The sequence below is a fragment of the Bradyrhizobium sp. UFLA05-109 genome, from assembly GCF_054185165.1.
The window spans coordinates 56,635-114,305 of the sequence record NZ_JBBIAR010000022.1; the positions used below are offsets into that span (position 1 = coordinate 56,635).

Annotated in this window: 50 protein-coding genes and 6 pseudogenes (2 of these 56 only partly in view); 35 read left to right on the top strand and 21 right to left on the bottom strand. The window is 60.0% G+C overall.

All coding sequences use genetic code 11. From position 1 onward, the window contains the following. Positions 1–702: the 3' portion of an ABC transporter substrate-binding protein gene (locus Q3C01_RS17935; RefSeq protein WP_458146636.1), read on the top strand. 261 nt of this gene lie to the left of the window's left edge; only the last 702 of its 963 coding nucleotides appear in the window; its start codon lies off the left edge, out of view; its stop codon occupies positions 700–702. 202 nt (positions 703–904) lie between these two features. Here Q3C01_RS17935 and Q3C01_RS17940 read toward each other — a convergent pair whose 3' ends face one another. Both Q3C01_RS17940 and Q3C01_RS17945 read right to left on the bottom strand, forming a co-directional pair. Continuing rightward, on the bottom strand, positions 905–1,246 hold the full coding sequence (locus Q3C01_RS17940; RefSeq protein WP_458146637.1) for a carboxymuconolactone decarboxylase family protein: 342 nt from the start codon (positions 1,244–1,246) through the stop codon (positions 905–907). A gap of 73 nt (positions 1,247–1,319) precedes the next feature. Continuing rightward, positions 1,320–3,470 (bottom strand): flavin-containing monooxygenase, encoded by a 2,151-nt coding sequence (locus Q3C01_RS17945; protein ID WP_458146638.1) that lies wholly within the window; start codon positions 3,468–3,470, stop codon positions 1,320–1,322. 122 nt (positions 3,471–3,592) lie between these two features. Here Q3C01_RS17945 and Q3C01_RS17950 point away from each other — a divergent pair, with 122 nt between their 5' ends. From Q3C01_RS17950 to Q3C01_RS17960, 3 genes are all read left to right on the top strand, one after another. Further along, positions 3,593–4,540 (top strand): LysR family transcriptional regulator, encoded by a 948-nt coding sequence (locus Q3C01_RS17950; protein WP_458146639.1) that lies wholly within the window; start codon positions 3,593–3,595, stop codon positions 4,538–4,540. Positions 4,541–5,280: 740 nt separating this feature from the next. Further along, positions 5,281–6,264, top strand: coding sequence for an ABC transporter substrate-binding protein (locus tag Q3C01_RS17955; RefSeq protein ID WP_458146640.1), 984 nt, complete (start codon positions 5,281–5,283; stop codon positions 6,262–6,264). Between the two features lie 827 nt (positions 6,265–7,091). After that, positions 7,092–7,361, top strand: coding sequence for a hypothetical protein (locus Q3C01_RS17960; RefSeq protein WP_458146641.1), 270 nt, complete (start codon positions 7,092–7,094; stop codon positions 7,359–7,361). A gap of 172 nt (positions 7,362–7,533) precedes the next feature. Here Q3C01_RS17960 and Q3C01_RS17965 read toward each other — a convergent pair whose 3' ends face one another. Next, on the bottom strand, positions 7,534–7,779 hold the full coding sequence (locus Q3C01_RS17965) for a hypothetical protein (protein WP_458146642.1): 246 nt from the start codon (positions 7,777–7,779) through the stop codon (positions 7,534–7,536). Between the two features lie 522 nt (positions 7,780–8,301). On the opposite strand from Q3C01_RS17965, the gene Q3C01_RS17970 reads away from it, so the two are divergent. Continuing rightward, positions 8,302–9,597: a Rieske 2Fe-2S domain-containing protein gene (locus tag Q3C01_RS17970; protein WP_458146643.1), complete on the top strand. Its 1,296-nt coding sequence runs from the start codon at positions 8,302–8,304 to the stop codon at positions 9,595–9,597. A gap of 339 nt (positions 9,598–9,936) precedes the next feature. Here Q3C01_RS17970 and Q3C01_RS17975 read toward each other — a convergent pair whose 3' ends face one another. After that, positions 9,937–10,812, bottom strand: a complete 876-nt coding sequence (locus tag Q3C01_RS17975; protein WP_458146644.1) for a helix-turn-helix domain-containing protein — start codon at positions 10,810–10,812, stop codon at positions 9,937–9,939. 568 nt (positions 10,813–11,380) lie between these two features. Between Q3C01_RS17975 and Q3C01_RS17980 the strand changes: the two are divergent. Together Q3C01_RS17980 and Q3C01_RS17985 are read left to right on the top strand one after the other, a co-directional pair. Next, positions 11,381–12,935 (top strand): annotated as a pseudogene (locus Q3C01_RS17980) (ISL3 family transposase). A gap of 45 nt (positions 12,936–12,980) precedes the next feature. Next, positions 12,981–13,106: pseudogene (locus Q3C01_RS17985) on the top strand (IMP dehydrogenase); the annotation flags it as partial. A gap of 177 nt (positions 13,107–13,283) precedes the next feature. On the opposite strand, the gene Q3C01_RS17990 reads toward Q3C01_RS17985, so the two are convergent. Further along, on the bottom strand, positions 13,284–14,141 hold the full coding sequence (locus Q3C01_RS17990) for a DeoR/GlpR family DNA-binding transcription regulator (RefSeq protein WP_458146645.1): 858 nt from the start codon (positions 14,139–14,141) through the stop codon (positions 13,284–13,286). A 296-nt stretch (positions 14,142–14,437) separates the two neighbouring features. On the opposite strand from Q3C01_RS17990, the gene Q3C01_RS17995 reads away from it, so the two are divergent. The 13 genes from Q3C01_RS17995 (at position 14,438) to ribB (ending at position 29,380) form a co-directional block, all read left to right on the top strand. Further along, positions 14,438–15,895: an L-fucose/L-arabinose isomerase family protein gene (locus Q3C01_RS17995; RefSeq protein WP_458146646.1), complete on the top strand. Its 1,458-nt coding sequence runs from the start codon at positions 14,438–14,440 to the stop codon at positions 15,893–15,895. 100 nt (positions 15,896–15,995) lie between these two features. Beyond that, positions 15,996–16,748, top strand: a complete 753-nt coding sequence (locus Q3C01_RS18000; RefSeq protein ID WP_458146694.1) for a transketolase — start codon at positions 15,996–15,998, stop codon at positions 16,746–16,748. Continuing rightward, positions 16,748–17,710, top strand: coding sequence for a transketolase family protein (locus Q3C01_RS18005; protein ID WP_458146647.1), 963 nt, complete (start codon positions 16,748–16,750; stop codon positions 17,708–17,710). The genes Q3C01_RS18000 and Q3C01_RS18005 overlap by 1 nt, the downstream gene beginning before the upstream one ends. Next, the gene (locus Q3C01_RS18010) at positions 17,707–19,191 is read left to right on the top strand and encodes an FGGY family carbohydrate kinase (protein WP_458146648.1); all 1,485 of its coding nucleotides are present in this window, start codon (positions 17,707–17,709) and stop codon (positions 19,189–19,191) included. The genes Q3C01_RS18005 and Q3C01_RS18010 overlap by 4 nt, the downstream gene beginning before the upstream one ends. An 81-nt stretch (positions 19,192–19,272) precedes the next feature. Next, positions 19,273–20,217: a D-ribose ABC transporter substrate-binding protein gene (locus Q3C01_RS18015; protein ID WP_458146649.1), complete on the top strand. Its 945-nt coding sequence runs from the start codon at positions 19,273–19,275 to the stop codon at positions 20,215–20,217. A gap of 97 nt (positions 20,218–20,314) precedes the next feature. Beyond that, the gene (locus tag Q3C01_RS18020) at positions 20,315–20,962 is read left to right on the top strand and encodes a DUF2291 family protein (RefSeq protein ID WP_458146650.1); all 648 of its coding nucleotides are present in this window, start codon (positions 20,315–20,317) and stop codon (positions 20,960–20,962) included. After that, entirely contained in the window at positions 20,959–22,506 is a 1,548-nt protein-coding gene (locus Q3C01_RS18025) for a sugar ABC transporter ATP-binding protein (protein WP_458146651.1), read from the top strand. Before Q3C01_RS18020 ends, Q3C01_RS18025 begins: the two co-directional genes overlap by 4 nt. 68 nt (positions 22,507–22,574) lie before the next feature. After that, a complete protein-coding gene (locus Q3C01_RS18030) occupies positions 22,575–23,570 on the top strand; it encodes an ABC transporter permease (protein WP_458146695.1) in 996 nt (331 codons plus the stop codon). 60 nt (positions 23,571–23,630) lie between these two features. After that, entirely contained in the window at positions 23,631–24,866 is a 1,236-nt protein-coding gene (locus Q3C01_RS18035; protein ID WP_458146652.1) for an ABC transporter substrate-binding protein, read from the top strand. Positions 24,867–24,892: 26 nt separating this feature from the next. Beyond that, a complete protein-coding gene (locus Q3C01_RS18040; RefSeq protein WP_458146696.1) occupies positions 24,893–25,816 on the top strand; it encodes a carbohydrate ABC transporter permease in 924 nt (307 codons plus the stop codon). Further along, positions 25,813–26,679, top strand: a complete 867-nt coding sequence (locus Q3C01_RS18045; RefSeq protein WP_458146653.1) for a carbohydrate ABC transporter permease — start codon at positions 25,813–25,815, stop codon at positions 26,677–26,679. Before Q3C01_RS18040 ends, Q3C01_RS18045 begins: the two co-directional genes overlap by 4 nt. Further along, positions 26,680–28,200, top strand: a complete 1,521-nt coding sequence (locus tag Q3C01_RS18050) for a DUF5060 domain-containing protein (RefSeq protein WP_458146697.1) — start codon at positions 26,680–26,682, stop codon at positions 28,198–28,200. 103 nt (positions 28,201–28,303) lie between these two features. Beyond that, complete coding sequence (gene ribB, locus Q3C01_RS18055) at positions 28,304–29,380, top strand: 3,4-dihydroxy-2-butanone-4-phosphate synthase (RefSeq protein ID WP_458146654.1); 1,077 nt, start codon at positions 28,304–28,306, stop codon at positions 29,378–29,380. A gap of 502 nt (positions 29,381–29,882) precedes the next feature. On the opposite strand, the gene Q3C01_RS18060 is transcribed toward ribB, so the two are convergent. Then, positions 29,883–30,047: a hypothetical protein gene (locus Q3C01_RS18060; RefSeq protein ID WP_254109963.1), complete on the bottom strand. Its 165-nt coding sequence runs from the start codon at positions 30,045–30,047 to the stop codon at positions 29,883–29,885. Between the two features lie 597 nt (positions 30,048–30,644). Then, positions 30,645–31,040, bottom strand: coding sequence for a hypothetical protein (locus tag Q3C01_RS18065; RefSeq protein ID WP_458146655.1), 396 nt, complete (start codon positions 31,038–31,040; stop codon positions 30,645–30,647). 146 nt (positions 31,041–31,186) lie between these two features. Here Q3C01_RS18065 and ku point away from each other — a divergent pair, with 146 nt between their 5' ends. Beyond that, a complete protein-coding gene (gene ku, locus Q3C01_RS18070; RefSeq protein ID WP_458146656.1) occupies positions 31,187–32,119 on the top strand; it encodes a non-homologous end joining protein Ku in 933 nt (310 codons plus the stop codon). A gap of 186 nt (positions 32,120–32,305) precedes the next feature. Next, positions 32,306–32,920 (top strand): cell envelope biogenesis protein TolA, encoded by a 615-nt coding sequence (locus Q3C01_RS18075; RefSeq protein ID WP_458146657.1) that lies wholly within the window; start codon positions 32,306–32,308, stop codon positions 32,918–32,920. A 66-nt stretch (positions 32,921–32,986) separates the two neighbouring features. Here Q3C01_RS18075 and Q3C01_RS18080 read toward each other — a convergent pair whose 3' ends face one another. Further along, positions 32,987–33,250 carry a hypothetical protein gene (locus Q3C01_RS18080; protein WP_458146658.1) on the bottom strand — a complete coding sequence of 88 codons (264 nt, stop codon included), beginning with the start codon at positions 33,248–33,250 and terminating at the stop codon, positions 32,987–32,989. A gap of 778 nt (positions 33,251–34,028) precedes the next feature. On the opposite strand from Q3C01_RS18080, the gene Q3C01_RS18085 reads away from it, so the two are divergent. The 4 genes and pseudogenes from Q3C01_RS18085 (at position 34,029) to Q3C01_RS18100 (ending at position 37,281) form a co-directional block, all read left to right on the top strand. Next, a complete protein-coding gene (locus tag Q3C01_RS18085; protein ID WP_458146659.1) occupies positions 34,029–34,982 on the top strand; it encodes an ArdC family protein in 954 nt (317 codons plus the stop codon). 106 nt (positions 34,983–35,088) lie between these two features. After that, entirely contained in the window at positions 35,089–36,396 is a 1,308-nt protein-coding gene (locus tag Q3C01_RS18090) for a strawberry notch-like NTP hydrolase domain-containing protein (protein WP_458146660.1), read from the top strand. A 203-nt stretch (positions 36,397–36,599) separates the two neighbouring features. Beyond that, a pseudogene (locus tag Q3C01_RS18095) lies at positions 36,600–37,034 on the top strand (TraB/TrbI/VirB10 family type IV secretion system protein); the annotation flags it as partial. Positions 37,035–37,038: 4 nt separating this feature from the next. Further along, positions 37,039–37,281, top strand: coding sequence for a DUF2274 domain-containing protein (locus Q3C01_RS18100; protein WP_458146661.1), 243 nt, complete (start codon positions 37,039–37,041; stop codon positions 37,279–37,281). A gap of 48 nt (positions 37,282–37,329) precedes the next feature. Here Q3C01_RS18100 and Q3C01_RS18105 read toward each other — a convergent pair. Further along, a pseudogene (locus Q3C01_RS18105) lies at positions 37,330–37,524 on the bottom strand (TspO/MBR family protein); the annotation flags it as partial. Between the two features lie 567 nt (positions 37,525–38,091). Between Q3C01_RS18105 and Q3C01_RS18110 the strand changes: the two are divergent. From Q3C01_RS18110 to Q3C01_RS18120, 3 genes are all read left to right on the top strand, one after another. Next, positions 38,092–38,709: a SphA family protein gene (locus Q3C01_RS18110; protein WP_458146662.1), complete on the top strand. Its 618-nt coding sequence runs from the start codon at positions 38,092–38,094 to the stop codon at positions 38,707–38,709. A gap of 722 nt (positions 38,710–39,431) precedes the next feature. Next, positions 39,432–40,991: a response regulator gene (locus Q3C01_RS18115; protein ID WP_458146663.1), complete on the top strand. Its 1,560-nt coding sequence runs from the start codon at positions 39,432–39,434 to the stop codon at positions 40,989–40,991. Between the two features lie 472 nt (positions 40,992–41,463). Beyond that, positions 41,464–42,780 (top strand): sensor histidine kinase, encoded by a 1,317-nt coding sequence (locus tag Q3C01_RS18120; RefSeq protein ID WP_458146664.1) that lies wholly within the window; start codon positions 41,464–41,466, stop codon positions 42,778–42,780. Between the two features lie 205 nt (positions 42,781–42,985). Here the strand turns inward: Q3C01_RS18120 and Q3C01_RS18125 are convergent, their stop codons facing one another. Continuing rightward, positions 42,986–43,936: a helix-turn-helix domain-containing protein gene (locus Q3C01_RS18125; protein WP_458146665.1), complete on the bottom strand. Its 951-nt coding sequence runs from the start codon at positions 43,934–43,936 to the stop codon at positions 42,986–42,988. A 242-nt stretch (positions 43,937–44,178) separates the two neighbouring features. Here Q3C01_RS18125 and Q3C01_RS18130 point away from each other — a divergent pair, with 242 nt between their 5' ends. Both Q3C01_RS18130 and Q3C01_RS18135 read left to right on the top strand, forming a co-directional pair. Next, a complete protein-coding gene (locus tag Q3C01_RS18130; RefSeq protein ID WP_458146666.1) occupies positions 44,179–45,852 on the top strand; it encodes a winged helix-turn-helix domain-containing tetratricopeptide repeat protein in 1,674 nt (557 codons plus the stop codon). A 243-nt stretch (positions 45,853–46,095) separates the two neighbouring features. Next, positions 46,096–46,380, top strand: a complete 285-nt coding sequence (locus Q3C01_RS18135; RefSeq protein WP_458146668.1) for a hypothetical protein — start codon at positions 46,096–46,098, stop codon at positions 46,378–46,380. Between the two features lie 33 nt (positions 46,381–46,413). Here the strand turns inward: Q3C01_RS18135 and Q3C01_RS18140 are convergent, their stop codons facing one another. The 8 genes and pseudogenes from Q3C01_RS18140 to Q3C01_RS18170 form a co-directional block, all read right to left on the bottom strand. Further along, the gene (locus tag Q3C01_RS18140; protein ID WP_458146669.1) at positions 46,414–46,902 is read right to left on the bottom strand and encodes a hypothetical protein; all 489 of its coding nucleotides are present in this window, start codon (positions 46,900–46,902) and stop codon (positions 46,414–46,416) included. Between the two features lie 223 nt (positions 46,903–47,125). Further along, positions 47,126–47,671 carry a hypothetical protein gene (locus Q3C01_RS18145; RefSeq protein ID WP_458146670.1) on the bottom strand — a complete coding sequence of 182 codons (546 nt, stop codon included), beginning with the start codon at positions 47,669–47,671 and terminating at the stop codon, positions 47,126–47,128. 248 nt (positions 47,672–47,919) lie between these two features. Continuing rightward, positions 47,920–48,204: a hypothetical protein gene (locus Q3C01_RS18150; RefSeq protein WP_458146671.1), complete on the bottom strand. Its 285-nt coding sequence runs from the start codon at positions 48,202–48,204 to the stop codon at positions 47,920–47,922. 12 nt (positions 48,205–48,216) lie between these two features. After that, on the bottom strand, positions 48,217–48,972 hold the full coding sequence (locus Q3C01_RS18155) for an AbiU2 domain-containing protein (protein WP_458146672.1): 756 nt from the start codon (positions 48,970–48,972) through the stop codon (positions 48,217–48,219). A 63-nt stretch (positions 48,973–49,035) separates the two neighbouring features. After that, positions 49,036–49,629, bottom strand: a complete 594-nt coding sequence (locus Q3C01_RS18160) for a hypothetical protein (RefSeq protein WP_458146673.1) — start codon at positions 49,627–49,629, stop codon at positions 49,036–49,038. A 79-nt stretch (positions 49,630–49,708) separates the two neighbouring features. After that, positions 49,709–50,257 (bottom strand): ATP-dependent DNA ligase, encoded by a 549-nt coding sequence (locus Q3C01_RS18165; RefSeq protein ID WP_458146674.1) that lies wholly within the window; start codon positions 50,255–50,257, stop codon positions 49,709–49,711. Between the two features lie 931 nt (positions 50,258–51,188). Further along, positions 51,189–51,404 (bottom strand): DUF2130 domain-containing protein, encoded by a 216-nt coding sequence (locus tag Q3C01_RS44970; RefSeq protein ID WP_479684014.1) that lies wholly within the window; start codon positions 51,402–51,404, stop codon positions 51,189–51,191. Further along, a pseudogene (locus Q3C01_RS18170) lies at positions 51,384–51,512 on the bottom strand (IS3 family transposase); the annotation flags it as partial. The gene Q3C01_RS44970 and the pseudogene Q3C01_RS18170, both read right to left, overlap by 21 nt. Positions 51,513–51,925: 413 nt before the next feature. Here Q3C01_RS18170 and Q3C01_RS18175 point away from each other — a divergent pair. Together Q3C01_RS18175 and Q3C01_RS18180 are read left to right on the top strand one after the other, a co-directional pair. Continuing rightward, complete coding sequence (locus Q3C01_RS18175) at positions 51,926–52,390, top strand: recombinase family protein (protein ID WP_458146675.1); 465 nt, start codon at positions 51,926–51,928, stop codon at positions 52,388–52,390. A gap of 405 nt (positions 52,391–52,795) precedes the next feature. Beyond that, complete coding sequence (locus Q3C01_RS18180) at positions 52,796–53,035, top strand: hypothetical protein (protein WP_458146676.1); 240 nt, start codon at positions 52,796–52,798, stop codon at positions 53,033–53,035. A 334-nt stretch (positions 53,036–53,369) separates the two neighbouring features. Here Q3C01_RS18180 and Q3C01_RS18185 read toward each other — a convergent pair whose 3' ends face one another. Further along, positions 53,370–54,686, bottom strand: a complete 1,317-nt coding sequence (locus tag Q3C01_RS18185; RefSeq protein ID WP_458146677.1) for an alpha/beta hydrolase — start codon at positions 54,684–54,686, stop codon at positions 53,370–53,372. A gap of 1,221 nt (positions 54,687–55,907) precedes the next feature. Here Q3C01_RS18185 and Q3C01_RS18190 point away from each other — a divergent pair. Both Q3C01_RS18190 and Q3C01_RS18195 read left to right on the top strand, forming a co-directional pair. After that, positions 55,908–56,096, top strand: coding sequence for a hypothetical protein (locus tag Q3C01_RS18190; protein ID WP_458146678.1), 189 nt, complete (start codon positions 55,908–55,910; stop codon positions 56,094–56,096). A gap of 13 nt (positions 56,097–56,109) precedes the next feature. After that, positions 56,110–56,247: a hypothetical protein gene (locus Q3C01_RS18195; protein WP_458146679.1), complete on the top strand. Its 138-nt coding sequence runs from the start codon at positions 56,110–56,112 to the stop codon at positions 56,245–56,247. 200 nt (positions 56,248–56,447) lie between these two features. Here Q3C01_RS18195 and Q3C01_RS18200 read toward each other — a convergent pair. Together Q3C01_RS18200 and Q3C01_RS18205 are read right to left on the bottom strand one after the other, a co-directional pair. Then, positions 56,448–56,590: pseudogene (locus Q3C01_RS18200) on the bottom strand (IS110 family transposase); the annotation flags it as partial. A 155-nt stretch (positions 56,591–56,745) separates the two neighbouring features. Continuing rightward, positions 56,746–57,671: the 3' portion of a flavin-containing monooxygenase gene (locus Q3C01_RS18205; protein ID WP_458146680.1), read on the bottom strand. 331 nt of this gene lie beyond the right edge of the window; the window shows 926 of its 1,257 coding nt (coding positions 332–1,257); its start codon lies off the right edge, out of view — the gene reads right to left on this strand; the stop codon is at positions 56,746–56,748.

Genomic DNA, 57,671 nt, shown 5'->3' on the forward strand with positions numbered 1-57,671 from the left:
CTGGTTCGTCTCAAGGTCGATGTCATCGTCACTTGGTTCACGCCCACCGCCGTGGCGGCAAAGCAAGCGACGCGGGAAATCCCGATCGTGATGGCCGAGACCGGAGATCCGATCGGCACGGGCCTGGTCATGAGCCTTCGCCGACCGGGTGGAAATGTCACCGGCATCGGGAGCGTAACCGCCGAACTGGCCGGAAAGAGCGTCCAATTGATCCGCGACATGCTGCCGTCGGCGCGCCGGGTCACCGCTCTGGCCAACGCGACCGATGCCTTCTCCAAACCTTTCCTCAAACAGATCCAGCTTGGCGGCGAAGCCACCGGAACCGCCATCAAACCTGTCAGGATTAACAACAATGAGGAGTTCGAGAGCGCTTTCGCCGCGATGGAGAGCGACCGGCCTGACGCCGTCATCGTTCAGCCCAGTCTGCCGAGCAAGCGCGCCGCCGAACTGGCGCTGCAGCACCGCGTGCCGGCGGTTTCCGAGCCGCCCTGGTTTGTCGAACAAGGCGGGCTGATGTCCTCCTCCCCGATATATGCGGACCTTTTTCGCAAGGCTGCCGTGTACGTCGACAAAATCCTCAAAGGCGCCCAGCCCGCCGATTTGCCGGTCGAGCAGCCAACTCGTTTCCAACTGATCATCAATCTGAAAACCGCCAAGGCGCTTGGCATTACTGTGCCACCTGCGCTACTCGCCCCGAGCTGATCGAATAAGGAGGCGTTGCGGAAATCGACAGGCCGACTCAGAGGCCGACGCTCATGACCCGATGTGGAGCCTTGCTCGAGAGTTCCAATCGTCTGCTGCTCCCGCCGGCAACACACGCTTGGAGTCCTGCTTAAGCAGACCGCGCCGGTCATGCGTCGCCGGCAGTTCGACCGACGACGCGCGACCGGTTACGCGCAGGTCCTCATGCCGCCTGATCGAACGCGTCAAGAGTGCGTGCAGAGTACACGAGCGCAGCACCAGCGTTGACGCTGATCGCGACACCGAGCGCTTCGGCGATTTCCTCCTTGCTGGCGCCGAGCTTCTTCGCTGCCGCGCTATGAACGGTGATACAACCGTCGCAGCGCAGGCTGATCGCGACCGCAAGCGCGACAAGCTCCCGAGTCTTGGCATCGAGGTGTCCCGTCTTCGCGCCGGCGCCGCCGAGCGCGGCATAGCCCTTGACGGTATCCGGTGATAGCTTGGCGATCTCGCCGACGCGGGCGAGAATCTGGTTCCGATAGTCGTTCCAATCAAGCATTGCCATTTTTTCCTCCATAGGTGTGCGGCAGGGCGACGTTCCGTTTCATGTGGTGGCGTTCTTCCCATCGTCGGTCGCATTAGCGACCCTGGCAGACTGGATCGTCAAGCAGCCGCCCCAAGTCCTCGAGCTCTGTCGCGACACCGTCCACGAACGTGACGCCGGCGAACGTCCCCGTGCCGCGCGGCTCAAAGACCACTCGCGAGGCGGGTTGCCCGTTGACAACATAGTCGACCCGGAATTTGACCGGGCCGTAGAGTTCCGCGATCTCGCTTGCCGTCATACCCAGGCGAGGCGTCGGCATCGGTCCTTCGCTCTCGGCGTTGGGCTCCGAGGGCAAGTCGGCGCGGAAGAGGCCCTCGGGAATATCCCGCCCGACCGCTCTGGCGACGACGCGACTGTCCCTGAAGAACACGCTGACGTCGGCTTCGCCGGCGCGCGTGAACACCCACTGGTCGACGTTGACGCCGAAGAAGGTGTGATGGAGCACATCTGCCGGTTCTCCAAGCGCGCGTCGCACAGCGCTATCTGCCAATCCCGGCCAGGCTTTGCGGAGGGAAGAAGGGAGAGCATCCGTTTCCACTCCGAACGGGTCGAGTGTCACCCGTGATACCTTTCCGTCGGAAAGGACGACCTGGCCGCGAATGGACCCCGATAATTCGAGCTTGCGCGTCTTGGTGGTGCCGCCGGTTGCGAAGTCCCTGTCTTTCGCGGGCTCGCCTAGCGCGCGGAGTGCATCGCCTGCCGGCATTCCGAGATAGAGTTTGCTCGCCGGCGTTGCGAGAAAGCCGACATGCGGCGGCGCCGGCACGTTGACCCTCTCCGCTGCTTGCGCCGAGGGCAGCGAAAGGGCGAAAGCAGCCGCAGAGACCACGACACGCGCCATGGTCAGCATGGTTTTGCCGAGATGACGCGCGCCGCGCATCGAGGTGAGCGGCTCGGCGTGCGGCAGGTCCGGTCGCAACGGCGCGTCCGTAGTCGCCAGCACATCGTCGCGACGATCGCGGCGCTCGGCAATCCGATCGGCAATGAAGCTCGCGTCCACGCCGACGCCGTAGATCAAGCCGGACTTGGCGGTGTGCAGCCACGGCAGTCCGACAAAGAACAATCCCGGATATGCGCTCACGCCACGCGTCTGGATCGGGAATCCATCGCCATCGACCACGGGAAGCTTGACGATGGAGAAATCATAGCTGTACCCGGTTGCCCAGATCACGTTGGTGATGCCGCTGGCGCTGAGGTCAAGCTCGGTGAGGATGGGCTGCGCAAAACCATCGCGCAAAGCCGGCAGCGTCTCTTCGGGTACGGTCATCTTGGTCGCCGCGACGTGGGCATCAACTGCGCTGACGAACTCCGCTTCGGCCTGGTCGGCCGCGGCAAGATTGTCGTGGAGGTCGCCGGCCACCACCAGGATCCCGGCCTTGACGTCCTTCAGGCGGCCGAGCAGCACGACGCCATCGCGCGCGAACTGATGCAGGCTGATGGTGTGACCGCCTTTGGTGCCCGAAATGTGCGGCTTGCCGGCAAACTTCGCCTGCGGCGATGGAAGTTCGCTGACCTTGCGATCATAGTGGCCGAGCCTTTCGAACCACCAGTTGGCGTCCTTGCCGCGATAGCGCCGCGGCGTGCGCCCGGCACGCCCGACGGCGAGAAACACCTTGCGTCCGGATTCGCAAAGCTCTTCGGCGATCTGTGCCCCGGATTGCGCGCTGCCGACGACCAGCACTGCGCCTGGCACAAGCTGCTCGGGGTTGCGATAGAGGTCGGAATGAAGCTGCTTGATGTCGTTCGGAAACGCGTCGCTCAGGGCCGGAATCTTCGGTATCTGATAGAGGCCCGTCGCCACGACAACATTATGCGCCGTGATCCTTTCATCGCTGTCAATCTCGACGGTATAGCTGCCGCTCATTGGATTGCGCTCGATCGCAACCACGCGCGCGCCAAATCGGGCCGGTAGGCCGCGCGCAAGGGTTTCGAAATGGGCAACCACTTCGCTCCGCGCCATGAAGCCGTCGGGATCGTCATCACCGTAGCGAACGCCCGGCAGCCGCGATTGCCACCGCGGTGTGTTGAGGGTGAAGGAGTCCCAGCGGTGGTTGCGCCAAGCCTCGCCTGGCCGATCGGCTTGTTCCAGAACCACATGGTTCACGGACAGCCTCGTCAAATAGTGGCTGACAGCAAGGCCCGCCTGTCCTCCGCCCACGATGACGGTGTTCACATGAGTACTCATCGATAGCTCCTGGTCTTGATCGTTTCATCATGACGCGGAGATGTTGCCGGAGACCCGCTGCAATAAGCCCGCCGTTCGGCATATGATTGATCACGACGCGTGATAAATCGCGGGAGGCGGATGTGGATCGTATCGACAGCATGGGAGTCTTTGCGAAGGTGGTCGAAAAGCAGAGCTTTTCCGGCGCCGCGCGCGAACTGCGTTTGTCGCAAGCGGTGGTGAGCAAGCACGTCCGCGCGCTGGAAGATTGGCTTGGGGCGCAGCTTCTGAACCGCACCACCCGCCGGCTCAACGTCACTGAGATCGGCGCATTGGTTTACGAGCGGTGCGAACGTATCCTCGACGAGATCGATGAGGTCCGGCAGAGCACCAGCGCGCTGCAGACCGCGCCGCGCGGCGTACTGCATCTCGCCGCTCCGGTCTCCTTTGGCGTCACGCAGCTCGGACCTGTGCTCGCCGATTATCTCTCCCGCTATCCCGAGGTCGTGGTCGATGTTACGCTGGGTGATCGATTCATCGATCTGGTCGAAGAAGGCTTTGATCTTGCCCTTCGCGTAGGCGAGCTTAAGGATTCAAGCCTGATAGCGCGGCGCCTGGCCCCGGTGCGTTTTGTGCTTTGCGCCTCGCCTCTCTACGTCAAACGACACGGCGCACCGAGAGAACCGGCCGATCTCGCAAACCATCGATGCCTCTTCTACAGCCTGCGCGCGATCCCCGGCGAATGGCGCTTCAAAGGTCCGGAAGGTGAGGTTTCCTTGCGCATCGGCGGACGGTTTCGCTCTAACAACGGCAACATGCTGCACGCGGCAATGCTCGGCGGCGCCGGCATCGGCCTCGCGCCGACGTTTGTGGTGGGCAAGGATCTAGCGGAGGGCCGCCTGGTGTCGCTGATGCCAAACTACCGGCCAATCGAAAGCGAGCGCTCGGCGATTTATCCGCCCGGCAAAATTCTGACCGCCAAGGTGCGAAGTCTGATCGATTTTCTGGCTGCCCGTTTCGGGCCCGAGCCCCCCTGGGATACATGGCGGACTAACAATGGTGCAAAAAAATCCGGCACGAGACGGCGGTGACCGTATCATTTTCGTGCCGGGGGCCTCGTTTAATCAAATCTAGGAATGTCGGCTCCGGGCCTAAGACTGCGGGCATTTTCCGTCCCCATGCTGGCCGCAAGCCAGCAACCAGTTGCTGATAATTTTCCACTTGTCGCGCCCCCTCGCTTGGAATTTCAGGAGCGGGGAGCGCTTGTCCTCTAGTTCGCAAAAGAACCTCAACGTATCGCGAGCCGTGGCTGCCCCGCGATCGATCGAATGAGCATGAAGCCAACGCCGCCACTCGCGAACAATCCGCAGTTTGCGTTGGGTTTGGTAAGTTGACGCGCGTCTTTGCCCCACGAAGCATGCTCCTGAAGGTCTTCAGTTAGTCGCGCTGGCTTTGTTAGAGAGCTCTATTCGAGAGCGTTGGATAGACATCCAGACGGTACCGGGCATCCGCCGTGCCGATGGCACCATCGAACACGCGATATGAACGAGAGACCTTAAGGCTCTCTAAACCGGGCCGTTGTCACGTCAGCAGCCGGGGATGGCCGGACGTAGCACTGCTATCCCACGATCGCAGATGGCGGTCTTCGCAGCGATGCTCGCTTCGCGCGACGACGTTGGAGGTCCGCTTGTTGGGGCATGCGGACTAGTTTTGCTCACCCTGAGTTCTTCGCATTTTGGACCCATACCGGAAGTCGAGCGGCCTATTTTTCTGCGATGCACATATCGCGGCCCACATCCAACAAATATGATAGGGTGCGGCCTGAGGGCACATGAGGCGACGCGAGTTCATATCGTTGCTCGGGGGCGTGGCGGCATCGCCGCTAGCGGCGCATGCGCAGCAAGCTCAACGCATGCGGCGCATCGGCGTGCTGATCGGCTTTGCGGAGACCGATCCGGATGTGCAGTCTTGGTTCGCGGCTTTCCGGGGCGCGCTCGCGAAGCTGGGGTGGACGGAAGGCAGCAATTTTCAAATCGAACTTCGCTGGCCCGGCGATGATCCGGATAGGATGATGGCATTCGCAAAGGAGCTTGTCGATCTGCGACCCGACGCAATCCTCAGTGTGACCACGCCCGTGACCAACGCTCTTGTCCGCGCGACGCAGACAATTCCAATCGTGATTGTGACCGTAGCCGATCCGATTGCCAGTGGTTTCGTTACGAACGTCGGACGTCCGGGCGGCAATGTTACCGGGTTCGCGCTTTACGAGCCCTCGATGGGCGGAAAATGGCTGGAACTGCTCAAGCGTATCGCGCCGGGCGTAACGCGAGTGGCGCTGCTTTTCAACCCGACGACAAGCGTCCCGATCAAATTCTATATGGCTTCAATTCAAGCCGCCGCGTCATCGTTTACCGTCCAGGCGAGTGCTGCGCCGGTTCACGCCCGGAGTGAGATCGAAGGCGTTATCGCCGCACTAGCCGGCAATCCGGGTGCCGGCCTTATCGCAATGCCGGACCTATTCAATACGATAAATCGTGACGTGATTATTGAGCGGGCGGCCCACTACAGTATCCCCGCGATCTATTTCCTTCGTTCTTTCGCCGACTCAGGCGGCCTGATCTCTTATGGGCCAGATTTCGACGAACAGTATCCGCGGGCAGCAGGATACATTGACCGCATCCTCAAGGGTGAGAAGCCAGGAGACCTGCCGTCGGATGCAGCTCCAGCACGTTATTGCCCTTACGCGCCTGAGGAGAAAGCCGCGGATCTGATTGATTACTGCGGTGCGTTCGCTAACAAGGCGCGACCTCGATGAGCTGCGCGCCATCAGGCTCTAGATAGCAGCTCGCCTCAATTACACCAACAGGTGTTTGCATGATTCGCCACAGTAAGCCGGTGTATCGTCGGGGGGCTTCGTCCGAAACTCACACACGGTCATCCGACGAATCGGAGGACAAGGGCCCGGCGCTCCAGACCGGGCCTTTGTGCTGATGTCGTCTCGCTCAAGTTAAAGAGCCGCTATCTCAACGAGATCGGCGCGGGCGGACTTCGCACCGAGCGTGGGCGCGTTGCACGTTCCCCGGGGTGCTCCAAAAAGGTCGCAATCGCTGCCTGTGCTTCCAGCCGCAGCCACTCCCTGTCGGCCTCCGGGGCGTATTCCCTACTGCCTTGGGTCCGCTCGCAGATCGCAGTGGCGACTTCTCGATGAGTTCAGGATCATCGAGGCGTGCGGTCATCAGCCTTGCCGCATCACGGTTGCTTAGCGGCGCACGCAGCAGCGCGTCGATCAGCGCCTCGAGCGTCATCCCATCCTCGAGCATCAGCCGCGCGGCGGCGTCGCCATGGGCATGTCGCAACGCATCAACAATAGCGGCAACGGCATGCGGGTCGTGCATCCCTGAAAAGGCTCCCAACTCGCGCGCTAGGTTACACCCGTTGACGGCAATTTGCCTGAAGGGGTGCGCCAAGGAGAAGGCATTTAACTAGGTTAGGCCGAAGCGGCCGCGGCGCGCCAGCGGAGGATCGTGGCGCAATTGCCACAGAGGCTGCTGAAAGGTGTCGGCCTGAGCTGGAATTCTACACCTGCAGCTATAACTCACCGCCGGGCGGCGGATGGGCCGCCCCTCAACCCGCGAGGACGCCATGAAAAGAATCTACCACACGATGCACTTTGAGGTGCACGACGAGAAGGCGCTGCACGAGTTCGTCCGCAAGCACGCCGACCCAGAAGAGTTTTCGGGCATGGAGCAAATTGACGCCAGCGAAGCGGAGGGGGAGCCGGTCGATCACGTCTATTCGGACATCGAGTGGATCGTTGAAAACGGCCACGCTTTCGACGCCGAGGGCATTAAGCACAGCGGCGGAGAGACAGGTGACAGCGACGAGGAGTATGAGGAGGAAGAAGAGGACTGAGGAGACGGAATGATCATAGGACGACGGGGCCCGGTGACGGGCCCTTATCGTTTAGACGGGCGCGTGCTCCACCCCGGACCCCGGGCAAATTTTCGCGCTGGAACGCTGCCTCGACGATCCACGGGTAGCGCTTGGCCTTGGCGGCCTTGAGGGCAGCCTTGTTTCCATAGCTTTAAAAGTTAGGTGGCCGTCGGCTAACTAGCGAACCTTCCTCGCCGTCCAGAAAATAGCCGTGTTCACTCTCGGCTCGGCTGTGCGGATGCGGGCCGTTGGGTGCAACCAACATCACAGCGGTAACCAACTTCCGTTCGTGGTCGTCCTCGTCCACGATACCACCAAGCGTTCGGGCGTAGTTCAGGAACGCCGCCTCGTCGAACACGGCAAAGCGCTGGATGAACTCCAGATATTTGATCGTCATAATTGATCCCCACGCTTCCATTGATGCAAGACCGCTCACCGCCAACCCGTCGAAATCTTCTTGCTACGCACGGCCGGACCATACATTCGGGTCAATCGCAACTGTTTGACCGCGTCTCGATTAGGTCCTGTATACCCCTCACAGCCGACAAACAGGCAGTCAGCGGATTCTGGCGCGATGGGCCAAGCAAGATTCTTCTAGATGGCCGGAAATTGGTCTTCTAAATGCAGGCCTCGACAGATCAACGTCCGGCGGTCCCTTGGTTCGCCCATCCGCGCAACTGCGCGGCGATCGTCATGCAATGGCTTCCGAACGGAAAACGGTACGGCCGGGAATGGTGCGCCTTAAACCAACACTTGTTTTGACTTGGATGCGCCGCACACCGCTACGTTCACTTGAACGGGTCGGTTAGGCGCTGCTTGCTTTCGATATGCGCGATCCCCGCGCTGCTCAGGAGGAATGACCATGCGTCAAGATAAATCCAGGCAAACCGCCAACGCAGCCCGCCCGCCGTTCCTGAAGATGCGTTACGGCGGCTACTACCATCGCGGCGTTCCGCCCGAGAACGCCGAGCTCACGCATATAGGACCGAACACGCCCTGCGGCGAGTATTTTCGCCGTTTCTGGCATCCGGTCTGCTATTCAGACGAGCTCCGTGATCTGCCGGTTCGGGTGAAAATACTCGACGAAGAGCTGGTCGTGTTCCGCGACCAATCGGGCGCGGTCGGCCTTTTGGAGCTGCATTGCCCGCATCGGGGCACCTCGCTCGAATACGGGCTGATCGCCGAAAGGGGAATTCGCTGCTGCTATCACGCTTGGCTGTTCGATGTCGACGGAACCATTCTGGAGACACCGGGCGAGCCGGCCGACAGCCCGCTCAAGGACAAGCTCTGTCACGGCGCTTATCCCACGCATGAGGCGCACGGGCTGGTATTCGCCTACATGGGGCCGCCTGACAGGAAGCCGGCGTTTCCAACCTACGATAGTTTAGTGCGGCTCGGTTTTCGAGTAGTGCCGGGACAGAAATACTGTTACCCCTGCAACTGGCTGCAGGTCCTCGAAAATGCGATGGATCCGGCGCACACGGCGTACCTCCACACTATTGTCAGCGGCGCGGTGTTCACGCCGGAATTCGGCGTGCTGCCGGAGCTGGATTTCGTCGAAACGCCGATCGGCATGATCTATGTCGCGACGCGGCGGATCGGCGAGAATGTCTGGGCGCGGATGGTTGAGAACGTGATGCCGAACCTGCAGCAGGTCTCGCCAATCTGGGAGGATGGCAAGCGCGAGCACGGCTTTACCGGTCCGATGATGAGCCGCTGGATCGTGCCGTTCGATGACACCAACACCATGCTGATCGAGCTTCGGCATATCTCGGAAGCCGAGGGGGTGACGCCAGCGCGGTTCGCCGACCGCGAATTCACCTTGCCCCAGCAGACCGCAGCACCGACCTACGAAGAGGGCCAGCGCCGACCGGGCGATTACGAGGCGCAGGTCTCGCAGCGTCCAATTGCCATTCATGGGCTCGAGCATCTTGGCGTGACTGATCGCGGCGTCAGCATGTTCCGCAAACTGGTGCGACAAGGCATCCGGACGGTCCGCGACGGCGGCGAGCCGAAGGGCATTAATCAGGCTAATGACGGGCCGATCCCGACTTATTGCAATGATACCGTGATACGAACCCCAGCTGCCGAAAGCCCCGAAGCAGATACCCGGTTGATACGCGAGACCGGGCGGCGTTTGGCCGAATCGTATCTACGCGGAAGTCGGGAAGGAACTCTCACGGGGCACAGCAAAAGGGCAAAGGTTGAAGTGTAACCACGCTCAGCTTCGAGCCGCGACGCTAAAGTTGTGGTCAAGCTACCAACCGATCATGCAAAATTTGTTGCCCGACTTTCGCATCACACACGGCCGGGCCAATCCCCGTAGCTTACTGCACAGCCTCGTCGGTGGCTCAGAAGAGCCGGCTTAGGGTCACAGAACGACTCTGCAGTCCCCTGGGCGGATATCTCGAAATTGTCCGCGCATTGGGGTAGGACGGAGCGCGCTGCGCAGCCGTTGCAACGCGCGATCAGCACAACTTGATGGCGATCGCGAAGATGCCAAAGCCGCCTTCGGCGTCACTCTGTCTCGAGGGACCGACCCTGAATATTCCTGCTAGCGCAGCTTCGACCGCCGGCTCGTGAGCTGGGTCATCGATACGCCGTGCTCCCGTTTCACCCAGCGGGACAGATGGCTCTGGTCGGCGAAACCGGTAGCGAATGCGATCTGGGCCAGCGGCAGCCTTCCCTCGCGCACCAGCTCGACGGCGCGGCGAAGGCGCAGGTGAACGACGTAGCGATAGGGACTGACGCCGACCTCGCGGCGAAATATCCGCGAAAAATGGAACTGGCTGCGACTGCACATTCCCGCCAGCGTGGCGACATCGATCGGCTCATCCAGATGCGCCATCAAGTAATCCCGGATCTGCCGGAGTTTGGTGCTACCGAGGACGCCATTCGCCGGCTTGGGCCCCGTCGTGTAGCTGGCCGCAAGCCTTGCGATTAGCCGACCCGCGGTCTCGTTCCAGAACAGACGGCCGCGCGGATAGCCGTTCGCGCATTCATCGAGCAACGGTTGGCCGAGCTGCTTCAGGCTTTCGTCGCACCTGCTGAACCGTTCCATGAGTTGTGCCCCGGCCGCGCAGTCTTCCGCCGCCGCCAGGGCGAGACGTTCAGGGTCGATGGCTATCAACAGCGTTCGGACATCGGAGTCGGCTTCCACGGCCGTGTCGATTCCGGCCGGGAAGATGCTAAGGTCGCCTTCCACGTCGTGCCGCACTAGTCGGCCGGCCACGCGGCGCATGTGCGGTACGCCAGAGGCAAAGGTGACGACGTGCTGGCGTAATTTCGCCTGGAGACACAATCCACCCCGATACCGAAGGTCCGCCACCACGACGCCGCTTTCGCCCGGTGCACCGCCGGCCGTCACAACCGTCGGCGGGCTGCCATCGGGCTGCATGGAAGAGACATCGCCTAGATCTGGTAACTTCACGCACGCCTCCCCACCGCTCGTGGTGAATGAGAGAACGACGCCCGCGTCAACGGCTTGTCAAATGTTTCGGATGTCGATGCGCATAGCACGGGTTGGAGGTGCATTCGATTCAAATGACGTGCGGCGCGAGCGTATCGCCGAGGCCGATGCGACGCAGGACCGATAACGATCGGGCTGTGATCGCCGCCGTCGGCAAGGGACGTCAGCGGGTTCTCGGCCGCCCGCAAGGACCGGTACCCCATTCTGTCCAGTTCAACGATAACCTTGCTCGAATGCACGGCTCCGCGCCAGAAACCAAGCACAAGTACGATCACAGGTTTTCCGGTCATGTCGTCTTGCCTTTCGCGGTCGAGGGACTTTCGTCGTGTCCAGCTTGGCGTTTGGCGGCCCCGGTCACAAGGGATCGTGGGGGCATTGATCTGTCGAGGCCTGCATTTAGAAGACTAATTTCCGGCCATATAGAAGAATCTTGCTACTAATTGTCAATCGGCTTGCAAATTTGGCTCTGACTCACTTTTGATGCAGTTTGGGGGATGTCTGGCGTTTTTGATTGGGGAGAATCAGCGCCATGCAGCAAGCACTCCAGCGCTCCAATTTGGTGCCGAGTGGATTTGTTGTAGAGAGTGCGTACTTCGAAGGTGATAAGGCCCTTATTGCGGTCCGGGCGTCGGGAAGCGTTGGTCTGTGTCCATCGTGCGGAACGGTTTCCCGGCGTGTCCATAGCCGATATCGGCGACGTGTGACCGATCTGCCGCTCGCGGGGCGGATCGTCCAGCTCCTGGTAATCGCCCGCCGCTTCCGCTGCGACGCCGTCCTGTGCGGGCGCCAGATCTTCACGGAGCGCTTCGCCGAAGGGGTACTGGCTCCGTCGGCGCGGCGCACGGCGAGGATGGAGTCTATCGTTCATCACCTCGGCTTGGCGCTTGGTGGTCGACCGGCGGCAGGCTTCGCAAAAAGGCTGATGCTGCCGGTGAGCAAGGATACGTTGCTCCGCGTCGTCCGGCGCCGTAGCCGCCCGTCGGCTGATCCGCTTAGAGTTATCGGCATTGATGATTGGGCTTGGCGCCGCAATCACCGATACGCCAGCATCATCTGCAATCTGGAACGCCGCCGGGTCGTCACCCTGCTGCCGGATCGGGAGCCTGCGACCGCCCAAGCCTGGCTTGCTGCCCATCCTGCGATCTCGATCGTCGCCCGCGATCGTGGCGGTGGCTATGGCGAAGCGGCAGCAAAGGCCTTACCGCACGCGGTACAGGTCGCGGATCGTTGGCATCTGATGGAGAACGCCAGCCGAGCCTTCCTTGATGCCGTCCGCAAATCGATGCGCCAGATACGCACCGTCATCGGTGCGACCACGATTGATCCCAAACTGCTCACAGCCGCCGAGCGCCTCCAGTATGAGGGCTATCTTCGCCGCGAGGAGACCAATGCGGCCATCCTGTCTCTTTCGAAGAATGGCTTACCTATCAAGCAGATCGTGCGTCAAACTGGCCACAGCAGGAAGCTGGTTCGGCACGTGATCCGCGGCGAGCGCAACGATGTTTTCCGGACCCGACAAAGCTCATTGGACCTGCATTTGCCTTGGCTCGACGATCAGTGGGCGTCCGGCTGTCGCAACGGAGCTGAACTTTGGCGCCGCCTGAAGGCGCGAGGCTTCCGAGGCTCGCTTCGCGTCATCAGCGAGTGGGCGACCCGCAGACGACGAGCTGAAAAGGCCGACACGCAAAACCTTCAACGGATTCCGTCGGCCAGAACGATCGCTCGTCTCATGACAATCGGCCGGGACTTGCTGACGAAAGCGGAGACCGTCACGATCGCGGCGATCGAAGCTGGCGTACCAAGCTTGGTCGAGGCCCGCGACATCATCGCCGAATTCCACGTGATGATCCGGCGCAAGGTTGAGGAAGGGCTTACCTTATGGATCGAGCGCGCCCGCATCAGTCTCGTCGCCTCGTTCGCGAGCGGCGTCGTCAGGGATGAAGCGGCGGTTAGGGCGGCAATCACCTCGCCTTGGTCAAACGGACAGACTGAAGGTCAGATCACGCGCCTTGCTCGTCAGACGTCAGATGTATGGCCGCGGTAAAATCGATCTGCTTCAGGCCAGACTAATCGGCGCAGAATAATCGGAGCTGCACCAAAACTGCTACAGAGCCAAATTTGCAAGCCGATTGACAGAACGTGGTGCGGCGGGCATAGAGCACGTGAAGGAATTGACGGCCGGCGTCGGCGCGGATTCGGTGCTGGAATGCGTAGGTACGCAAGAGTCCATGACACAAGCCATCGATTCGGTGCGGCACGTGTATGGGGTATTTGCTTTTCGAAGAAGGTTGCGTCTTGGCGGGGCTGCAATCGGCGGCCTCCTCGTACAAGTCGGACAATCGGATTTTACAAGCCGGAAGAATAGCTGCTTCGGTCAGGTCGCCGTCTGCTCTCTCCCGTGAAGCCGCCATGCCAAAAACGACAATTCAACCCTAAGCGACGATGATCTTGATTCCCAATCGCTCGATCGCGGTTGCGTCAGCATCAGTCAGACCATCATCGGTAATAAATGCGTGGATCAAATCGAGCCCGCCGAGTCGTGTGAAAGAGTTTCTGTTCACCTTCGTGGAATCCGCGACGAGGTAGACCTCTTTCGAAGCCTTGATCATTGCCTGCTTGATGGCCAGGTCTGCAAAGCTTGGGTATGTCAAACCCGCTTCAACCGAAACCCCGGCTGTCGCCAGGAAAAGCTTCGACGCAAAAATGTTGTCGAAATATTGCGCGGACTGCTCGCCGCTCAACGATAGCGTGGGCGCTTTGAAATGGCCTCCAGGCATATGAACTTCAAACGATGGAATGGCACCAAGCGTCAGGGCAATGTTGAGCGCGTTGGTGATGACCGTAAGGCCATCTCGTGCAACCAGGTGATTGGCAACTTCGGTTGTCGTTGATCCAGCGTCCAGAATGATCGTTTCGTGGTCCTGGACAAGGCCAGCCGCGACTTTGCCGATTCTTCGCTTCCGATCCATGTTCGCCAAGTGCTGAAGAGATAGCGTCTGGACCTGCTGCCTTACGGAGTTCAGATATGCTCCGCCGTGATCACGCGTGATGAAGCCGTCGTGCTCCAGTCGCTCAAGGTCCTGACGCACCGTAACTTCTGAAACATCAAAGGCCGCGCTAAGGTCCCTGACACGGGCGCTTCCTTCCTCCTGAAGCCATTCGAGAATCTTCGCTCGGCGCGGTTCTGCAAGGAGAGCGCTGCGCGGCTCGGTCGGCGTACCCGCCGCAGCCTTGCGCGCCTGCTTCGGCGACGCTCTTCCTTTCGCAGACAACTTCGTCCTACCCGCCATCGTCTAATTTTCCCCGCAAAAGGAAGGGGTTAGCCATATTGCCGTCCATCAGATAGCGCGGTTCCATCTCGCGTAGAGGGCCTTCGCCTTTTGCGACGCAGCGATTCGTCGATCGTAATTCTCATTATGCATAGCCCGACTGGGATCGTCGGCCAAGCGTCGCGAGGGCCGATTTGAAGTAAAACGAAGAAAATCGAAAGTGTCTATTGACCAAACGTAAGCGATCGTGCTTTTTTTCGTCAAAATACGAAACACGTAAGGTCGCCTTAGGGTGATTGATCGCCGGGAGGAATCGAATGCGAGCCTTCAAGAAGCCCGTCACGCTTGGATTGATTGTGGGCAGCAGGCTCTTTTTCAACGGGGCTCCGGCCCTGGCGGCGCGCCAACAGGCGATGGCCCATCTTGAAAAGCTCGGGATAGCGGTGAAGACGCTTCCCGCGGATGCCACGGAGAATGGTGCAGTCCAGTCGCGTAAGGACGCGGCGCTTTATGGCGATTTTTTTCGCAAGCACCGGGATGACATCGATGGTCTCGTTATCCTCCTGCCAAATTTCGGTGACGAGGTGGCCATCGCCGAGTGCGTCTCCCGCGCGGCGCTCAACGTTCCGATCCTGCTGCAAGCCAGCAACGACGAGGTCGGCAAGGTCGACGTTCACCAACGTCGCGATGCCTTCTGCGGCAAGATCTCGGTCACCAACAATTTCTATCAGTATGGAATTCGCTTCACCGACACCTCGCTTCACACGCTCGATGTGGATGGCGAGACCTTCGGGAACGATCTAGACAGATTTGCAGCCGTCTGCCGTACAGTCCGCGGATTGAAGAACGCGCGGATTGGCGCGATCGGTGCGCGCACACCGCCGTTCCACACGATGCGCTACAGCGAAAAATTGCTGCAGGCCTCGGGCATCACCGTGGTTACCGTCGATCTGTCGGAGATCATTGCCTCCGCATCTGCGCTTTCAGAGGCGGATCGCGACGTCAAGGCGAAGCTCGACGAGATCTCCGCCTATGGCTCGATCCCCAAAACGATCAAGCGCGAGAATATCGTCAAGCAGGCGTGCTTCTCGATCGCCGTCGACCGCTGGATCGCCGAAAGCGATTGTGATGCGTCCTCCATCCAGTGCTGGCGCAGCATCCAGGATAATTTCGGCTGCGCATCGTGCCTCTCGATGAGCATGATGGGCGAGAAGTTGATGCCGAGCGCGTGCGAGGTGGACGTGATGGGCGCGATCTCGATGTACGCGCTCGCTCTCGCGTCCAAGGCGCCACCGGCCATTCTGGACTGGAACAACAACTACGGCAGCGAGCGCGACAAATGCGTTTGTACGCACTGCGGCAACTTTCCCAAGAGCTTCATCGGGGACACGCCGGAGATTTCCAATCTCGATGTGCTCGGTGAGGTCATCGGTCGCGAAAAATGCTTCGGCGCAGTGAAGGGTAAGGTCAAGTCAGGACCGATGACTTTCTTCCGCCTGTCAACGGATGACCGCCAGGGCACGATCAAGGCGTATGTGGGGGAGGGGGCATTCACCGATGATCCATTCCCGATGGACGGCGGCATTGCCGTCACGACCGTGCCCAATCTTCGCGGCCTGTTGAGCTTCATTTCCCGCAACGGATTTGAGCATCACGTCGCCATGGTGCGCGGCAAGCACGCCGCCATCGTCGAGGAGGCGATCGCCAATTATCTCGATTGGCCGCTCTACCGCCATGAGCGACCGGAGCCGGCGACGCCAGTTCTGGTTCGCTGAGCGTGTTGCAATTCTTCGGAGGCTTCACTTGTCTAGTTCTCATCCACTTGCCGAGTTGACGGTCGCAAAGGCGCGTCAGATTCGGCGGCTCGCGCTCGAAATGGTCTATCGAGCCAAGCAGGGACATCCCGGCGGCGACATGTCTGTGACCGACATCCTGGCCACACTGTATTTCGGTGCCCTGCGCGTAGATTCGGCCAATCCCAACGACCCCAAGCGTGACCGTTTCATCCTGAGCAAGGGGCATTGTACCGGCGCGCTCTACGCGACACTGGCCGAGAAGGGCTTCTTCCCGCTCGATCAGCTCGAAACCTATATGCAGCCGTTGTCGAATCTGAACGGCCACCCCAATCGCAACTACACGCCGGGCGTCGAGACCAACACCGGCCCCCTCGGTCACGGCGTGCCCGTGGCCGTCGGTGTGGCGATCGCTGGCCAGATCGACAAGGCAGACTATCGCGTTTTCGTCGTGGTCGGCGATGGAGAATTGCAGGAGGGAAGCAATTGGGAGGCAGCCCTGACGGCCGGCCATCGCAAGCTCTCGAACCTCACGCTCATCGTGGATCGCAACGGCCTGCAACAGGGCGCGCGCACAGAGGACACGGCTGCGCTTGAGCCGCTTGCCGACAAGTGGCGTGCTTTTGGTTGGGACGTCGTCGAAGTCGATGGCCACGACCACGATGCGCTGTTGTCGATCTTCACCGCGTCCACGGCGGGACGAACAAAGCCTCTGTGCGTGCTCGCTCGAACGCACAAGGGACAGGGAATTTCCTTCATGCGCGATCAGGTGTCCTGGCATCACGGCGTTCCCAATCAGGCTCAGTATGAGCTCGCTTTGCAGGAGATCGGCTGATGAGCGCAGAGAGTAACGTCGCCGGTCGCTACGATTGCCGGGAAGCCTTTGCGAAGACGATTGAGGCCCTCGCCGAGGGGGATGAACGGATCGTCGCCGTCGTCAACGATAGCGTCGGGTCCAGCAAGCTCGTCGGTTTCCAGAAGCGGTTTCCGAGCAGGCTGATCAACGTCGGCATCGCGGAGCAGGCCATGGTCGGCGTCGCCGCCGGTCTTGCCAATGGCGGTAAAGTGCCGTTTGTTTCGGGCGCATCGTGTTTCCTGACGGCGCGCGCACTCGAGCAGATCAAGGCTGACGTCGCCTATTCCAATACCAACGTCAAGCTTTGCGGCATGTCGAGTGGCGTTGCTTACGGCGAACTCGGTCCGACGCATCACTCGATCGAGGATTTTGCCTGGTTGAGGCTGCTTCCCAATCTGACGATCGTTGCGCCGTCCGATCGTTGGGAGACGGAGCAGGCGGTCAAGGCCGCCGCAGCGACTGAAGGTCCGTTCTTCCTGCGGATCAGTCGCATGGCCGTGCCCGATCTCGTGCGTTCTTCAGATGCGGTCTTCCGGATCGGCAAGGCGGAGATCCTGAGGCAAGGACATGACGCCGCGATCATCGCGAACGGCGTCATAGTCGCGCGAGCCGTCGAAGCGGCAGAACAGCTGGCCGTCTCCGGAGTCAACGTTCGCGTGGTCAATATGGCAACGGTCGCGCCGCTGGACGTTGACGCGATCCGGTCCGCTGCGGCGACCGGCGCGATCGTTACCGCGGAGGAGCATTCGGTCCGAGGTGGATTGGGTGGCGCGGTCGCCGAAGTGGTCGCCACCTCGTGCCCGTGCCGTCTGCGCATCCTGGGTTTCCCAGGTTTCCTGCCAACCGGCTCGCCTGAGTTTCTGCTCGAACGCTACGGCCTGACGGCGAGCGGTATTGCCGATGCTGTTCGCCAAACCATCGAAGCGAGAAAGGCGGCATGACCTCGGGCGTCCTCGCCATAGACCAGGGCACGACGAACACCAAGGCGATCTTGATCGACGCCGCGGGCAGTATCGTCGCGCGCGCGTCCGTTCCGATGGCGGTGACCCATCCCAAGCCCGGCTGGGCCGAACAATCGGGTGAAGCGATCTGGCAGTCGGTTCAGGCTGCGGTCGACGAGTGCCTGCGGGTCCGTCCCGACGTCAAGCTCGTCTCGATCGGCATCTCCAACCAGCGTGAATCCGTGCTGCTGTGGGATCGTGCGACCGGGGACGCGTTTGGCCCCTGCGTGACCTGGCAATGCCGACGCTCGACCGAACGGCTCGCGCCGTTGCACCGCCCCGAAGTCGAGACGCTTGTGGCCAGCAAGACGGGGCTTGGGTTGGATCCGCTTTTTCCCGCCGCGAAGATCGGCTGGCTGCTCGACAATATCCCCGGCGTACGCGCCGCAGCGAAGGTCGGAAACGTCTGCGCCGGAACCGTCGATTCCTGGCTGCTGTGGAAGCTGACAGGGGGCAAGGCGCACGCCACTGATTTCAGCAATGCGTCCCGTACGCAGTTGTTCGATATTCATCGTCTGTGTTGGGATGACGAGCTCGGCGGGTTGTTTGATGCACCGGTCGCGCTGTTGCCTCAGCCGCTACCCTCCGACACGTCGTTTGGCCTGACCATAGCGCAGGGCGCCATACCTCAGGGCGTCGCAATCGGCGCGATGATGGGCGACTCGCACGCTGCACTCTACGGCCACGGAATTCGTGCGCCAGGAGCCGTGAAGGCGACCTACGGCACCGGCTCCTCGCTCATGACGCTCACCGAGCGTCCTGTTCTGTCGCGCAACGGTCTTTCATCGACGATCGCCTGGGGCGCCAGCGGCAAGGTGGCCTATGCGCTCGAGGGCAATATTTCCGTGTCAGGCCAGGCCGCGGCCTTCGCGACCTCACTGCTTGGACTTTCCGACGAGGCCGCGCTTGCGCGGCTGGCGCAATCGGTGGAGTCCAGCGACGGCATGTTTTTCGTGCCGGCGCTGGCGGGCCTCGGTGCCCCCCATTGGCGAGCCGATGTTCGCGGCCTTTTCACCGGCATGTCGCTTTCGACGCGCCCTGCACATTTCGCGCGCGCAACGCTCGAAGCCATCGCCTTGCAGATTCACGATGTCTTCGTTGCGATGCAGGCCGATCGCGGCATGCAGCTCTCGGCCCTATCCGCGGACGGTGGTGCATCGCGCAACGACCTGCTGATGCAGATCCAGTCGGACATCCTTCAGAAGCCAGTGCGCCGGAGCCGTGTCGCCGAGCTCAGCGCAATCGGTGCAGGCATCATGGCCGGGATCGGCGCGGGTCTTTGGAGCGAAGATCATGCGCTCTCGCGCCTGATCACGGAAGCTGACGTTTTCGCACCGACATCGGACGAGAGCTCGCGCGACCAACTGATTGCGGGATGGCGGTCGGCTATCGACCAAGCCATCGCCGGTGCGAAGAAATGATGCGTAAAGAGCTTCCCCTCCACGGAGGGGTTGGGAAAGCGTCGCCACAGGCGCTCGAATAAGGGAAGAGGAGGAAACGAAATGAATTGGTTGAAGACCATCGGTTGCGCGACATTCGCGCTCGCAGCGCTGACCAGCGCGAACGCACTTGCCGCCGGCAACGGCAAGCTGATCGTAATCATCACGCCGCCTCACAACAATCCGTTCTTTGCGACTGAAGCCGATGGCGCCGAGGCCAAGGCGAAGGAGCTTGGTTACGACACGCTTGTGCTGTCCCATGACGACGACGCAAGCAAGCAGAACCAGCTGATCGACACGGCCATCGCCCGCAAGGCTGCGGCTATCATTCTCGACAATGCCGGCGCGGACGCGTCGATCGAAGCCGTGCAGAAAGCGAAGACCGCCGGCATCCCGAGCTTCCTGATCGACCGTGAGATCAACAAGACCGGAATTGCCGTCGCCCAGATCGTCTCGAACAACTACCAGGGCGCCACCCTCGGCGGCCAGGAGTTCGCCAAGAAGATGGGCGAGAAGGGACCGTACGCGGAACTCGTCGGTAAGGAGTCGGACACCAATGCCGGCATCCGTTCCAAGGGTTACCACGATGTGCTCGATCAGTTTTCCGACCTGAAGCTCGTGGCCAAGCAGAGTGCCAACTGGAGTCAGACCGAAGCCTATTCGAAGATGGAGTCGATGCTGCAAGCCCACCCCGAGATCAAGGGTGTGATTTCCGGCAACGACACAATGGCAATGGGCGCCGCCGCGGCGCTGCAGGCGGCACATCGCGACGACGTGATCGTGGTCGGCTTCGACGGATCGAACGACGTGCGCGATCAGGTCAAGGCCGGAAAAATCGCTGCGACCGTTTTGCAGCCCGCATTCCAGATCGCTCAGCTCGCCGTCGAGCAGGCCGATGCCTATCTCGCCAAGGGTTCGACCGGAAAGCCTGAGAAGCAGTCGATCGATTGCGTCCTGATCACCAAAGACAACGCAGGTAAGTTGAACAACTTTACCTTGGCTAAGTAGTCGCAAGGTGCGGGCGGCTTGTCGCCCGCCGCCCAAAAGCGGCGCCGCACGCGACGCCGCTGCAGTCCTGACCAACACTTCGCGCCGAATTGGATCGATGACCCTCACGCGACGACACACACTGGTTCTCATGATCGCCGCTGCCCTTGGGGGCTGCAAGGTCGTGGCCAATGGAGACCTCAAGGCCGCAAAGGCGAAGTCGGCCGATGAGTTCGACGCTAATGGGTACGTCGACAAGATCTGGACATCGAAGGTTCTGCCGGATTTCAAAAGCCGGGCCATCGAACTCGGGGCGCTCCTGGCCGATATCGCGAAGGATCCTGACAAGGCCGGTCAGGCCCATGGCCATCGCGAAGGTGACGGCAATCCCTGGACCTACGAGGTCAAGGGTGAGGGCAAGATCTTGGCTGTGGATACAGCGTCGCGCCACGCTATCGTTTCGCTCGAACTGCAGGCGGCATCTGGACCGCGAAAGGTCGATCTGCAGATCGGCCCCGTCGTGTTCGGCACCGCGCTGCGGGACGCGTTGCCGTTCATCAAGTTCGGCGACTTCGTCAACCAGATCCAGTACGCGCAGGTGTCGCGCGCGCTGAACGATCGAGCCAGCAAGGCCGCCCGCGAATCATTCGATCCGACCGAAGCGACAGGCAAGACGATTGCCTTCTATGCTGCGGCGGTCATCGGCAGCGACACCATCACCGCGACGGCGGTCATCATCGAACCGGGCAAGGGAGGCAAGACATGAACGCCTCTGTCGCCCCCGATAACGACATCATTCTAAAGGCCGAAGGCGTCGGAAAGGTGTTTCCTGGCACCATCGCGCTGCAGGACGTGGACTTCGAAGTCCGCCGTGGCGCGGTCAATGTGCTCGTCGGCGAAAATGGCGCCGGCAAGTCCACCCTGATGAAGATCCTGGCCGGGGCAACGGAGCCCAGCACGGGCAGGCTCGTCTTGCACGGGCAACAGGTCAGCTTTCAATCCGTCCGCGATGCAGCGCGCCAAGGTATCGGCATCATCTATCAGGAGCTCAATCTCTGCCCCAATTTGAGTGTGGCAGAAAATCTCAGCTTGATCGATCCGCCGACGCGCTTTGGGTTCGACATCGACCGGACGCGACAGGCGGAGAAGGCGAAGAGACTGCTCGCCAGGCTGGAGCACCCGATCGACCCGAACCGACTGGTTGACGACCTCAGGATCGGCCAGCAGCAGATCGTCGAGATCGCCAAGGCGCTCGCGGCTGATGTCGACGTGCTGATCATGGACGAACCAACGTCCGCGCTGAGTGCTGCCGAGGTCGAGATTCTCTTCAGAGTCATTGGCGACCTCAAGGCACATGGCGTTGCCATTATCTACATCTCGCACCGGCTCGAAGAGATCATGCGCATCGGCGACTACATCACCGTCCTGCGGGATGGTCGCCGTCAAGCCGACGCGCTGGTCAAGGATATCTCGGTCGACTGGATCATCGAGCGGATGGTGGGGTCGACCAAACTGGCTCCGCAGGAGAAGGCCGGGCAACTTGGCGGCAATGCGCTGACGGTGCGAGGCCTCTCGCTGCCGCGTGCGGCCGGCGGCTTCCTGGTCGATCACGTGGATTTGTCCGTCCGGGCTGGCGAAATCGTCTGCCTTTACGGCTTGCTCGGCGCTGGCCGGTCCGAGTTGTTCGAATGCCTGATGGGCCAGCAGCCGCAAGCTGTAGGCCATATCGAAATCAATGGCAGGAATCTTTCAGGCCTCTCCATCGCGGACCGTATCAAGCGAGGTTTGGTGCTAGTGCCTGAGGACCGGCAGCGCGACGGCCTCGTCCAGACACTGTCAGTCCGTGCCAATCTCTCGCTCGCAAGTCTTCAACGTTTCACACGATTATTCTCGCTCAACGCGTCGGGTGAGGAGTCGGAAGCGCGCGACATGATCAAGCGCATGACGATCAAGGTTTCCTCGCCCGAGGTCGAAGTTACGGCGTTGAGTGGTGGCAACCAGCAGAAGGTGGTCATCGGCAAGAGCCTGATGACGGGGCCCTCTGTCATTCTACTCGACGAACCCTCCCGCGGCGTCGACGTCGGCGCAAAGGCCGAGATCTTCAGGGTGATGCGTCAGCTCTCCGATGCGGGACTGGCTGTGATCTTCTCGACCTCGGACCTCAAGGAAGCGCTCGGCTATGCCGACCGGATCGTCGTGATGTCGCGCGGACAGATCGCGGCGGAATACGCCCGCGACGACGCGACCGAAGCAGCCCTTGTCGAAGCCTCGACGGCGGCGTTCCCGGCACAGGAAAGGCTGGTGTCATGAGCAGCGAAGCCCTCCCGACGGTCAAGTCGGATCCGTCGCAGCGCAGGCGTCCACTTGCCTTGCTGCTGATGAGCTTCCGGACCTTCATCGCACTCATCGTGGTGTTCGTGTTCTTCGGTGTCACGACCCCGAACTTCCTCGATATTCCGACGCTCATCATCGTTGCAAAGCATGTGGCGGTGAACGCAATCCTCGCGATCGGCATGACGTTTGTGATCCTGACGGCCGGCATTGATCTGTCGGTGGGTTCCATCGTCGGCATCTGCGGAATGATCGCCGGCTCGCTCCTGACGCGCGGAATCCCGCTCGATGTGTTCGGCGTTACGATCTTCCCGAACGTCTTCGAAACCATTGCGATCTCGCTCGCAGTCGGCGCCGGCGTCGGCCTGATCAACGGATTGCTGATCACGCGCCTCAACGTCGCCCCGTTCATCGCGACCCTCGGCACGCTGTATGTCGCTCGCGGCGCGGCACTGCTGATTTCAGACGGTGCGACGTTCTCGAACCTGGTCGGCGACGCGAATCTCGGCAATACCGGCTTTCCATTCCTCGGCTCCGGCACGCTCCTGGGAGTCCCGGTCTCGATCGTCGCGCTCGTAATTTTTGCTGCGGTCGCGGCCTATGTCGCCGGCCGGACGCCATTCGGGCGCCAAGTCTATGCTGTCGGAGGAAATGAGCGGGCGGCGGCGCTTTCGGGCGTGCGCGTCAACAGGATCAAGGTGTCTGCGTACATGATTTCGGGGTTCTGCGCGGCCTTCGCCGGACTGGTCATCGCCTCCGAGCTGGTGGCCGCCCATCCAGCGTCGGGCGAGACGTTCGAGCTCAACGCCATTGCCGCAGCCGTGCTCGGGGGAACGTCGCTGTCCGGAGGACGCGGTACGATCGCCGGCACCCTGATCGGTGCATTCGTGATCGGCGTGTTGTCGGACGGCTTGGTGATGCTCGGTGTCAGCTCGTTCTGGCAGATGGTCATCAAGGGCATGGTCATCATCGCGGCAGTCGTCCTCGATCAGATGCAGCGCCGGATGTATCGGCGGTTCGCGCTCGAGTCTCAATTGAGTTGATCGCGCTCAAGTCACTCGCAGCGAAGACAAATTCTTTGAGTGAGTTAACAGGAGGAGAGCATGAAAGCTGTACTAAGTGCATTGGCGGCGATTGGCGTTCTGACATCGTTGGCGCCGTCCAACGCCAGAGCCGAAGAACTGGTTATCTGGAACCGAACAGTGGGTCCCGCAGAAGACAAGGCGCTGAAGCAGATCTTCTCTCAGTTCGAAGCGGCTAACCCTGGTGTTACCATCAAGATGGAGACGCGGTCGGTCGACGAGCACAAGTCTGCGCTTCGCATCGCTGCGGCGTCTAAGGCGGGGCCAGATCTCTACTACATGTGGACCGGCCTCGGATTGGGAGGCGAGTTTGTGAAAGCCGGAATGAGTGCTCCGGTCGAGGAGTACTTTACAAAGTATAAGTGGGAAAACGTCCTTCGACCGCTTGCTGACGCAAACTCATCGCTCTATCCGCCGCACAAGCATGGTGTGCCATATCAGCTGAATGGCGAGGCCTTGTACTACAACAAGGAGCTGTTCAAGAAGGCAGGGATCACCGAGCTACCGAAGACGTATGACGAATTGATCGCCGCCGCCGGCAAGCTCAAGCAGTCAGGTATTCCTGCAATCGCATTCGGCGGTAGCGTGAACTGGCACGTTATGCGCCTGATGGATGTTCTCCTTGAGACGAAGTGCGGCGTCAAGACGCACGATGCGCTGATGGCGATGACGGTCAAATGGAGCGAGACCGCTTGCGCGACTGACGCTTTCAACGAGCTTCACAAGTGGACCAGCGAATACGCTCTCAAGCCGTTCATGAGCTATGACCAAACCCAGGCAAGAAAGTTATTTGAAGTGAACCGTGCAGCGATGATGTTGGAGGGCGACTGGATGCCGAACCAATTGCGCTCGGAGATCAAGAACGTGCAGGATTTCGGTGTGTTCCCATTCCCCACGGGCACCGACCGGATCTACGGTTTCGGTGTCAATATGTACGTCAACCCGAAAGGCAAGGTCGAGCTTGCCGCAAAGTTCATGGACTTCGTCATTTCCGACAAAGTTCAGCAGGAGAACGTTGGTGCGTTCGGCGTCCTGGGCATAAACAAGAACGTCGTTCCCAAGAACCCCGACGATCTGGACAGGGCATGGTTCGACATGTTCGCAAAGTACAAGACGAGCTTTGTGAACGGAGATCAGGCCTTCCCGCTCGATGTCACCACAGAATACTGGCGCATCATCAATGCTGTTGCCAGCGACACGATGGAGCCAGGCAAGGCGGCTGCAACACTGCAGACGTTCATCGACAAGAGAGGCTAACCATGGAGGTCGTCTCGTCGGATACGATGGTTCTCTCCCGACGCAGCTGGCGTGACGGCCTCACGTCCGCGCAGGTGCAGGGCTGGATTTTGCTCGCTCCTGCGCTGATCATCTATGCGGGCTTTGCCCTGTATCCGATGATCGAAGTCTTCGTGCTAAGTTTCCAGAAGTGGAATGGGCTGTCGCCGGCGCGCGAATTCGTCGGCTTCGCCAACTACATCTTCATATTCAGGAACGATCCGGTCTTCTGGATGGCGTTTGGCAACACCGTGATCTGGACCGCGCTTGCCATCGTTATTCCTCCGGTCGCCGGCTTCTTTCTGGCGCTGGCCTTGAACCAGGCGTTGCCCGGACGCAATGCCTTACGCGCGGTGTTCTACCTGCCGGTGGTCATTGCTCCGATCGCGGTCGCGACTATGTGGAAGTGGATGTACGATCCATTCTTCGGATTGTTCAGCACGTTTCTGACCGATCTCGGATTGCAGGCTCTGATCCCCGACTGGCTGGGCGACAGGAAGATCGCGCTCTATTCGATTTTTGCGGGCTACGTCTGGCAACACGCTGGTTTCTCCATGGTGCTGTTCCTGGCCGGGCTGCAGGGTGTCTCGGATTCCCTGATCGAGGCGGCGCGCATGGATGGCGCGAGTCGATCTCAAGTCCTGAGATATGTGATCCTTCCGGCGCTGCGTACGACGACGACAGTGGTGATCGTCCTGTCGCTCATCCAGTCCTTGAGGGCGTTCGACATCGTTTACGGCATGACGGGCGGCGGCCCCGCGCAATCGACCCAGATGTTGGCCTTGTGGGCGTTCACGCAATCCATGCAGATCCATGATTTCGGCAGAGGCGCGGCGGTCGCGGTCGTGCTGCTTCTGATGACGATCGCTGTCATCGTTCCCTACCTCTTGTGGCGGGCGAGGATAGAAAAGGCGCAGGGACGGACCGCATGAGCGCAGCGACTGCTCCATTCCGGCAGATGGGCTCGGATCGTGTCGACCCTCTTCTGGTCACCCTCTGGATCGTGTTGATCATTCTGGCGCTGATCTGGATCGCGCCGGCGGTGTTCATCGTATCGACGTCGCTGAAATCGACGCAAGAAGTGATGGGTGGAAGTGCATTCGCTCCACCCACGGAGTTCTATTGGCAGAATTATGCGTCGGCGTGGGAGCGCGGCCGGTTCAGCACGACCTTCGTGAACAGCGTCATCGTCACCTTCGTGAAGGTGCCGATCGGTCTCGCGTTCTCGGCGATGGCTGCCTACACGCTGTCGCGGATCAAGCTGCCTTACAGGAAGGTTCTCCTCGCGCTGTTCGTATTCGGCACCATGTTGCCGTTCCAGGTCATGCTCGCGCCACTGTTCTCCGTCGTGAACGGCATCGGCGCGATCAACACCTTCATCGGTCTCTGGTTGCCCTATATCGCCTTCGGCGTCCCGTATCAGGTCTTCATCCTTCACGGTTTCTTCAAGGAAGTGCCGGAGGAGTTGAGCGAGGCGGCGATCGTCGACGGCGCCTCGCATTTCACCATCTTCCGGCAGGTGTTTCTGCCGATTTCGCTGCCGGTTCTTGCGGCGCTGTTCATCCTCGATTTCGTTGCGACCTGGAACGAGTTCGCCATGGCGCTCGTGATCCTGCTCAACAACAAGAATTGGACGCTGCCGCTCGCGCTCATGGGATTTCAGGGCGAGTTCGGCAGCGACTATGGGCCGCTCAATGCGGCCATCGTGACGACCGTCGTCCCGGCCGTCGTCGTTTATCTTATCTTCCAACGCTATTTCGTCGGTGGTTTGACCGCCGGCGCAGTCAAGGGGTGAATCGTGAAGCAGCAAGTCGCATTGTGGGATGTTTTCGAGGTCGAGCTGAAAGGTGCGGATCTCGCTAATCCGTTCACCGACGCGTCGCTGAGCGCCGTGTTCTCGTTCGGAAACAGACGGGTCGTTGCAAAGGGCTTCTACGACGGCGACCAGACATGGCGTATCCGCTTCATGCCGGATACCGAAGGTGAGTGGCGGTTTACGACAGAGTCGAACCGGCCGGAGCTGAATGGCCGTGAAGGGTCCTTCGTCTGCGGTCCCGCTCGGCCCGGCTTCCACGGGCCGGTACGGGTCAGAAACCAGTTTCACTTCGCCCATGCCGACGGTACGCCGTATTTTCCCTTCGGGACGACCTGCTATGCGTGGACGCATCAGCCGCTGGCGATGCAGGAACAAACCTTCGAGACCCTTCGCGTCGCGCGGTTCAACAAGATCCGCATGTGCGTATTCCCGAAGCACTACATCTACAACAACAACGAACCGCTGATGCCGATGTTCGAGGTCGGCGCCGACGGAAAGGAGCATTTCGACCGTCCGAATATCGGAGCCTTTCGTCATCTCGATGCGCAAGTCCTGCGGCTGCGCGAGATGGGCGTGGAGGCCGACATCATTCTGTTTCACCCCTACGATCGCTGGGGCTATTGCCTGATGGGCGAAGAGCGTGACACGCGCTACCTCCGTTACGTCGTCTCGCGTTTATCGGCCTATGCCAACGTCTGGTGGTCGCTCGCGAACGAGTACGACTTTCTCCTCGACGTGAAGCCCGTCGAGTACTGGGATCGCCTTTTCCATGTTGTGGAAGAGTGCGACCCTAACAGGCATGTGAAGTCGATCCACAACGGTAATCCCAGAATGAACTTCGATCATCGGAAGCCATGGGTCGATCACGTGTGCATCCAGAATTGGGACGTCAAGCTCACGGCGACCTGGCGCGACACCTGGGGTAAGCCCGTCATCAACGACGAGCCCGAATACGAAGGCAACATTCCGCGTCCCTGGGGCAACATATCCGCGCAGGAGCTCGTCCATCGCTTCTGGATCACGGTGATGCGCGGTGGTTATGCCGGTCATGGTGAGACCTTCATGCATCCCGAGGATCTGTTGTGGTGGGCGAAGGGCGGCGCGCTCCGCGGCGAAAGCTGGAAGCGGATCTCCTTCCTGCGGGATCTGCTCGAACAGGACGTCAAGCGAGGTCTCACACCCTATACGCCGGCAAATTCCCGCGGCGAGTTCAGTCGCATTTCCGGTGCTCACGACGGCGACGTACGCTATCTCTATTTTGGTGAGCACCAGCCGCGCGAATGGGCGGTCGGACTGCCGATGGAAGATGGCGATTATGACATTGACCTGATCGACACCTGGGAGATGACGATCACTCCACTGGAGAAGGCACCGCTTCCGGTTTCGCCGGCGCTGCGTGGACATCTTGGCGTCGTGCACAATGCCGGGCCGGAGGCGGCATTCGGCGTCCGTCTCCCCGGAAAGCCTTGGCAGGCCGTTCGCGTCAGAATCCGTAAGTAGAGGAAAAACCTGGGGTTTCGGGCGCGATGGTCGACCATTGCGCCCTGAAGCGATCTAGTCCATACCGCTTCATCCAAGATGGTGGTCTGAGGTAGTACGGAAGATGGCTCATTCAATTCCCGACGTGTTGAAGGCATTTGCCGACGGTGAAATCGTTGTCGTGACCGACGATGACGATCGGGAAGGAGAGGGCGATCTGATCGTCGCGGCCTCGCTCTGTACGGCAGAGAAGATGGCGTTCATCGTTCGTCACACCTCTGGAATTGTGTGTGCACCAGTGACCGTCGAAGACGCGCGCAGGCTTCGCCTCGATCCAATGGTCGCCCACAACGATTCGAATTACTCGACCGCGTTCACGGTTTCGATCGACTACAAGCCGGGAATGACGACCGGCATCTCTGCCGAAGAACGTACGGCGACGTGCCGCGCCCTGGTCAACTCAAACGTCGGGCCGAACGATCTTGCCAGGCCCGGTCATATCTTTCCGCTGATCGCCAGAGATGGTGGCGTTCTGATGCGTTCCGGTCATACCGAAGCAGGCATTGATCTTTGCCGACTATCGGGACTGCCTCTGGTCGCCGTTCTAAGCGAACTGATGAACGATGATGGCACCGTAATGAAGGGGCCGCAGGTCGCTGCTTTCGCGGAGAAGCACAAGCTGAAGCACGTTACGATTTCTGACTTGATCGCATACCGGCAGGCTCGCGAGAAACTCATTGAGAGAGTTTCGTCGTTCACGATCGACAGCCCAATCGGTCCACTGGAAGGTCACGCTTACCGCTCGCCATTCGACGAGATCTTCCACCTCGCTCTCGTGTACGGAAACGTCGGCGACGGCAAAAATGTCCTGACTCGGTTTCACAAGCCCAACATCGTCAAGGACTTGTTTCGCGGACCGCAACGGGTCCTGAAGGCCCTGGAGCATTTCAAAAAGCGCAAGTCCGGTGTGCTAGTCTATCTTCGAGACGGTGCTGCCGGCGTGCCGGTTGAGCCCTTGGCAGATCAGGGTTCAGTGGACGCTGACCGCAACAAACAATGGCGAGAGGTCGGAGTCGGCGCGCAGATTCTGCGTGATCTCGGCGTCTCATCGATCTGCAATCTCTCCTCATCCATTCACGAGTACAAGGGCCTTTCGGGCTTCGGAATCGAGATTGTCGGAAGCGAGCCGTTCGAGGGCTGAGCAGAAGGCCATTCGAAGCCGCGATACGTAGGGAGTTTATTAGGAGTTTGTACTTGGTTCCCATCATAATCAGCGTCAGGCTTCTGGGGCTGTGATTGCAGTCGATTCCGCGCGGGCGGCTCCCACGCTGAGTTCATGCGGGCACCGGTCGGACGCCGTGTCAGCGAGAAGCCCATCTCGAAAGGCAACGGCCAGGGGAGGGTGGGTCAACCATTCCCGCGGCTAAACCAGGTAGCGCGTCCCCGACACCGACCATTGCCGCCTCGGCAAGCCGAACGCCCGTCGCGGGGCCGTCGTTCAAGCCCCCTTGCGAAAACTGCAACGAGTGATTGTGAGCCGCCAGCAAGCGCGGGGGCTTAAGTTGCGCCGGTAGCGTTTGGCGAAGCGCAGAGCGGATTGGCGTTGCCTTTCGCGAGCTGCGGGTCCTTTAGGACACTAGGACACGGTCTGCGCCACTATCGCTTGGCAGGAATACCGGGAAAGTTTTCGCATTGATCGAGGGCTAGTGCAGCGTGCCCCGGTGCGGTGGATCGATGTTGGATTGTTCATAGAAGTATTGCAGCTCGGCTTCGAGACGCTCGTTGATCAAGAGGAGCGCCTGTAGAGCCCCGTGAATGTCGCCGCGGCATTCTTCGATCAATCTGTCTATCAAGTCATTAATCGGCATCGTTGGCTCCCACTGCGTCGGTTTCCATCAACCGCGCCAGTGGGCTAAACTGAGACCACTTGCCTCTAATCCACAGCCTATTCCCTTAGCTGGGGCGCAAGCCCAGAGGCCGCGACGCGATGCGGAAAGATGTTGGTGTGTGCGCGTGACATGCGAACAACATTCAAGCATGAATATTAGGTAGGTGGGTTAAAGTCGGGGCGTCATCCCCGCAATTCACAGGGCGTCCGCAATTACACCTGAGGGAAACAGCGTGAATGGGTAACGATTTGTATGTTTACAACTCATACACATTCCTGAAACATGCTGGATGGTCGGGGGTGGAAGCATGTTCGACGTTTACTTCAATCATAAACGAGACCTGCTGGTACTGAGCAGGGGCTCTTCGATACCGACGCTTGGCTCGCCGAGCAAGTGGCGGAAGAGCAGGAAGAGAGTGTTCAAAGTCAGCGACGAGATTAAGTCAGCGGTTCAGAGACAAGGTTACTACATGCGGAATGTGCGGGATACCAAGAACCGGACGGTCTAAGATCGAATGCGTTGGCGGCTCATCCGGACTATCCAGGTGCAAGAGATCGGATCGCGTTCCGGAACGGGCTAGGACGTCTCGAACGCCGGCCAGCACCCGTCTTCTTCATGCCTGCCGGTGCGCTGCTGGCAGGTGTTGTCCAGCAACCGCTGAGCCACGTCCTTCCAGACAGCGTTGCCGCCATACAATCGGACTGCATCGGCGGTCTGGATTTCCACGGTCCGCTCGCACCGGCGGCAGGAGACGCGCAGCACATGGCGTTGAATCTCGGAAAGACGTCGCTGTCGCTTCTCGGCTCCGGTCGCGGCGACGCGAGGGTCTTTCAGGACCGATTCCCAATATTCCGCCGGGAGCGGCGCATTCGGGGATCCGGGGGAAGGGGCTGGCCTACGTGCGGCTTCGGCGGCCAGCTTTTCCATTTGCTTTGGGGTCGGCATGCGCCAGCTCGCGGGTCGATCGGTCATTCCGAATTAGAACATAACAAGAACAAATGTCGAGTCCGCCCTGACCTTCGTCGTGAAAAAATTCATCCTTTTGGGAGAGGCGCGGTGTCGGAACCAAGCCGGGCCGTTCGTCTTGAATCCGGCGTCAGTAATGGAGTTCCCCCGCGATGGCCCCCCGCGCTAACTGGAAAGGCTTCCTGCGTCTTTCCCTCGTCACCTGTCCGGTAGCGCTCTATCCGGCCACGTCGGAGTCCGAAAAGGTCTCGTTCAACCAGCTCAACCGAAAGACCGGCCACCGCATCAAGTACGCCAAGGTGGACGCCGATACCGGCGAGGAGGTCGACAACGAGGACATCGTCAAGGGCTACAAGGTCGACTCCGACACCTTCATCGAGGTGACGAAGGAGGAGCTCGAGAACGTCGCGCTGGAATCGACGCGAACGATCGAGATTGACGAGTTCGTCGACCGCAGCGAGATCGATCCGCGCTACCTGATCCGCCCTTACTACCTGACCCCAGATGGCAAAGTCGGGCACGACGCTTTCGCCGTTATCCGCGAAACCATCCGCGAAATGAACAAGGTCGCGATCGGTCGCGTGGTGCTGACCAATCGCGAGCACATCATCGCGCTGGAGCCGCTGGACAAGGGGCTGATGGGGACCCTGCTGCGCTATCCCTACGAAGTCCGTTCCGCGGAGGAATATTTCGACGATATCCAGGATGTCAAAGTCACCAAGGACATGCTTGATCTCGCCAGGCACATCGTCAATCAGAAGGCGGGCCACTTCGAGCCGGACAAGTTCGAAGACCAGTACGAAACCGCCCTCATCGATCTCATCAACCAGAAGCGCGCCGGCAAACCCATCACCGCGAAGGCGCGTCCTCGAGGCGAGAACGTCGTCGACCTGATGGACGCGCTGCGCAAGAGCATTGGGAGAGACGCGGCGGCCGCGACAGAGGCTCCCAAAAAGCCAGGTAAAAAGCCGCGCAAGGCGGCGGCCGGGCAGAAGGAAATGCTGATGCCGATTGCAGGCAAGAAGCCGGCGAAAGAGGCCGCGGCGAAGAAGCCGGTGGCCAAACCACAGCGGAAATCGGCTTAGGTGCTGTGAAGCATCCCGTGATGCCCAGCGGTTGCTACTTCGTCGTCTGCGGCAGGCTTTGACGGATGGCGAATCCCGGTCTCGGCGGCGGACCGGCCGCGCTTCACTTGCTTTGGGAAATCCCTGCTTGCGGCATAGACGAAACGACGGAATCGTGCGGTCTCGTCGGTGGGCAGGGTGCGTGTCATGGCAAGAAAGCTGAAAACCTACCAGACTTCGCTGGGCTTCTTCGATCTGGCGATAGCCGCTCCTTCCATGAAAGCGGCGCTGGAAGCGTGGGGCGCAGACAGCAATCTCTTTCATCAGGGCGCGGCCAAGGAAAGCGATGATCCGGACGTCATCGCCGCAACCACGGCAAAGCCTGGCGTCGTGCTCAGGCGCCCGGTCGGATCCGACGGATCATTCAACGAACATGCCGAGCTGCCCACCGATCTTGGCGGCGGCAAACCAACGAAAGCTGCTCGCAAGTCGAAAGGCTCCAAGGCGAAGAAGCCTTCCTCTCGCCCTGTCGACAAGGCTGCCGAGCGAAGGGCCGCTCTCGACTACGACCGGGAACAGAGGCGTCGCGAGCTAGAACGAGCGAGAGAGAAGGCGGCCAGGCAGAAGGAGCGCGAACTCCGTCAGCAGGCGGTCGACAAGGCGCAGGCTGCGTTGGACAAGGCCGAGCAGGAGCATGCGAAACGGGCCGCGGCCATCCAGGCTGAGGTCGAGGCTCTTGAGAAGAGGTCGCAGGCCGAAGAAACCCGCTGGGATAAAGACAAGGCGCGATTGGAAGCTGCGCTGCGGCGGGCGCGGAGCTAGTAACGCTTCGTCGGCCGCACCCACAAGTGAAGCCTGGCGCGGCGTTGAGGCTCGGCACCAGCCCTTCTAGTCTGCGGGGCATTCCGGGCAGGTATCACCGATCGAGTTCAGCACGTCGAGAACCTCGGCCGCCGCCGCATCAGGCGAGACGCCTGCTGGCGGATCTCCACGGGCGATATCAAAGGCCCGCTCCCGTGCATGCGGATCGGCGCGATCTTGCATCCAGCCGTGTACTTCGCACTCGCGGATGGCGCCCGCTTCCTGGAGCACCTGGATCGCCCATCCGCGTAGCGTCCGTATCGCTGGCCTTCGTTCACGCGTCATCAGCATTGAGAAGCTCCTGATACGACGAATCCTTATGTCCGTCATTCGTTCCCTTGCTAACACAAGGTTGGAATTCGCAATGACGAGAGAGCAAGGTTTGGCGTGCAATGCGACCGCTAACTGCCCGCTTCGGGTTACGCGTATGACGTGAAAGCCGACCGAAGTGTGCATGCGATCCTCGGCAGCGCCACGGCAGTGGAAGAACTATAAAGCGTTTCCTGATGCTTCAGATTCGAATCTCGTGGAATCCACGTTCGCGAGGAGCTCGCAAATTGCCTCGTCATAGGTTTCCTGGCTTTCCGTTTGGGCGCGTGCGGCTTCGCCGCACCGGGCTCTCGTGAACCGAGCCGTTTTGCGTCTCGGCCATCCGGCTTCGATCCCTCGCGCAGAGACTGCGGAGTTCCTCGCCGGGCGCACTCGGGAAAGGGGCTCGCCTTCAGCGATCGCTATCACTGCCCCTGTCCCGGGTGCCGCTGTTAACCGGTCTCGTCGCTGCACTCGGACCCGCGTGACCCTTCCGGTCGCTATGCTCACGCTCTCCGGGTGCCATTTCAGTGGGGCGATGCGCCAGAGGCGCACGCCAGATCAGGGCCTGCGGCCCTAAGCAGTCAAGGCGGCATCCAATGAAGAAATGGGGCTTAAGGCAGTCGATCCGCAGATTGCGGCGGGCGTCACGCGTCGTCGTTTCCGCGCAAGAGGCTGAGAGTAAGAGAGCTGAATGGGTTTGCCGTGACGGGTCACAGGCTGCGAGAGAGGCTCGCCGCGCCCGTCGCGGAGACCCGCGATGTCCAGACGTTACCCTCAAGCGCGTACCGGTGAGGACCGGGCAAGCCTTTATGACGAAATCACCAACAAGATCATCGGCGAACTTGAGGCCGGCCGACTGCCGTGGGTGCAGCCTTGGGGCACCGCGGCGAAGGCGTCTTTGGCCATGCCGAAAAGCGCCGCGACCGGTCGACAATACAGCGGCATCAACATTCTGATCCTCTGGGGGGCAACCGCCGAACGCGCATTCACAGGTCAGAGCTGGCTTACGTTCCGCCAAGCTCTGTCGCTCGGTGGTCACGTCCGCAAGGGCGAGCGCGGAACGACCGTGGTCTATGCTGATCGCTTTGTACCGGTCGACGAAAAGCGGCGCGCGAGCGAAACGGGCGACGAAGCGCAGGCCATCCCATTCCTCAAGCGCTTCACGGTCTTTAATACTGATCAATGCGACGACCTGCCTTCGGAGATCGCGACGACGGCGCCCCCTCCGCCGCCAGGCCTGATCGAGCCGCAGGTCGAAAAGCTCATTAAGGCGACCGGCATCAACTTCCACATCGGGGGCAACCGCGCATTCTATGCGCCGGCAGAAGACTATGTGCAGGTACCTCCACCAGAAGCCTATTTTGAGCCGATCAACTGGCATCGAACCGCCTTGCATGAGCTTGCGCATGCCAGCGGCCATCCGTCACGTCTTAATCGTGACTTGTCAGGCGGTTACGGAACCAAGAAGTATGCTTTTGAAGAGTTGATCGCGGAGATATCGGCTGCGTTTAGTTGCGCGTCGCTCGGTATCGTACCGACGGTGCGACATGCCGACTATATCGGCTCCTGGCTCGAGGTGCTGCGCGAGGACAATCGCGCGATCGTGCGAGCTGCCTCACAAGCCAGCAAGGTCGCGGATTATCTCCTTGGCTTTCTGCCGGAGTCGGTTGTTGACGTGACGACCGAGAGAGCGGAGCAGGAGGCAGCGTGAAGATCTCGCCAGCCGCTTCGGAAACGAGAGTGAGAGGGGAGATGCGGTTTTCGCGACGGGTTGGAGGCCGAGAGAGGCTCCCGGCCGCCCGTCGTGGAGAATCGACATGACGAAGGCTGTCCAAAAGATCACCCTGTCGCCCTCGCGGGACATTCCGTTCAACAAGCTGGTGCTCAGCCAATCCAACGTCCGGCGCGTCAAAGCGGGCGTTTCGATCGAGCAGCTCGCAGAAAGTATCGCCCAGCGGACGCTCCTGCAAAGTCTCAATGTGCGGGCGGTTGTAGACGCGGAAGGCAATGAGACCGGCATGTTCGAGGTGCCCGCGGGCGGCCGGCGCTATCGCGCGCAGGGACTTCTCGTCAAGCAGAAGCGCATGGCGAAGACGCAGGCCGTTCCTTGCGTCGTACGCGAGGGCGGCATCGCTGAAGACGACTCGCTTGCCGAGAACGATGAGCGGATAGGCCTTCATCTGCTCGATCAGTTCCGAGCCTTCCAGGCCTTGAGTGGCGCCGGCATGTTCGAGGAGGATATCGCGGCTCGGCACTTCGTGACGCCGGCCGTCGTGAAGCAACGCCTCCGGCTGGCGTCCGTGTCGCCAAAGCTGCACGACGTTTATGCCGAAGACGGCATGACCCTCGAGCAGCTCATGGCCTTTTCGGTCACCGCGGATCAGACGCGGCAGGAACAAGTCTGGGAGAATGTCAGCCGCTCAGGCTACGATGAACCCTATCAAATCCGGCGGATGCTGACCGAAAATACCGTGCGGGCGTCCGATCGCCGGGTGCAGTTCATTGGGCTCGATGCTTACCAGCAGGCAGGTGGCGGCGTTCTGCGCGATCTGTTCGAGCACAATGATGGCGGCTGGCTTCAAGACGTCGCTCTGCTCGACCGAATCGTGACGGGCATCCTGATCGACAACTGGCTCAAGGGCCGCCGGCGCGCTGTGCCGATCCGGCTTTCGGAAGGCATCCTATTTACCACCTACGCCACGCTGCGCACCGATGAGCGCGGCGAAAAGCTTTCGTGCGTGCGGCAGATCGTCGAATGGTTGGGCTCGGATTTCGATGGAGTGATCGTCTTCGACGACAGCCACGCCATGCAGAACGCGGCCGGGGCCAAAGGCGAGCGCGGCGACCAGGCGGCCTCTCAGCACGGGCGCGCGGGCTTGAGGTTCCAGCACGCCCTACCGAATGCTCGCGTGGTTTACGTCTCCGCGACGGGTGCTACGACAGTGCACAATCTCGCCTATGCCCAACGTCTCGGCCTGTGGGGCGGCGCCGACTTCCCGTTCGCCACGCGGGCCGAGTTTGTCGAGGCGATCGAGGAGGGCGGGGTCGCGGCGATGGAGGTGTTGGCGCGCAAGGTGCTCGAGTGCTATCCGGTCGCGCGCATCAGAGAGCGGGAGGCCGCCTGATGCACCGCGATGCCTCTGAACTGGCACGCCGGCTCGCGCGTGAGGCCGAGGCGGTGTGCCGACACTATCTCTCCCATGGCAAGCGGGCGGGGCGGTATTGGGTGGTCGGCGACGTTCACAACACCCCGGGCCGCTCGCTGTTCGTGCGACTCCAGGAATCGCCGAAGGGACTCGCCGGCAAGTGGACTGATGCTGCGACCGCGCAGGGAGCGCGGCTGATAGGTACGTACGATAGCCAAGTCGCATTCGGTCAATCGCGTGTGCTCCTAGTCTGGACCAGGCTGATCATGCCCAACGGCCGCTCCATCGTGCTGGAACGGCAGCCGGGAGCCGACGCTGCAGGGTATTCTGGCCTTGAGGATCAAGTCGACAATCACTGGAAGGAATTGTTGGGCGGGGCTGCGCTCTCAACCCTGCTGGCGGTTGGGACCGAAGTGAATTCCGGAAACGACGTCAACAATAGCAACAGCGGCATCATTCAGGCGCTGCGGCGCGGGGCAGGGGATTCTCTTAATCAAACCGGCCAGCAGATTGTTCGGCGTGATCTCAACATCCAGCCGACGCTGACCATACGTCCAGGGTTTCCGGTGCGGGTCATCGTGAATCGCGATCTCGTGCTTGAGCCGTATAGGGGCTAACAGCATGGCCAAACTCAAGCTCGGTGCGATCACGGATGATAAGCCAGTCAAGGTCACGCATGAGCTTCCGGCAAATGTGCATCGCGATCTGACCGCGTATGCCGAGTTGCTTGCGCTCGAAAGCGATCAGCCTGCCGGCGATCCCGTCAAGTTAATCGCCCCTATGCTGGCGCGCTTCATGGCGATGGATCGCGCCTTTGCAAAACTTCGTCGCGCTCATCAGGGTACTAAGCGACGGGAGGGGTAGCGTTCAGATAGGAGCTTCAGGAAAGCTTCCAACACCGGGTTTTCGTTGTCATTTTGCCAGTAGGCTGAATAGCTCAGTACACTCGGCCGTGGGCACAAAGAGAAATGCGGCAGTCGGATGCTGTCGTCGCCGCACGAAATTGAAGATCGCGACTGCAAACAGGAGCAAAACTATAATGGCGAGTGCGACGCCAATAGCGTGCAGCGTGAGCATCACTGGCAACCAGAAAAAATTGAGTGTGAGTTGCGTTAGCCATTAGTGCCATCGCAGCACCGCGTGGTTCGCTTTGCCATATTCGCCAGCCTTCCACACAATGCAGATATAGAGCGCGGTCAAAATTAGATGAAACCGCCTGCTCGGCAACGTGACCCCACATACCACGCGCGAGGCAAATTGGTTGCTCCGATCGCCCACCACCGCCAGCAACAAGGACGAGGAAGAGAATAAGGGGGGACATATCTCGGAATACTTGTTTGCGCGAGGGCCATGAGAAGGATCAAAAATTGCGCCTTGTGAGCATCAATAGCTTTCGTTGGCGCAAGACCTATCTGGAAACTGGCGGCGTCTAGCGGCACTCGCGACGCAGACGAAACACCACCACCGTGACCGCCATCCACACAAGAGAAGCAGCAAGCAGGCAAATTACGGGAGAGCGCCCGGCCAGAAGCAGTACGGTCAATCCAAAGGCGCCCATGGCAACGCTGCCCCAACCGGCGCCCACGGCGTCCAGCGCCGCCGCTTGCTTGCCGCGGCGGGCGCCTTGCAATCCCTTTCGTTGTTTGCGCTCGCGCTCGTGTTTTTCGATTAAGGTTGCGCTTGCACAGAAAATGGCCGGAGGATCTGACGTCCTTCGGAGACGTGCTTCCGCAGGTGTCCCTGAAGTGGAATATGGGCGTGAACAACCTGATGGTCTACGGCGCCGGCGACATTCCCGTCGGAGACTACGATCCTGTCCGCCTGGCCAATCTCGGGATCGGTCACGGCGCGATCGACCTCGGGGGCGGCTATACATACTTCAACTCAAAGTCGGGCAACGAGTTCTCTGCGGTGGCCGGACTGACCTACAACTTCAAGAATACCTATACGCAATACCAGAACGGCGTCGACTTCCACCTAGACTGGGGCGCGTCGCACTTCTTCGACAACAAGCTCCAGCTCGGCCTGGTCGGCTATTATCTGCAGCAGGTCTCCGACGATTTCGGAGCGCCGCCCGCACTCGGTGGCTTCCGATCGCGCGTCGCCGGGATCGGGCCGCAGATCGGCTATCTGTTTCCGGTCGGCGACCTGCAGGGCTACGTGAACGTGAAGGCGTACAGGGAGTTCGCGGCTCAAAACAGGCCCGAAGGCTGGAACGCCTGGGTGACCTTCGCCATCTCTCCGGCTGCGCCGGAAGCGACCGCCGCTAAACCGCTTTCCCGCAAGTTCTAGAGTTTCACGGAAAAGCCAAGTCGGCAGTTGGCCCTTCGCGTCATTTGCTGCGACGGACATCGATTGGTAGCGAGCACTGCCTGGCTTAGCCGCAAATGACCCTGGCTGTGTAAAAACGCGAAGGATCGAAACACGACTAGAATTACATTCTTCAGATCGTCGTCAAAGTTGAAGGCGCTTGCGAGCTTGAGCGCTACAACGGTCTTGGACGAATAACTTTTTCTCTCGCGCTCAAGCCAAGCGTCTTGGCGTTTTCACACAGCCAAGACCCAAAGCCGACATGCCGCCTTCGATCACCGCGCGCACCCAAACTCGGCCCCGTTTACCGCCGCGATGCGCGTGTCCCGCCTGATGTTGGTTATTGGCCCTGGCTGTGTAAAAACGCCCGGAATTTTGGCACCGTTGCTTTTTCACACAGCCAAGGCCCAAAGCCAACATGGGGGCAGGAGCGACCGAAGTTTCCTAGAGACTCTTATGCAACCTAAGTCGAGCCGATGCCTAGTTGCCGGTTATCACGTTGGCTTTTTTGGCCCCGCGGATATGGCTACGTGGCCGAAGTTATCCTTCGACCTCTGGCAAACGGTCCGGGCCTGTCCCCTTGCCAGCAAGACTCATTGACACAGATCAACGCAGCTCGTCTTCGCGCCTATGAGGTACCAGTCGGGTGGACAACTGGAGCCGGCTCCGAACGGTATTCTGTGCCGCCGCCTGCGTGAATCGTAATGACCATCACACCGGCAGTCATCCACGTCGTTGACGACGATCCATCCTTTCGCATTGCAGTTGTTCGTCTGCTCCGGACCGCCGGCTATCTAACCGTGGCCTATGAGTCCGGCCAACAGCTGTTGGCTAATCCGCCGGTTGAAGAACCGGGATGCGTACTGCTCGACATCCGCATGCCGGAGCTCGATGGGCTCGCCGTGCAGGAGCGGTTGAATCAAATCGGCTGTGACCTGCCGATCGTGTTTCTGACCGGGCACGGAAGTGTTGAGACGAGCGCACAAGCGATCAAGGCAGGCGCCGAAGATGTCCTGACGAAACCGGTGTCGAAATCTATGCTGATCGAGGTTATCGAGCGTGCGCTTGCGCGACAGCGCGAGCGTCGGAATCAACGCGCCAGACCGGTAGCTTCATCGAACTCACCACCGCCAAGCGACTTTCCGGTCGAACTGCCGGGTGGATTGGATGCTCGGTTCTGCGAGGTCATGGATGCCGCTCCGGTGATGATCTGGATATCGGGCCCGGACAAGCAATGCGTCTGGTTCAACCGGCCATGGTTAGCCTTTACCGGCCGTAGCATGCACCAGGAAGTCGGCAATGGCTGGGCGGAGGGCGTTCATCCCAAAGATTTCGATCGGTGCCTTGAGACCTATGTCAGTCACTTTGATGCACGGAAGGAATTCCGGATGGAGTACCGCCTGCGTCGCCACGATGGCAAGTATCGCTGGATTGATGACACCGGAATTCCGCGCCATGCGCGGGATGGTTCTTTTATTGGATACATCGGCTCCTGCACTGACATCCACGAGTACAGGGAAACGCAGAGCGAACTCCGCCGCCGCCTCATCGAGATCGCCAGGTTGACGCGCCGCGCCGACGCGGCGGCGATCGCATCGCTGTTTGCGCACGAATTGAACCAACCGTTGGCAGCTATTCTGAGCAATGTCGAAACGGCTGGATTGGTTGAGGGGCTTCCTGCCGGTGGCGTACTGAAAGACATCCTCCTCGACATTCGCCGCGACAGCCTGCGGGGAGCACAAATCATTCGCCATATGCAGAACCTGTTGCGGACCGAAGAACCCGAAGCGCAGAAGATCGACCTGAACGAGGTCGTCCGCGTGGTTCATGAAATCCTGAAACCACATGCGACTGAAGCAGGGGTCGAAATGATAATGCAACCTTGGCAAAGTTTGCTGACAGTGCGCGCCGATCCGGCCTGGCTGCAGCAGGTCGTGCTGAATTTAGCGTTGAATGCGATGGATGCGACAATGAATCATTTTCCGGGCCGGCGACGGATTATGATGGAAACCCGACAGCTCGGCCAATCCAAGGCAGAGGTTTCCGTGTCCGATTCGGGAACGGGCATTCCAGTTCGACAGCTTGCCAGCATCTTCGAACCGTTCGCCTCCAAGCGGGGCGGTTCGGGGCTTGGGCTGTCCACCTCACGCGGCATCATTGAGGCCTTTGGCGGAACGATCTCGGCAAAAAACAACGAGAGCGGTGGCGCGATTTTCCAGTTCACCTTACCATTGGTCGATTTCCAATCATCAGTCTTGCAGTAGGCGATATCACCACAATTGGACGGTGGCCTGACAACCGCGCTGATTCTTCCGGAGCGCAGCGTGAGTTGAGCCCTACCAATTCAGGATCGTTGAGTCCGGTTATGGCCCTGAAGCGAAGTCCGGTGTGGCTCCAAGGTTGTCTGCTCATGGAGGTAGACCCGACCTAGCCCGTTCGGCTCAGTGACCGCCGGTTTTGACCCGATGCAGACCTCCGACACTTTTTTCGGGCTGGGGCGATAGCATCTTAGGCGATCGACATCGCTTCCAGGCGATCCATCGGCTCCTCTTCCATATTTTGGAAAGATAGTCTTCGACTTTGTCATGTAGCGCCAGATTTCGGAAGGCTTAGCTGTGCACGGCAAGAACGCGGCATTAAAAGTTGCCGACACTCTCGATCAGCAGCGGCGCATTGCCGAGTCCCGGCGTCCATTCGACGCCGCCGCAAGTAGATTGGAGATCGGAAGGAGCGACGATGGACCAGCTCGTAACCGGCGAAGCGCCCGAAGCTGCTAACGGCCGTTCAGATTTGAAAAAGGAGCTGGCCGAGGTGCTTCGGCAACGGGCGGCCATCTCGGCCGTGCTGCGCGCTACTGCCGATTCACCACACGACTTGCAGCCCATATTCGACACTATCATCGACACCGCAGTGCATCTCTGCCGAGCAGAGTGGGGCGGCTTCCGTCTTTGCGAGGAAACGGGCTTTCGTCTCGTTGCCTATAAAAAGAGCCCCGCGTTCTCAGAGGGGTATTCACAGCCAATGCTTCGGGAACATAGCAGCTTTGTAGGTCGCCTCTACGCAAGCAAGTCGCCGCTCCACATCCCCGACCTAACCACGCATGAAGAATTCTATTCTGCGGAAGAGGCTGATCGAGAGGCTCTATCACGCGGCGTTGGGACGGTCTTCATCGTGCCGATGCTCAGAAACGACGAGCTAATCGGAACGCTTTGTATTGGACGGCCGCGCATAGAGCCCTTTACGGAGACCGAGCTTGAACTGGTCACGGACTTCGCTGCGCAGGCGACCATTGCCCTGGACATCACCCGCCGCGAGCGGCAGCTGCGCGAGCTGCAGATGGAGCTGGCACACGTCAATCGTATCGCAACCATGGAACAGCTGAGCTCATCCATCGCCCACGAGGTCATCCAGCCGATTGCGACGGCGCGCAATAACGCCCGTGCGGCTCAAAATTTTCTTCAGATGAAGCCGCCGAATCTGCGCGAAGCCAGGGAAGCGCTCGACAGTGTCGTGTCCGAAGTCGATCGGGCCGGAGACATCATCCACCGGATCAAGGATCACGTCAAAAAAGCGCCGCCGAGGATGGAGCGGTTCGACATAAATGAAGCGATCCGCAACGCGATCATTCTCACGCGGGGTGAGGTCGTCAAGATCGGCGCTTCGATTCAGACGCAACTCGCCGAGCCCATGCCTTTCTTTCGGGGCGATCGGGTGCAGATTCAACAGGTGATGGTCAACCTGATCGTCAACGCCGTCCATGCGATGAGCGGCGACGACGACACCAGGCGCGAATTGCAGATCAGTACGGTAACCGACGAGGCGGAAGGCGTGCGCATCGCCGTGCGCGATACCGGGCCGGGTCTGGCGCCGGAGAGTCTCCCACGCCTCTTTGAACCCTTCTACACGACCAAGGCAGAGGGAATGGGTATGGGTCTGGCGATCTGCCGCTCGATCGTTGAGGCTCACGGGGGACGGCTCTGGGCCACGGCGTGCGAGTCACGTGGAACCTTGTTTCAATTTACGATTCCTGCCGAACAAGACGCGACACCGTAGTCAGATCATCCATGTCGCCTCTTGGCCCTTCGCGTCATTTGCGGCGTCTGCTCAAAAGCGGACGCTATCGGTACCGAAGCGGATATCGATTGGTAGCACGCACTGCCCGGCTCAGTCGCGAATGACCCCTAGCGGTATGGACCTTCTTGCCCGCTTGAGTCGGAGCGTTCTCGTAATTGTGCTGTTTGCCGCACAGGTGATGCTGTCAACGTGCACGCCGTCGCCAATTGCTCGGGGTGTCCCCCGTCAGTTTCCTGAAGGCGGCCGTGAACGCGGTCTGGGAAGAATAGCCAAGCGCGACTGCGACCGAGATGACCGACGCGTCGGTGTTGCGCAGCATGTTCTTGGCTTCCTCAAGCTGGTGCTGGCGCCGCCAGGCATGCGGAGAAAGGCCGGTGCTTTCCTTGAAAGCGCGGCAGAAGTGGAATCGCGACAGACCGGCATCAGATGCGAGTGCCGCGAGCGATACGTCGGCGTCGCTGTCTGAATGCAGGCGTTCGATAGCGCGGCGTAATACTATCGGTGAGAGACCGCCCAGCGTCGGCTGGGAAGTGGGCGGCGCGCCGACATGCGCCGCGAGCAGGCGCGTGGCCAGAAGGTCCGTCAGCTGATGCCTGAACAGTGTATCCAGGGCGCAATTGCCTTCCATGGCGTCGGCCGCGGTCAAAAGCAATCGGGATGCAACGGGGTCGGGATACGCCGTTCGCTCAAGCAGATCGGTTGAGGTCGTGCTGCCGACTTCGCCTGCAACCCGCTCAAGCGTGGTATGTGGAAGATAGAGTTGGATGACATCAACAGGTTTCGGAATATCCCACCGGGAGCTCGATCCCTCGGGAATGATGATCACGACTCCGGGACGAAACGTACCGATCGCAACCGTGCTTCCCGTCCGCCGCTCCATGCGCTGCATCATGCCGTTGTAAGCCATGATGACGTGATGGCTCATTGGCTCGACGACGTCGTGCAGCGGGTCATGCTTCCAATGGGCGATTCCGGCGCCGCAGGAATCCAAAGCCAAGTAAAATGGCGTGGTTGCGAGCACCCGCGCCATTTCTGCACCCGCGTGAGGTCGTTCGGCATTGGCCGGAGGGACTTGGCACGCCTCAGGCGTAACTGACGCGTCCTCCAAGGAGTCGCGCAGGATATGCTTGTTCATGAATGTATCCTCGCCCCAGAGAAGCGAAGCAGGTAGCGGGGCCGTGACCCGGTGCGACCAGATTTGTTGTGCTGATTGCGAAGCTCAGTGCGCGCCGCGTTTGATGCGGGCCAACCATTTCGCGAACCGGGCTTGTTCCCAAAGGGCGAGAAAATGTGTACTGTTTTGAGCGGAAAAAGCCTTGTAGCTGGCCTGAATTGCGATTGAGTCTTCCTTGGCTTCTTGTCCAAGAAGGATCCGAAGTGCCGTTTCTGTTCGAAGATTATTGCCTGGATGCCGACCGGCGGGAGCTCAAGCGAGGCTCCGAGCTCATCCCCATTGGACCGAAGGTGTTCGATCTGCTGCTCTTCCTGGTCCAGAATCGGGAACAGGTCGTGTCAAGGAACGATCTTCTGGAGGCGGTGTGGGAAGGACGGATCGTGTCCGAATCCACGCTGACCAGCCACGTCAATGCCGTGCGCAAGGCAATCGGGGATACCGGCAAGGAGCAACGCTTGATCCGGACGGTTTCTCGCAGAGGCCTGCGGTTTGTTGGCAAGATCATCGAGGAACGCATGCCCGCGCGAGCCTCGGTCACAGACCTAGCTACGGATCCTGGCGTTCAACATGTAAAGAACATGCGGGAGCCAATCGGGATCTTTGAGGTCGGTGCGCCGACCGGAGCGCGAGATGCACTAGTTCTTGCTGCCGAGGCCGAGAGTCCACCTCCGCTGCCTGACAAGCCTTCCATTGCGGTGCTTCCGTTCCAGAATATGTCTGGCGATGTCGAACAGGAATACTTTGCAGATGGAATGGCCGAGGACATCATCACGGCGCTGTCCCGTTTCAAGGCGCCATTTGTCATCGCCCGAAACTCCAGCTTCACCTACAAGGCGCGCGCCGTCGACGTGAAGCAGGTGGGGCGCGAGCTTGGGGTGCGCTACGTGTTGGAAGGGAGCGTTCGCAAGGCGGCAAACCGAGTGCGCATTACTGGACAACTCGTCGATACCGCTACCGGAGCACATATTTGGGCCGATCGGTTTGATGGCGAACTCGGCGACATCTTCGATTTGCAGGACCAGGTGACTGAAAGCGTTGTCGGGGCAATCGCACCTGCGGTAGAAAAAGCTGAGATCGAGCGCGCCAAACGCAAGCCGACCGGTAGTCTCGACGCCTATGCCCTCTATTTGCGCGGTCTGGCCCTGCTTCATCAGTTTGGTAACCGGGAAGCGAACGACGAGGCATTGCGTCTGTTCAACCGCGCGATCGAGCTCGACCCGGAATTTGCCACCGCCTACGGTCGTGCAGCCTTTTGCTACCTCATTGCCAGGATCAATGGCTGGGTTCCGGACACAGAGAACGCGATTACCGAAGTGAAGAAGCTCACCCAACGGGCAGTTGAGTTGGGCAAGGATGACGCGATCGCGCTCTCGTCTGGTGGGAATGCGTTAGCGTTTGTTGTTGGGGATCTCGGGGTAGGTGCCGGCTTAGTTGATCGAGCGCTCGCGCTTAATTCCAATTTGGCCGAGGCATGGAATTTCGGCGGCTGGGTAAAAATCTGGCTCGGCGAGCCGGAAGCGGCGATCGAGCGGTTCGCACGTGCCATTCGCCTGAGCCCACTTGATCCGTGGTTGATGGGCATGCGAGCCGGGACAGCGTATGCACATTTCTTTTTGGACCGCTATGACGAAGCGGCATCGTGGGCGGCAATGGCATTGCAGTGCAGTCCGGACTATCGACCTGGATTACGTATCACCGCCGCAAGCACCGCAAAGGCCGGTCGACTGGAGCAAGCACACAAGGCAGTGGCTCGGCTGCGAGAACTGAGCCCCGCGCTGCGCCTTTCCAATCTCAAAGATACGCTTGGCCCTTATCAACGTGCTGAAGACGTCGCGCGATATGAGGAAGGATTGCGGCAAGCAGGGCTGCCCGAATGACCATCTCGGCCAAGGTACTCGCCTTATCAACGAGGTGATCGAAGAAGCGCAACTTCCGCTACTGGCCGATTCTGTTGAAAAAGGCCTTTGTCGCGAGCATGCCCATTTTCTGAAGACTTCTGATGCGTTTGACGCAGCGGGACGTGGGAGATCGCGTCAACATAGTCAGGATCGCTCGGTGATCTTCCTAGCTTTACTACGAAGGCTTTTCTTGCCGGAGCTCGCTCTAAGTTAATTTCAGCGATGTTTTTGCCGTGGCGTTACTTTCGCCTTTTTCAACGGAATCGGCCCCAAGCAGACCTGGAAGACAACGTCCGCAATGTCTGCTTTGAGAGGGCAGAGCAGACTCTCGCTGCGCAGATCAAGGAGATGATCGGCGATCTCGGTCGCGGTGGATCAGCGGTGGTCGATCTGCCGCCCCTGCCGCTACGCTCGGAACTGAATGCGTGGCATAAGGCCACCGTTTCATTTATCTTCTCGGCGTTTCAAACCGGATTGGACCGTCACCGAGCTTTTTCATTTCAATGATAGCTGACAGGTCGACTATCAGCGCACCGAGAGCTAACGACTGACGTTCGGCTCTCTTACGCCGCAAAGTGTCGCAGCTAGAAAACGCGCAAGACCTCTTTCGCTCGCTTTCCCATAACACTTGACGGTGTTTTCTGCATTGGCGGAACCGACGCAGAGATCGATAGCAATTCCACGGGGTATGGCGGTATAAACACGAGAAACTTGTGCGTAGCATTTGACCGGCTCAGAAGTCCAAGCACCCGAGCAGAGCTTGGTTGCCAATCCAATAATAATGTCCTTATCAACTTTGGATGCGTCATTAAGACAGTCCAGAGGATCATAAGCAAAGGCTGAAGAGCTGGGTGTAAAGCCCAAAAGCACTACGTAGATGATGATGGGTTTAAGTTTCACCTTCTCGGTCCCCCCCCGTTGGCCCAGCGTGTTTTTACACGCCGATAACGTATTCGATGCTTGCCATTTCGCGCCAATCATTTGTGAAACTTGGCCCCAGCGCATCCTTGTCGGCGGAACGAACAGCATGGTCGACCACGCAAACATTCATCCGCTGATATCGATCCGGCCTATTGGCGATGTTCATCCCTCATAAACCCGCGCCAGTCGGCCCAAGTGCGAATGCTGAGAACGGCGCTCGAAAATTCCGACCGCGGCCTTCAATCGCGCCGACAGCACGAGCGCGAAGATCGTTGAGCTGGCAAACCCGCTGCGGCGGGCGAATTGAGATAGGGCCGCGCCGCGCCAAGTGCTACCTGCTCGCGTCACCCTTATTTAAGGGCAGCGGCATGGTTATCATCATCGCAACATTGTGCTCGCCGCAGAGCACTGTGTCTTCTTTCAGACTATTTTTGCGAGCAAATTCCCGCAGCTGCTGCTCCTGATCTGACTTAACGACAGTGTCAAAGTGAGCCACAAGAGCAGTCAGATCGAACATCATTTGACTGATATCGATACAATGTTCGAAAGTCGTGAAGTGGAACATACCCAGCGGAATTTCAGTCGCTCGACCGGGCTTAGAGTCGAATTGAAATTTATGCTCCGGATGAGTGAGAGCGCCCGCAGTGAGGACAACAAGGGTGCCGCCCTTGATCACAACTAGACCTGTGCCGCTGTCGGATATGTCGTTGTTGCTGATCACGGCAAAGCACGCTCCGAAAAGAGGTGGCATCGGGTCCTTTTTCTTCGCAATGTTTGAAATTGTTTGATGAAGATGGTCCATTGCGTTTCGAATGAAAGTGGCCGCTTCAAATTTTTCAATAAATGTCGCAATGAGTCCGTCGGTGGCAGGGTTCATGCGTTCGAGGAGGTTCCTCAGCATGTGACACTGATCAACGATTGACGCAACAGGCGAACATTTCTGTTGCGAGCGATGTTGGGTAGGTGTCTGACATGACATCGACCTGCGAGGCGGCTGCTTTCAATTTGTCACAGGAGAGAGAGCATTTGGATTGCCCAACCAATTCCCTCCAAGATCAACCGTTGCTCTAAATTAATTCCTTCAGGAAGCTTTTTGAAGAATGAGTTTTCGCTGATCATGATTGGTTACCTATATCGATCCGGCCGGTTGGCGTGGTTCATCGCCCCATACGCCTTCGCCAACTGCTCAGATCCGGCCAGTTCCTTAAACGCGGTCCACGCCCGCTTGAAACGCCGCTTGGCCTGATCGATGCACCACGCGCCACCGAACGATGGACCGGGGATCGTCACCGTGACGTTCCAAAGCCAGACTGGCGGCGAGCGGTCCTTGGCAAGCCGGATGCGTCCGATGAGCTGGCTATCTTCGTGGACGGCGTAGTCGTCGGGGCCGATCTGGCGACGAGTGAGCATCAGGCTAATTTATCATCGAAGCACGTTGAAGGTGCAACTGTTCCAGAGAGCCTCGGCATTCTTCCGGTCGATCTCTTGTGAGTCCTCGATAGAAAAGCTCTTGCCGTTGACCCAGCAATATAGGCGCTCGATGATCGGTATCGATGCTTTCAAAAGCTCTGTTTCGTCGCCGTATTTCATCGGCTGAACTGGCCCGTGCCTCTCTCGGCGCGTGGCCTCCAACGAGTGAGCAAGATGCTTGTCGCGGATATTCATCACTGAGGCCAGCCTCGGCGATGCAATGATCGCGCGACAGTCGGCTATTGCCTGCCTCAATTCTCGCTTGGCTTTCGCCGCCTGTTCGCTGCCGAACTCGCGTTCGCTTGCCGCTATCGCTTCGCGTTCGAGCGCGGCAAGGTCAGAATCGGTGGAGGGGTTGCCAATCCGCGCGGTTTTCCCGCTCCAATATTTCAGGTTATCGTTGCCGAGTTGCTCGATGATTTCGCTGTCATCGATCAGCTCGATGACTGTCGGAATGTTTTCTTTCTGGGGATCAGCACCGTCCCACAGTGCGCAGAGCCTGACAATCTCGATCTGGTGCATGCTGCGCTGAAAAACCTCGAAAGCGTTAGCTGCAAAAGAGGCCGGAATTTGCGAGGCGAGCGTCGGTGAGTACACCACGAACGAATTATTTGCGTGCAGCTCGATGACATATAGGAAGTGATCGAGGAGCCTGTTCATCTTAGCCTTGGCCTGATCGATCCTTTCCGCCTTTGTCAGCTTCCCCAACCATTTTATATCGGCGATTAGCGCTTTCTCACCCTGCTCCTAGACTTCACCCGAATGCCTTTTCTATTGTACGGCCTCTACTTGCCAGTCATCAAAGTCCTTGGTGATGTGGACGCGGTAAACAGGCGCGTTGCCGTCGCTTAGGTCGAGATGAACGACATTGTATGCATAAGCGCCATCCGTCACGCCGTGCAGGCCGATCACCCACACGGTTGCGAAATAGAGCGGGATGGGCAATGCCCGCGCGACCTTGTTTGGATGCCATTCACCTGCGTCAGCATCAACAAACACGACCAGCGTCTTGCCCGACGCGTAAGCCGCGCCACCCTTGTTTCGCTTGTCATCGATGGCTTTCAGGATAAGTGCTTGCAGGTCGGCATTAGGGCCGCCGCTCTGGCGCGGAACAATGACGTGTTCGGCCGGCAAGCTCTCGCCGGTGTTTTCGTCGTGCAGGATGCCGTCACCGCCGATGGGGTCCTTTGTGCTCGCGACTGACAAGCTGCGTCCATCATCAATCGCATTGGCGGTGGCGCACAGCAGCCAGTTGGCCACCGCCTCCCGTGAACGCATGTCGCCGAAATTCTGAAATGGCTTCCCGGTCTGAAGGTGGGTCGCGTCCTTGATATAAGGCTCAAGCGTCTTGAGCGCGACTGCCATACTTTTGAATTTTCTGACAGGTATATTTATCACCAGGCCTCATCCATCACCCGCGTCATCGCTGGACGCTGCCGATTCTTTACCTTGATCCAGTCTTCGACCTACCACCCTGATACGGCCGGTCGCACCGCTTCGATACCAATCCTTCCAGCCCCATCCGACAGGCGGCGCTAAACGGGTCCGGCCCGATCTCGCCTTGTTCGAATGGCGCAACGAAAATGCCGTCCGGTCGCCGCGCCAGCAAGCGCGCAAGATTGGTCTTGCGCATCGATAGCGGCAGTCGGCGCAGGTCCTCTCCGTCGAGCGCCATGATGTCGAAGGAGTAGAGCTGCACTTGGGCATCATGCTTGCGAGAGTGCAGCCCATTGAAGTCGGCGACGCTATCAACGCCGAGCACCACGGCCTTGCCGTCAATGACGAACTGCCGGTACCGGTTCTTGCGTGCCGCCTCGGCGATCCATGGATAGCGGTCGGTCCAATTGTAGCCGCCACGGGTGATCAGGCGCACACGGTCACCGTCGCGCTCCAGCCGCAGCCGGTAGCCGTCGTATTTGATCTCGTGCAGCCAGTCGGGGCCGATGGGGACGCTGGCGGATTTGCTCGGAAGGCAGAAGTCGAAGGTGCGCATGGTCTGCCGGGAAGATAGGGCGAAGGGGCACAGATTTCGAGCCCAATCGGGTGGCGTCCGCCCGCCGCAAAGAACCGGCTAACCGCGCCAAGGCCGCGCCGGTCGTCACTTCATAGCTGCTCAGGTGTGTATTCGGCCTGCGACTCGCGATATGCCCAAGAGTTTCCCGCCTCCGCGCGAATTGACAGGTGAAGCTTGTCGAATCTCCCCTGCGCGAGGATGGGCCACCCGTCAGCGATGGCCCGGATTTCAGCCCGCCGATCACTATCGAATCTACCGAGCACGTCTGGATCGGCGACAATGGCCGACATCCCCTGCTTCACTGCGCTCCCGCCCGTACCAAAACGGCGAGCGTAGCGGTCCAGAATGTCCAGCAGCTCTGCATAGGTCTCAAGAATGATCGCCCGTCGTATGGGACGAAGGTCAGCCGCCAAAACCCTTCTAAGCTGAATACGCGAGTTCGATTCCCTTCACCTGCTAAAACGTGTCACCGCGCAGAGAGGCTAACCCGAAACAGGGCCGTGAACTTAGCCAGAACGGTTTGCTACCATTTTGCTACCCAACCACGCGGGATGAGCAAGGATGAGAGACTAGGTCCGGCGGCAGACTTGTCGCAAAAAGCCGTATAAACAAGGACTTTGGGATATTCGCGACGTTGCGAAACTTCTTTGCCCCTTTAGGGTTTGAAATGGGAAAAATTCGCCTTATCGCCCATTGCTCGCTTTATCCGGGTTGGCAGTCCCAAGTGATTGATTTGTTTGGAAAGTAGCCTTTCCCTAGGGAGCGCCAGCGTTTTCAATAAGTTATGCACAATGAGCCAAATCACCCATCCCATGGGTAAGCACTGGGTAAGCAGGCCTACCGGCTTGTATTTGGAAAAGCGCATCGCGTCGTTCCGCTGCGCTAGGGAATTGTCGTCGCAATCTTTTGGCTAGTCGACTGTCGGGTACACGGCCCTCGCCGATACTTTCGTTTCCGGATCGGTTGAAGCCCCGAGCAACTCCATCTCGAGGCTGGGAATCTCGGGCATGGCCTTGCCGGCGATGCCCTGCAGATCGCCCACCATTCCGACCGTAGAGTCGACAACCGCCAGGATCTGGGCCTCTCGCTTCGACCACTGCTTGCCCATAACCCCTCGTAAACCCATGTCCCGCATCGGTCGCGATACCGTGCAACGGGCCACGTCGAAGCCTTCGCGCTTGAGCTGTCGCCAGATCTTGCGCACACCGTAGACGGAGAAGTTCTGATCGAAGACGGGCCGAACTTGCCCCGGGGGTACACCCCACGGCCAATGGATTTGATCGTGTGCTCACGTATTTGGATCAGGTGCTTCGCAACGGCAAATAAGCGCGCGACAATCGTCCGAGAAGGCAAGCCAGCGGTCCTGAATTTCAAACAGATCAGGACCCTCCGCGCAGAGTGGGACGAATCTCGGTCCGCCATATCACTGTGCACCTGACGACTTCAGGCGAAGAAGTCCGCGCCGCTTTGCGGGAGCTTCACAAACGTGCCGCTCTCATGCAGCTCCAACCTGCCGCGGGATATCGCCAGCTCCGGGCCGGCGTGTATTCCGCCGGCGTGCCCTTGTCGCCGAACAGAAACGGGCCATTGATCTTCTCGATATAGATCCGGCCCTCTTGGATGGGTTCGAAGGCCTGAGCGCGCTCCATGAGGCGGCGCGCGGCCTTTTCGGGATCGGCGCCGGGGACCGATGGCCGACGAGAGTTTGACAAGCTGAAGCGAGTCCTACTCCCAGGCGATGCCATTGTGGTGACCAAGCTGGATCGGCTGGCCCGCTCTAGCCGCGACCTGCACAACATCCTGCATGATCTGGGGGAACGTGAATGCGTCTCGCTGGGCGAAGCCTGGTGCGATACAACGAACAAGTTCGGTCGCCTCATGATGACGATCATGTCGGGGATTGCCGAATTCGAACGCGAACTGATCCGGGAACGCTGCGAGGAAGGCATCGAACGCGCTAAGCGCAAGGGCACCAAGTTCGGCCGGCCCTCAGCACTGGACGCCGGCCAACGCCGACGCATTGCCGAGCGCTATACCGCTGGCGAGACGACGGCAGAGTTGGCGCGCGAGTACGGCTGCGGCGAAGCGACGATCTGGCGCGCGCTGCAATAGCAGTCGGATCGATGCTGGGCTGGCTCACGGCCGACTGGTTCAAACCTGGCTCTCGTCAGCCATTTCGCCATTAAACAGAAACTCAAAGATCACGACATCCGCGTCCCGATCTTCGGGATGGGCCGCGTAGTGGCGATCCAGCGCTTGATCCGGATCCTCTTCATAACCACGCCGAACCTTCACGACCTTGAACGGACGCCGATGGCTCCAACCCTCAATCTGCTCAACCGCTCGGGAGAATCATAAACGACCGCCGTCATGCAAGTGATCAAAACAACCGTGGCCTTACCCATTTCGCCTTGAACGGCTCCTGCCGAGAAGTCGGCGCGGGTGCTTTCGCTAGCTTAGTTTAGTTGCCATTCGGCCCCGGCGGGAGGGTGCTCTGTGGGCACAATGGAGAGCAGCATGAGCAAGGGCCTCGACAATCGGCACCGCAACAAGGATGGCGAAATCAGCAGCAAACACGGAGCCACCCTTGTCCGCACGCTGCGTAAAATTTACAGACAAGGTTTTGCCGCCGGGTATCCGGAAACCGCGCAACTAAGTGAGGTAATGCTTCAACTCAATGAGACTTCGTTAAGCCAACTCCGCCGCGATTACGAGACGCATCATTTAAAAAACAAGATCGCTCATGTATCGAAATAAAGGCACCGACTTGTCGAACTGGGGCTGAAGGTGAAGGCACCAAAATGAACCAGGTGAATGCCCGGCGCGAGATTATTCGGGAATGGCGTTCGCTTCCGAAGGAGCTGAGACAAACGGACGAACAAGCCGCAGCGTTCGCGATGCAGATAAAAGACAAATACAAATTCTCTAGCGATAGCGCAGACTCATATCAAACCGTCATGGGTTGGCTGCTGAGTTACCTATCGCTTACGCGCAGGCCTGGAGTGAAAGACAGCGGAGCGCCCGTGGCTACTTTCTTTCGCGGGTGATGACCAACTCTAGTTCGCTGACTACGTAAGCGCTGTTGCCATCGTCAGGGATTCGGATAGCCCTTCCACAACCACTCCAGCGCCGCCGGCAGGGTTTGCGCAACCGTCGGGCGGTCGACATGCTTGGCGTTGCGCGCGAACAGGAACTGGTAGTGGTAGCCCTTCTCCGCCAGCACCTTCGCCATCAATTCGGAGGACAGCGTCCAGTCGTGCATGCCATCGGGGATCGTCGGGTTGGGATAGAACAGGTCCTGATCGCCCATCTCGAACCAGTAACGGATCGGCTTGGTGGGCGCGCTGGGGATCAGCGGCACGCCGGGCGGCTCCGACGGCATGAGCACACCCTCCTTGACGATGAGGTTGGGACCGGCGGGGCCCGCCCATGGGCTGTGATATTCCCACGCGCCGCCGCGCAGCGCCGGATTGTACGGCCATTGCTGGTTCACCATCGTCGGCGAATAGGCCAGCACCCGGTGATAGAGTTCGGGATGAAACCACGCTATGGTGAAGGCCGCCGTGCCGCTCGAGCTTAGTCCCATGGTCGCGCGGCCCTCGGGGTTCTTGGTGAGTTTTACGCCGGCATTCTGCTCTACGAGCGGCAATACCTCGCGCTCGACAAACTGCGCATAGGTCCCCGACACCGTGTCGTATTCGCGCCCGCGCTGGGCACCCTGCGCGTCCTGCCCGCCATTGCCGATCTGGATCGAGACCATCGGCGGCACGCGGCGCTGCGCGATCAGATTGTCGAGGGTGGTGTTCATGTCCTTCCAGGCCATCGAGCCACCGTCACCCAGCACGATGAACGGCGCCTCCGTGCCGGGCACATATTGCGCCGGGACATAAACCTCGATCGTGCGCGTCCAGGTGCCGGGATGGCTGGTTGTGACGATCATGTTTGACTTGTCGCCCGGCGCCGTCGTCGCGATCATGATCGAGCTGTTGCCGCAGCCCGCCACATCGTCGCGGATCAGGCCAGGGTTGTAGATCACGCTGTCTTTCGACGAGAGGGTGAACGACGTAACCTTGCCGCGCGGCACGCCCTCCTTCGCCACCGTCTCAGGCGCGGGCGCATGCGTCGGGCCGATGATGAAGTTGCCCTCAGCGCCGGCCGGCGGCAGCGTGCCGTCGGAAAGCTCGGTTGCGCGCGGATAGTTCGGGTTGGACGGATCGCGCGTGGGTGGCGCCGTCTTGAAATCGAGGCCTGTGGCGTCGATGAAGAAGGGCGCCGTCTTGTCAGAGGTGTTGGCGCCGGGGGGGACGGCCATGTTCTGGGTGACGCAGGGCGATTGCGCGAGGGCGGCAGGCATGAGCGAAACGGCAGGGATCAGCGCCCCCGCGAGGACAGCCAACAATTTGCGCATCGTCTTCTCCCGGCGAAGACGAGTCTCATTGGCTCGCCTTTACGGGAACTATGACGAGCGGCCGGAGAACGGTCAAGCATGGCCCCTAATGGCCGTCATACTCCGAAAGCGGAGTATCCAGTGACGCCCCGGCGCGGGGTATCGCAGACGACATTAAGCGCTCAGGGATCACAACGGTGCCGAGGGAGCCGCATCGCGACCCTTGATCAGGTCCAGTGCGAGGGCATCGATCGCCTGCGTCCCTCGAGGCGGTCGGGATCAGCGTCACGGCCGTGTCGGCCGATTTTACTTGTCGGTGCCAAACTTCCCGCGACTTCGTGCCTTGGCGCTTTTTGGACGCCGGCGAGCTGAGCGTGCGGACGGTCTCGTTATTGCTGGCGTCCAAAAACCAGCACAATAGCCGACATGACGGTTGTGGTTTAGCATCGTCGTTTTTGCGCATCGCGTCCCAGAAGCGCCGGGCGTCGACCTCATGCGCAAAACCAACGACGATATCGTCGGCATACCGCACATCATCATTCCGCCCGTGGCCTCGTGCCGTCGCCAGCGCTCGGCCCATAGGTCGAACACATAGTGCAGGTAGACGTTGGCGAGCAGTGGCGAAATTACCGACCCCGCCCCGTCCCCTTTTCACTGATTGTGACGACCCCCACGCCCGCCTTGAGCCATTTCTGGATCAGGCGGATGATGCGTGGATCGGCGATCCGATGCTTCTGTCGGTGTCCTGCTCGACGGCGCGTTCGGCAAGGCACCCGTTGACGCAGGGGTGTCTTGTCAGGGCGGAGCGCCCGCTCCGAGTGCCCAGGCGACGGGTTGCAAGGCCGGTTTCACGTCGCGCAGGGCTGGAACAGGGGTATCCAGCCCGCCTCTGATGTGGTCGAGAAACAGGACTATACCGCTGTTCGGGATGTCGTTGATGTTGCAGCGGTAAAGGTCATTTGTCAGGGGTTGCCGCATGCGACGGGTCGGCCGCACATGATCCAGATCAACGCCGCCCGCTCGACTGTCGCCAAAAGTGGTGCATGCATTTGACCCAAGACCGGGCTTTCAACATCGAAGTGGCCCTGGTCTTCATGCTGTCGCCAATGGATCTGCTCGTCCTGTCTGCTGTTTTCACCAAGCAGATAGCAGGATGTAGGTGATCAGAGCGACGCTGAGAACGATGGTCGCCAGGACAGACATCCGCTGGATCTGTTGGTCGAGCGTTGGTAGAGGCGGCACATGAGAAACATCGTGGACGAAGCCGGCGAGATCATCGCGATAGCAACGGATGACCATACGCTCATCGGTGGCCACCACCGCCTCGCGGTGGCGGCCAGCCTCGGTAAAAAACTGTTCTGGCAAGATACCGGCGAACCTGTGAAGCTTAATCCCTTCTTCGGGGGAAGTTCTCATCGAAAGACAGCCTGATGCGCAGTCCAACTTGACGCGACTGGCCGAACGTCCGGTCGAGGCGCATCACGTCGATGCTGCCGACCATTCCTCCTCGCGTTCCAGCCGCACCGCCTCGCACGTCGGGTTCTTCGACTTGAGCCACGTCCTCGACCGCCCGCAGCGATAGGGTGCATCCGTCCGCTTCGACACGATGCCCTCCAGCCCCATGCGGCAGACCTGCTCGAAGACGGTTGGCCCGTCACCCGTCACATGCTCAGTGAACCGGATGGCGCGCCGCTTGGCCTTGCCGATCAGCTTGGAGCCGGCGCTGGCGCTTAATCAACGGCAGTTCGCGCAGGTCGTTGCCGTCATGCTCGATCAGGTCTTACCGATTAAGCACGGTGGCAGGTTGGCGAGCCGGGCTTCTACCTGGCCGCGTGACCACTTCTGCCACAGCACGATTGCGCCGCGCTTTCGTGGCCCACGATGTGGAACGAGTTCTTGCCGATATCGATGCCTATCACGGCGATGCTGAGCTGAGTTTCTGAGACATGGCGTGCTCCTTGTCTTGGGCGCCCCTTGCCAGCTTGTCATGCTGGCAGGGCCGGAGCACGGCCGGACCATTCCATTAGCGGACCTCAGCTCAGCTGCTCGCATAGCGCAAGTCCTGACGGATCAGACGCGATCACGCGCTCATCCGCTGAGCCGCATTGTCCAGATAGGCGGCGAGATGCGCGCTGAGGTCGCGCGCGTCATCGCCGGCGCCATCGATCAATGCTGACTTCCGACGCCGCAGGAACTGCATCCCCATGAGGTAGACGCCCGGCGCCGGGACAACGCCGCCGTCATGCGTGACGTAGCCTTTGCGGTCGAGCACCGGCAGCTCCAGCCAGGAATAATCCGGCCGATAGCCGGAAGCCCATATGATGGTCCTGATCCCGCTCTTGACGAGGTCCATGCCGAGCGGGGGCGCGTCCTCGACGCGGGTCGGCGGCAGCCGATCGGGCGTCGCCACCGCGCCGTCGAGGCCGTTCGCGCGCGCCCATTCATCGAGGAGCTCGAGCAGCCTCCGCATCTTGAGATCGGAAAGCGCGCACATGTTGCGCAGCGAGCCGGAAAATTGCGCCTTGCCGTCCTGTGTGATGCCCGCGAGACGGCCGGTAAGCTTTACACCAATGTCGGAGAGCGCATTGAGGTCGAGCGTCGAGCGGTCCGGCGTGCCGGCAAGCTGCAGCGAGGGAACGCGCCGCGCCCGCACGACGTCGTCCACCTGGTCATAGCGTTCGTCGAGCACGCCTGCGGCGTCCATCCACCATTCCAGATCCTTGCCGCGATAGATGCGCGGGGCCCGGATATGCTCGCCGACCGCGAGCGTGACTGGCCTTCCCGAGCGCTGGAGCTCGTGCGCGATCTGTGTGCCGCTCGAGGACGCGCCGACGACGAGAACGCCACCGTCGGCGACCTGAGCCGGATTGCGATAGGATTGCGCTGTCAGCGTCGCGACCGACGGCGGCACGCTCGCCGCAAAGCTCGGCACCTTCGCGGTGTTGCACGCACCCGAGGCAATGACGACGGTGCGGCATCGCCAGTCGCCGCGATCCGTGCGCACGA

Coding starts and splice junctions, on each gene's coding strand:
- Q3C01_RS17940 (WP_458146637.1), bottom strand. CDS start 1,246: ATGGCAATGCTTGATTGGAACGACTATCGGAACCAGATTCTCGCCCGC.
- Q3C01_RS17945 (WP_458146638.1), bottom strand. CDS start 3,470: ATGAGTACTCATGTGAACACCGTCATCGTGGGCGGAGGACAGGCGGGC.
- Q3C01_RS17955 (WP_458146640.1), top strand. CDS start 5,281: ATGAGGCGACGCGAGTTCATATCGTTGCTCGGGGGCGTGGCGGCATCG.
- Q3C01_RS17960 (WP_458146641.1), top strand. CDS start 7,092: ATGAAAAGAATCTACCACACGATGCACTTTGAGGTGCACGACGAGAAG.
- Q3C01_RS17965 (WP_458146642.1), bottom strand. CDS start 7,779: ATGACGATCAAATATCTGGAGTTCATCCAGCGCTTTGCCGTGTTCGAC.
- Q3C01_RS17970 (WP_458146643.1), top strand. CDS start 8,302: ATGCGTTACGGCGGCTACTACCATCGCGGCGTTCCGCCCGAGAACGCC.
- Q3C01_RS17990 (WP_458146645.1), bottom strand. CDS start 14,141: ATGGCGGGTAGGACGAAGTTGTCTGCGAAAGGAAGAGCGTCGCCGAAG.
- Q3C01_RS17995 (WP_458146646.1), top strand. CDS start 14,438: ATGCGAGCCTTCAAGAAGCCCGTCACGCTTGGATTGATTGTGGGCAGC.
- Q3C01_RS18000 (WP_458146694.1), top strand. CDS start 15,996: ATGGTCTATCGAGCCAAGCAGGGACATCCCGGCGGCGACATGTCTGTG.
- Q3C01_RS18005 (WP_458146647.1), top strand. CDS start 16,748: ATGAGCGCAGAGAGTAACGTCGCCGGTCGCTACGATTGCCGGGAAGCC.
- Q3C01_RS18010 (WP_458146648.1), top strand. CDS start 17,707: ATGACCTCGGGCGTCCTCGCCATAGACCAGGGCACGACGAACACCAAG.
- Q3C01_RS18015 (WP_458146649.1), top strand. CDS start 19,273: ATGAATTGGTTGAAGACCATCGGTTGCGCGACATTCGCGCTCGCAGCG.
- Q3C01_RS18020 (WP_458146650.1), top strand. CDS start 20,315: ATGACCCTCACGCGACGACACACACTGGTTCTCATGATCGCCGCTGCC.
- Q3C01_RS18025 (WP_458146651.1), top strand. CDS start 20,959: ATGAACGCCTCTGTCGCCCCCGATAACGACATCATTCTAAAGGCCGAA.
- Q3C01_RS18030 (WP_458146695.1), top strand. CDS start 22,575: ATGAGCTTCCGGACCTTCATCGCACTCATCGTGGTGTTCGTGTTCTTC.
- Q3C01_RS18035 (WP_458146652.1), top strand. CDS start 23,631: ATGAAAGCTGTACTAAGTGCATTGGCGGCGATTGGCGTTCTGACATCG.
- Q3C01_RS18040 (WP_458146696.1), top strand. CDS start 24,893: ATGGTTCTCTCCCGACGCAGCTGGCGTGACGGCCTCACGTCCGCGCAG.
- Q3C01_RS18045 (WP_458146653.1), top strand. CDS start 25,813: ATGAGCGCAGCGACTGCTCCATTCCGGCAGATGGGCTCGGATCGTGTC.
- ribB (WP_458146654.1), top strand. CDS start 28,304: ATGGCTCATTCAATTCCCGACGTGTTGAAGGCATTTGCCGACGGTGAA.
- Q3C01_RS18060 (WP_254109963.1), bottom strand. CDS start 30,047: ATGCCGATTAATGACTTGATAGACAGATTGATCGAAGAATGCCGCGGC.
- Q3C01_RS18065 (WP_458146655.1), bottom strand. CDS start 31,040: ATGACCGATCGACCCGCGAGCTGGCGCATGCCGACCCCAAAGCAAATG.
- ku (WP_458146656.1), top strand. CDS start 31,187: ATGGCCCCCCGCGCTAACTGGAAAGGCTTCCTGCGTCTTTCCCTCGTC.
- Q3C01_RS18075 (WP_458146657.1), top strand. CDS start 32,306: ATGGCAAGAAAGCTGAAAACCTACCAGACTTCGCTGGGCTTCTTCGAT.
- Q3C01_RS18080 (WP_458146658.1), bottom strand. CDS start 33,250: ATGCTGATGACGCGTGAACGAAGGCCAGCGATACGGACGCTACGCGGA.
- Q3C01_RS18085 (WP_458146659.1), top strand. CDS start 34,029: ATGTCCAGACGTTACCCTCAAGCGCGTACCGGTGAGGACCGGGCAAGC.
- Q3C01_RS18090 (WP_458146660.1), top strand. CDS start 35,089: ATGACGAAGGCTGTCCAAAAGATCACCCTGTCGCCCTCGCGGGACATT.
- Q3C01_RS18100 (WP_458146661.1), top strand. CDS start 37,039: ATGGCCAAACTCAAGCTCGGTGCGATCACGGATGATAAGCCAGTCAAG.
- Q3C01_RS18115 (WP_458146663.1), top strand. CDS start 39,432: ATGACCATCACACCGGCAGTCATCCACGTCGTTGACGACGATCCATCC.
- Q3C01_RS18120 (WP_458146664.1), top strand. CDS start 41,464: ATGGACCAGCTCGTAACCGGCGAAGCGCCCGAAGCTGCTAACGGCCGT.
- Q3C01_RS18125 (WP_458146665.1), bottom strand. CDS start 43,936: ATGAACAAGCATATCCTGCGCGACTCCTTGGAGGACGCGTCAGTTACG.
- Q3C01_RS18135 (WP_458146668.1), top strand. CDS start 46,096: ATGTTTTTGCCGTGGCGTTACTTTCGCCTTTTTCAACGGAATCGGCCC.
- Q3C01_RS18140 (WP_458146669.1), bottom strand. CDS start 46,902: ATGCTGTTCGTTCCGCCGACAAGGATGCGCTGGGGCCAAGTTTCACAA.
- Q3C01_RS18145 (WP_458146670.1), bottom strand. CDS start 47,671: ATGAACCCTGCCACCGACGGACTCATTGCGACATTTATTGAAAAATTT.
- Q3C01_RS18150 (WP_458146671.1), bottom strand. CDS start 48,204: ATGCTCACTCGTCGCCAGATCGGCCCCGACGACTACGCCGTCCACGAA.
- Q3C01_RS18160 (WP_458146673.1), bottom strand. CDS start 49,629: ATGGCAGTCGCGCTCAAGACGCTTGAGCCTTATATCAAGGACGCGACC.
- Q3C01_RS18165 (WP_458146674.1), bottom strand. CDS start 50,257: ATGCGCACCTTCGACTTCTGCCTTCCGAGCAAATCCGCCAGCGTCCCC.
- Q3C01_RS44970 (WP_479684014.1), bottom strand. CDS start 51,404: ATGGGTTTACGAGGGGTTATGGGCAAGCAGTGGTCGAAGCGAGAGGCC.
- Q3C01_RS18175 (WP_458146675.1), top strand. CDS start 51,926: ATGAGGCGGCGCGCGGCCTTTTCGGGATCGGCGCCGGGGACCGATGGC.
- Q3C01_RS18180 (WP_458146676.1), top strand. CDS start 52,796: ATGAGCAAGGGCCTCGACAATCGGCACCGCAACAAGGATGGCGAAATC.
- Q3C01_RS18185 (WP_458146677.1), bottom strand. CDS start 54,686: ATGCGCAAATTGTTGGCTGTCCTCGCGGGGGCGCTGATCCCTGCCGTT.
- Q3C01_RS18190 (WP_458146678.1), top strand. CDS start 55,908: ATGAGAAACATCGTGGACGAAGCCGGCGAGATCATCGCGATAGCAACG.